Origin of the sequence: Pseudomonas trivialis, assembly GCF_036864995.1 — a bacterium.
Taxonomy (GTDB): domain Bacteria; phylum Pseudomonadota; class Gammaproteobacteria; order Pseudomonadales; family Pseudomonadaceae; genus Aquipseudomonas; species Aquipseudomonas trivialis.
The window spans coordinates 3,725,741-3,783,411 of record NZ_CP142151.1; the positions used below are offsets into that span (position 1 = coordinate 3,725,741).

General features: G+C 62.5%; 45 protein-coding genes (1 of these 45 cut by a window edge). 16 read left to right on the plus strand and 29 right to left on the minus strand.

What is annotated here, in order from left to right; all coding sequences use genetic code 11:
• Both VRB54_RS16255 and VRB54_RS16260 read right to left on the minus strand, forming a co-directional pair.
• A protein-coding gene (locus VRB54_RS16255; protein WP_338477996.1) for a patatin-like phospholipase family protein crosses the window boundary here: on the minus strand, positions 1 to 494 show its beginning. Its footprint begins 655 nt before the window's first position; only the first 494 of its 1,149 coding nucleotides appear in the window; the start codon lies at positions 492 to 494; the stop codon falls past the left edge of the window.
• A gap of 31 nt (positions 495 to 525) precedes the next feature.
• On the minus strand, positions 526 to 1,461 hold the full coding sequence (locus VRB54_RS16260) for a lipid A biosynthesis lauroyl acyltransferase (RefSeq protein WP_209983377.1): 936 nt from the start codon (positions 1,459 to 1,461) through the stop codon (positions 526 to 528).
• A gap of 118 nt (positions 1,462 to 1,579) precedes the next feature.
• Between VRB54_RS16260 and minC the strand changes: the two genes are divergently transcribed.
• The 7 genes from minC to VRB54_RS16295 all read left to right on the plus strand — a co-directional run bounded on the left by minC (position 1,580) and on the right by VRB54_RS16295 (position 9,478).
• Positions 1,580 to 2,317 carry a septum site-determining protein MinC gene (gene minC, locus VRB54_RS16265; RefSeq protein WP_338477997.1) on the plus strand — a complete coding sequence of 246 codons (738 nt, stop codon included), beginning with the start codon at positions 1,580 to 1,582 and terminating at the stop codon, positions 2,315 to 2,317.
• 199 nt (positions 2,318 to 2,516) lie between these two features.
• Positions 2,517 to 3,329: a septum site-determining protein MinD gene (gene minD, locus VRB54_RS16270; RefSeq protein ID WP_057008132.1), complete on the plus strand. Its 813-nt coding sequence runs from the start codon at positions 2,517 to 2,519 to the stop codon at positions 3,327 to 3,329.
• Positions 3,330 to 3,332: 3 nt separating this feature from the next.
• Positions 3,333 to 3,587 (plus strand): cell division topological specificity factor MinE, encoded by a 255-nt coding sequence (minE, locus tag VRB54_RS16275; protein WP_003175252.1) that lies wholly within the window; start codon positions 3,333 to 3,335, stop codon positions 3,585 to 3,587.
• 96 nt (positions 3,588 to 3,683) lie between these two features.
• A complete protein-coding gene (locus VRB54_RS16280; RefSeq protein WP_209983381.1) occupies positions 3,684 to 4,319 on the plus strand; it encodes an RluA family pseudouridine synthase in 636 nt (211 codons plus the stop codon).
• A gap of 196 nt (positions 4,320 to 4,515) precedes the next feature.
• Complete coding sequence (locus tag VRB54_RS16285; RefSeq protein ID WP_338477998.1) at positions 4,516 to 5,805, plus strand: M18 family aminopeptidase; 1,290 nt, start codon at positions 4,516 to 4,518, stop codon at positions 5,803 to 5,805.
• 143 nt (positions 5,806 to 5,948) lie between these two features.
• Positions 5,949 to 8,114, plus strand: a complete 2,166-nt coding sequence (locus tag VRB54_RS16290) for a mechanosensitive ion channel family protein (RefSeq protein WP_338477999.1) — start codon at positions 5,949 to 5,951, stop codon at positions 8,112 to 8,114.
• A 17-nt stretch (positions 8,115 to 8,131) separates the two neighbouring features.
• Positions 8,132 to 9,478: an amidohydrolase gene (locus VRB54_RS16295; protein ID WP_338478000.1), complete on the plus strand. Its 1,347-nt coding sequence runs from the start codon at positions 8,132 to 8,134 to the stop codon at positions 9,476 to 9,478.
• A 72-nt stretch (positions 9,479 to 9,550) separates the two neighbouring features.
• Here VRB54_RS16295 and VRB54_RS16300 read toward each other — a convergent pair whose 3' ends face one another.
• The 5 genes from VRB54_RS16300 to VRB54_RS16320 all read right to left on the minus strand — a co-directional run bounded on the left by VRB54_RS16300 (position 9,551) and on the right by VRB54_RS16320 (position 14,565).
• Entirely contained in the window at positions 9,551 to 9,775 is a 225-nt protein-coding gene (locus VRB54_RS16300) for an MbtH family protein (RefSeq protein ID WP_338478001.1), read from the minus strand.
• A gap of 82 nt (positions 9,776 to 9,857) precedes the next feature.
• A complete protein-coding gene (locus VRB54_RS16305; RefSeq protein ID WP_338478002.1) occupies positions 9,858 to 11,258 on the minus strand; it encodes an aspartate aminotransferase family protein in 1,401 nt (466 codons plus the stop codon).
• 401 nt (positions 11,259 to 11,659) lie between these two features.
• A complete protein-coding gene (locus tag VRB54_RS16310; RefSeq protein ID WP_338478003.1) occupies positions 11,660 to 12,427 on the minus strand; it encodes an N-acetylmuramoyl-L-alanine amidase in 768 nt (255 codons plus the stop codon).
• Positions 12,428 to 12,550: 123 nt separating this feature from the next.
• Complete coding sequence (locus VRB54_RS16315) at positions 12,551 to 13,873, minus strand: ATP-binding protein (RefSeq protein ID WP_338478004.1); 1,323 nt, start codon at positions 13,871 to 13,873, stop codon at positions 12,551 to 12,553.
• Positions 13,870 to 14,565: a response regulator gene (locus VRB54_RS16320; protein WP_209983393.1), complete on the minus strand. Its 696-nt coding sequence runs from the start codon at positions 14,563 to 14,565 to the stop codon at positions 13,870 to 13,872. The genes VRB54_RS16315 and VRB54_RS16320 overlap by 4 nt, the downstream gene beginning before the upstream one ends.
• Before the next feature lie 177 nt (positions 14,566 to 14,742).
• Between VRB54_RS16320 and dsbD the strand changes: the two genes are divergently transcribed.
• The 3 genes from dsbD to dsbG are packed head-to-tail and all read left to right on the plus strand — an operon-like array spanning position 14,743 to position 18,046.
• Positions 14,743 to 16,464 carry a protein-disulfide reductase DsbD gene (gene dsbD, locus VRB54_RS16325; protein ID WP_338478005.1) on the plus strand — a complete coding sequence of 574 codons (1,722 nt, stop codon included), beginning with the start codon at positions 14,743 to 14,745 and terminating at the stop codon, positions 16,462 to 16,464.
• The gene (locus tag VRB54_RS16330) at positions 16,464 to 17,309 is read left to right on the plus strand and encodes a TlpA disulfide reductase family protein (protein WP_338478006.1); all 846 of its coding nucleotides are present in this window, start codon (positions 16,464 to 16,466) and stop codon (positions 17,307 to 17,309) included. The genes dsbD and VRB54_RS16330 overlap by 1 nt, the downstream gene beginning before the upstream one ends.
• Positions 17,285 to 18,046, plus strand: coding sequence for a thiol:disulfide interchange protein DsbG (gene dsbG / locus VRB54_RS16335; RefSeq protein WP_338478007.1), 762 nt, complete (start codon positions 17,285 to 17,287; stop codon positions 18,044 to 18,046). The genes VRB54_RS16330 and dsbG overlap by 25 nt, the downstream gene beginning before the upstream one ends.
• 54 nt (positions 18,047 to 18,100) lie before the next feature.
• On the opposite strand, the gene VRB54_RS16340 is transcribed toward dsbG, so the two are convergent.
• The 4 genes from VRB54_RS16340 to VRB54_RS16355 form a co-directional block, all read right to left on the minus strand.
• Complete coding sequence (locus tag VRB54_RS16340) at positions 18,101 to 19,069, minus strand: hypothetical protein (protein ID WP_338478008.1); 969 nt, start codon at positions 19,067 to 19,069, stop codon at positions 18,101 to 18,103.
• Positions 19,070 to 19,168: 99 nt separating this feature from the next.
• A complete protein-coding gene (locus VRB54_RS16345) occupies positions 19,169 to 20,146 on the minus strand; it encodes a carbohydrate binding domain-containing protein (protein WP_338478009.1) in 978 nt (325 codons plus the stop codon).
• Between the two features lie 130 nt (positions 20,147 to 20,276).
• Positions 20,277 to 33,167 (minus strand): non-ribosomal peptide synthetase, encoded by a 12,891-nt coding sequence (locus tag VRB54_RS16350; protein ID WP_338478010.1) that lies wholly within the window; start codon positions 33,165 to 33,167, stop codon positions 20,277 to 20,279.
• A gap of 50 nt (positions 33,168 to 33,217) precedes the next feature.
• Positions 33,218 to 33,970: a thioesterase II family protein gene (locus VRB54_RS16355; protein WP_338478011.1), complete on the minus strand. Its 753-nt coding sequence runs from the start codon at positions 33,968 to 33,970 to the stop codon at positions 33,218 to 33,220.
• Between the two features lie 301 nt (positions 33,971 to 34,271).
• On the opposite strand from VRB54_RS16355, the gene VRB54_RS16360 reads away from it, so the two are divergent.
• Entirely contained in the window at positions 34,272 to 34,823 is a 552-nt protein-coding gene (locus VRB54_RS16360; protein WP_338478012.1) for an RNA polymerase factor sigma-70, read from the plus strand.
• Positions 34,824 to 35,039: 216 nt separating this feature from the next.
• Here the strand turns inward: VRB54_RS16360 and VRB54_RS16365 are convergent, their stop codons facing one another.
• Positions 35,040 to 35,828 (minus strand): transporter substrate-binding domain-containing protein, encoded by a 789-nt coding sequence (locus tag VRB54_RS16365; RefSeq protein WP_338478013.1) that lies wholly within the window; start codon positions 35,826 to 35,828, stop codon positions 35,040 to 35,042.
• Between the two features lie 233 nt (positions 35,829 to 36,061).
• On the opposite strand from VRB54_RS16365, the gene VRB54_RS16370 reads away from it, so the two are divergent.
• Positions 36,062 to 36,604, plus strand: a complete 543-nt coding sequence (locus tag VRB54_RS16370) for an exonuclease domain-containing protein (protein ID WP_338478014.1) — start codon at positions 36,062 to 36,064, stop codon at positions 36,602 to 36,604.
• A 63-nt stretch (positions 36,605 to 36,667) separates the two neighbouring features.
• Positions 36,668 to 36,952, plus strand: a complete 285-nt coding sequence (locus tag VRB54_RS16375; RefSeq protein ID WP_338478015.1) for a pyrimidine/purine nucleoside phosphorylase — start codon at positions 36,668 to 36,670, stop codon at positions 36,950 to 36,952.
• Between the two features lie 47 nt (positions 36,953 to 36,999).
• Here the strand turns inward: VRB54_RS16375 and VRB54_RS16380 are convergent, their stop codons facing one another.
• Together VRB54_RS16380 and VRB54_RS16385 are read right to left on the minus strand one after the other, a co-directional pair.
• Positions 37,000 to 37,806 (minus strand): MOSC domain-containing protein, encoded by an 807-nt coding sequence (locus tag VRB54_RS16380; RefSeq protein WP_338478016.1) that lies wholly within the window; start codon positions 37,804 to 37,806, stop codon positions 37,000 to 37,002.
• A gap of 39 nt (positions 37,807 to 37,845) precedes the next feature.
• Positions 37,846 to 38,781, minus strand: coding sequence for a chemotaxis protein CheV (locus VRB54_RS16385; protein WP_338478018.1), 936 nt, complete (start codon positions 38,779 to 38,781; stop codon positions 37,846 to 37,848).
• Positions 38,782 to 39,321: 540 nt separating this feature from the next.
• Between VRB54_RS16385 and VRB54_RS16390 the strand changes: the two genes are divergently transcribed.
• From VRB54_RS16390 to VRB54_RS16400, 3 genes are all read left to right on the plus strand, one after another.
• Positions 39,322 to 39,771: a hypothetical protein gene (locus VRB54_RS16390; protein ID WP_338478019.1), complete on the plus strand. Its 450-nt coding sequence runs from the start codon at positions 39,322 to 39,324 to the stop codon at positions 39,769 to 39,771.
• Between the two features lie 264 nt (positions 39,772 to 40,035).
• On the plus strand, positions 40,036 to 40,929 hold the full coding sequence (locus VRB54_RS16395; RefSeq protein WP_338481120.1) for a sensor histidine kinase: 894 nt from the start codon (positions 40,036 to 40,038) through the stop codon (positions 40,927 to 40,929).
• Positions 40,926 to 41,585 (plus strand): response regulator transcription factor, encoded by a 660-nt coding sequence (locus VRB54_RS16400; RefSeq protein WP_338478020.1) that lies wholly within the window; start codon positions 40,926 to 40,928, stop codon positions 41,583 to 41,585. The genes VRB54_RS16395 and VRB54_RS16400 overlap by 4 nt, the downstream gene beginning before the upstream one ends.
• Here the strand turns inward: VRB54_RS16400 and yegS are convergent.
• The 15 genes from yegS to flhA all read right to left on the minus strand — a co-directional run bounded on the left by yegS (position 41,544) and on the right by flhA (position 57,298).
• Complete coding sequence (gene yegS, locus VRB54_RS16405) at positions 41,544 to 42,464, minus strand: lipid kinase YegS (RefSeq protein ID WP_338478021.1); 921 nt, start codon at positions 42,462 to 42,464, stop codon at positions 41,544 to 41,546. The genes VRB54_RS16400 and yegS overlap by 42 nt on opposite strands.
• 694 nt (positions 42,465 to 43,158) lie before the next feature.
• Complete coding sequence (locus tag VRB54_RS16410) at positions 43,159 to 43,551, minus strand: DUF2802 domain-containing protein (RefSeq protein ID WP_057008157.1); 393 nt, start codon at positions 43,549 to 43,551, stop codon at positions 43,159 to 43,161.
• Positions 43,552 to 44,034, minus strand: coding sequence for a chemotaxis protein CheW (locus tag VRB54_RS16415; RefSeq protein ID WP_003236843.1), 483 nt, complete (start codon positions 44,032 to 44,034; stop codon positions 43,552 to 43,554).
• A 79-nt stretch (positions 44,035 to 44,113) separates the two neighbouring features.
• Positions 44,114 to 44,902, minus strand: a complete 789-nt coding sequence (locus VRB54_RS16420) for a CheW domain-containing protein (protein WP_338481121.1) — start codon at positions 44,900 to 44,902, stop codon at positions 44,114 to 44,116.
• Positions 44,902 to 45,690: a ParA family protein gene (locus VRB54_RS16425; RefSeq protein ID WP_003236847.1), complete on the minus strand. Its 789-nt coding sequence runs from the start codon at positions 45,688 to 45,690 to the stop codon at positions 44,902 to 44,904. Before VRB54_RS16425 ends, VRB54_RS16420 begins: the two co-directional genes overlap by 1 nt.
• 51 nt (positions 45,691 to 45,741) lie before the next feature.
• Positions 45,742 to 46,629, minus strand: a complete 888-nt coding sequence (gene motD / locus VRB54_RS16430) for a flagellar motor protein MotD (protein ID WP_338509307.1) — start codon at positions 46,627 to 46,629, stop codon at positions 45,742 to 45,744.
• Between the two features lie 14 nt (positions 46,630 to 46,643).
• Entirely contained in the window at positions 46,644 to 47,384 is a 741-nt protein-coding gene (locus VRB54_RS16435; protein ID WP_003236851.1) for a flagellar motor protein, read from the minus strand.
• On the minus strand, positions 47,384 to 48,529 hold the full coding sequence (locus VRB54_RS16440; protein WP_338478023.1) for a chemotaxis response regulator protein-glutamate methylesterase: 1,146 nt from the start codon (positions 48,527 to 48,529) through the stop codon (positions 47,384 to 47,386). The genes VRB54_RS16435 and VRB54_RS16440 overlap by 1 nt, the downstream gene beginning before the upstream one ends.
• 49 nt (positions 48,530 to 48,578) lie before the next feature.
• The gene (locus VRB54_RS16445) at positions 48,579 to 50,819 is read right to left on the minus strand and encodes a chemotaxis protein CheA (RefSeq protein ID WP_338478024.1); all 2,241 of its coding nucleotides are present in this window, start codon (positions 50,817 to 50,819) and stop codon (positions 48,579 to 48,581) included.
• A gap of 11 nt (positions 50,820 to 50,830) precedes the next feature.
• Positions 50,831 to 51,619, minus strand: a complete 789-nt coding sequence (locus VRB54_RS16450) for a protein phosphatase CheZ (RefSeq protein ID WP_338478025.1) — start codon at positions 51,617 to 51,619, stop codon at positions 50,831 to 50,833.
• A gap of 18 nt (positions 51,620 to 51,637) precedes the next feature.
• Positions 51,638 to 52,012, minus strand: coding sequence for a chemotaxis response regulator CheY (locus VRB54_RS16455; protein ID WP_015885173.1), 375 nt, complete (start codon positions 52,010 to 52,012; stop codon positions 51,638 to 51,640).
• A gap of 167 nt (positions 52,013 to 52,179) precedes the next feature.
• Positions 52,180 to 52,920, minus strand: a complete 741-nt coding sequence (fliA, locus tag VRB54_RS16460; protein WP_338478026.1) for an RNA polymerase sigma factor FliA — start codon at positions 52,918 to 52,920, stop codon at positions 52,180 to 52,182.
• Entirely contained in the window at positions 52,917 to 53,750 is an 834-nt protein-coding gene (gene fleN / locus VRB54_RS16465; protein ID WP_003192912.1) for a flagellar synthesis regulator FleN, read from the minus strand. The genes fliA and fleN overlap by 4 nt, the downstream gene beginning before the upstream one ends.
• A 105-nt stretch (positions 53,751 to 53,855) precedes the next feature.
• A complete protein-coding gene (gene flhF / locus VRB54_RS16470; protein WP_209983437.1) occupies positions 53,856 to 55,172 on the minus strand; it encodes a flagellar biosynthesis protein FlhF in 1,317 nt (438 codons plus the stop codon).
• Positions 55,173 to 55,183: 11 nt separating this feature from the next.
• Entirely contained in the window at positions 55,184 to 57,298 is a 2,115-nt protein-coding gene (flhA, locus tag VRB54_RS16475; protein ID WP_245229258.1) for a flagellar biosynthesis protein FlhA, read from the minus strand.
• Positions 57,299 to 57,671: the final 373 nt, after the last annotated feature.

Below are 57,671 nucleotides of genomic sequence, written 5' to 3' on the forward strand. Positions count from 1 at the left end.
CCGCCGCCCTGGTAGAAGGTCACCGCTTGCCCGGACTCATAGCCAAAGGCTGTGACCGCCACCGCATGCAGGTGCTTGTTGCGGATCGCCTCATCGATGCCCGGCAAGTGCAGTTTGTCCTGCAACAGGTCGCGCAGGGGCGAACTGTCGAGCAACGCCACCGGAAATTGCCGGCCAATGCCGAGCAGGCTGTGGATGAAAAATCGACTGGCCTGGCGCATCACCCCGGGCCAGTCGCTGCGCACCACCTGATGGCTGCCAAAACCTTGCCAGAACGCCGTAAGCCGTTGGATCGCCGCGCGAAAATCCATTGCGCCACTGGCCAGGCTCACCGCATTGATCGCCCCGGTCGAGGTGCCGACGATGACTGGAAACGGATTGGGTGCTCCGGGCGGCAACAGTTCGGCAATCGCCGCCAGTACCCCCACCTGATAGGCCGCTCGCGCCCCGCCGCCGGAAAGAATCAAGCCTGTGACCGGTTCGGCTGAACGCATTGCATCACTCCATGTGGGGGGAAAACGGTGGTTATCGACGACGTTTTTCGTACAGCTTGGGCTCGCCCGGTGGCCGGCTCTTGAAGCGGCGGTGGGTCCACAAATATTGCTCGGGGCATTCACTCACAGCGGCTTCGACCCACTGATTGATGCGCAGGCCGTCGACTTCATCGCTCTCGCCGGGGAAGTCGGTCAATGGTGCGTGGATCACCAGGCGATAGCCGCTGCCGTCGGCCAGACGCTCCTGGGTGAACGGCACCACCAGCGCCTTGCCCAGTTTGGCGAACTTGCTGGTGGCGGTCACTGTGGCGGCCTGGATGCCGAACAGCGGCACGAAAACGCTCTGCTTGGCGCCGTAGTCCTGGTCCGGCGCGTACCAGATGGCGCGGCCGGCGCGCAGCAGCTTGAGCATGCCGCGCACGTCTTCGCGCTCCACCGCCAGCGAGTCGAGGTTGTGCCGTTCGCGGCCACGGCGCTGGATATAGTCGAACAGCGGGTTACCGTGCTCGCGGTACATACCGTCGATGGTGTGTTTCTGGCCGAGCAGGGCCGCGCCGATTTCCAGGGTGGTGAAGTGCAGGGCCATGAGGATCACGCCCTTGCCGTCCAACTGCGCCTGCTTGAGGTGTTCAAGCCCTTCGACGTGAGCCAGACGCGCCAGGCGCTGGCGTGACCACCACCAGCTCATGGCCATCTCGAAGAAGGCGATGCCGGTGGAGGCGAAATTTTCCTTGAGCAGACGCTTGCGCTCCCGGGCGGACTTCTGCGGGAAGCACAGCTCGAGGTTGCGCGCGGCAATGCGGCGACGCTCGCCGGCCACGCGGTACATGCCCGCACCCAGCAGGCGACCAATGGTCAGCAGCGCACGGTACGGCAATTGGGTGACCAGCCACAGCAGGCCGAGCCCCAGCCATAGCAGCCAAAAACGCGGGTGAAAAAATACAGCTCGAAAACGCGGGCGATCCATTACAGATTCCGGTAAAGACAGGGCCGCGCATTCTACAACGGTTCGACTCGGCTTGCGGCCAGTGGATGTTCTCGTTATAAGTCTCGACACTTTTCGTGACAAGCCGCTTTTGCCGACCATGAGCCAAACCGAACCGCTAGACCAAGATCCCGTGTTCCAGCTGAAAGGCAGCATGCTCGCCATCACCGTGCTGGAACTGGCCCGCAACGACCTCGACGCCCTGGATCGCCAGCTCGCCGCCAAGGTCGCCCTCGCGCCGAACTTCTTCAACAATGCCCCGCTGGTACTGGCCCTGGACAAACTGCCCGCCGGCCAGGGCTCTGTCGACCTGCCCGGCCTGATGCGCGTCTGCCGCTCCCACGGCTTGCGCACCCTGGCGATTCGCGCCAGCCGGATCGAAGACATTGCCGCGGCCATCGCAATTGAATTGCCAGTATTGCCACCGTCCGGCGCACGCGAGCGTCCGCTGGATCCAGGCGAAGGCGAGGTGAAGAAAAAACCGGAAAAACCGGCGGAACCGCTGATCAAGCCTACAAAGATCATCACCACCCCCGTACGCGGCGGGCAGCAGATTTACGCCCAGGGCGGCGACCTTGTTGTAGTCTCCTCGGTCAGCCCCGGCGCGGAACTTCTCGCCGATGGCAACATCCATGTATACGGTCCGATGCGCGGCCGTGCGCTCGCCGGCATCAAGGGTGATACCAGGGCCCGTATTTTCTGCCAGCAGTTGACCGCTGAGCTGGTATCCATCGCGGGTCAGTACAAGGTTGCCGAAGATTTACGCCGCGACCCGCTGTGGGGGGCCGGGGTACAGGTCAGCCTGTCGGGCGATGTGTTGAACATCACCCGTCTTTAACGGATACTGCCGCATTTTCCAAGCATCTCTAGACTCTGATAGCAAAGCGAAACCGGCAATACTTGCGTAGGAATAACTGAAAGTTGGCGTCCCCCGTGGAAACCGAGTCTTTTTCCTGCACAGGCTGTCCGCCTGCAGCGAGTTTCAAGAGATGTTTTTCAGGGGCTGAAAAGTCCTTTTTCCTTAGGGGTGAAACACCTTGGCCAAGATTCTCGTGGTTACATCCGGCAAGGGTGGTGTGGGTAAGACCACCACCAGCGCCGCTATCGGTACCGGCCTCGCACTGCGCGGCCACAAGACAGTCATCGTCGACTTCGACGTCGGTTTGCGTAACCTCGACCTGATCATGGGTTGCGAGCGCCGCGTGGTGTATGACTTCGTCAACGTGGTGAACGGCGAAGCCAACCTGCAGCAGGCCCTGATCAAGGACAAGCGTCTTGAGAACCTGTACGTGCTGGCCGCCAGCCAGACCCGTGACAAGGACGCGCTGACCAAGGAAGGCGTAGGCAAAGTCCTCGCCGAACTGAAGGAAACCTTCGAATACGTGGTGTGCGACTCCCCGGCCGGTATCGAAACCGGTGCTCACCTGGCGATGTACTTCGCCGATGAAGCCATCGTGGTCACCAACCCGGAAGTGTCGTCGGTACGTGACTCGGACCGCATGCTCGGCCTGCTGGCCAGCAAGTCCCAGCGCGCCGAGAAAGGCGAAGAGCCGATCAAGGAACACCTGCTGCTCACCCGCTACAACCCTGAGCGCGTCAGCAATGGCGAAATGCTCGGCGTGGAAGACGTCAAGGACATCCTCGCGGTGACGCTGCTGGGTGTGATCCCGGAATCCCAGGCGGTGCTGAAGGCGTCCAACCAGGGCGTGCCGGTGATTCTCGATGACCAGAGCGACGCCGGCCAGGCCTACAGCGATGCGGTTGATCGCCTGCTGGGCAAGACCGTTGACCATCGCTTCCTCGACGTCAAGAAGAAGGGATTCTTCGAGCGTATCTTTGGAGGCAATTGAACAATGAAATTTCTCGACTTCTTTCGCGCCAACAAAAAGCCAAGTACCGCGTCGGTCGCGAAAGAGCGTCTACAGATCATCGTGGCGCACGAACGCGGCCAACGCAGCACCCCGGATTACCTGCCGGCCTTGCAGAAGGAACTGGTTGAAGTGATCCGCAAGTACGTCAATATCGGCAACGATGACGTGCATGTCGCCCTGGAAAACGACGGCAGTTGCTCGATTCTGGAACTCAATATCACCCTGCCTGATCGTTGATCGAACAGGCGGCCGCTGCGGCGGCTCGGTCACCTTGATCCCTTTAGGGGAGCCGGGTGGTCGAGCCGCCGTTGGCGTTTGTTACGAGGCTGTTTAATGCCGCTGTCCAACATCCATATCCTGCATCAGGATGCCGCCGTCCTGGTGGTGAACAAACCTACCCTGCTGCTCTCGGTGCCCGGTCGGGCCGACGACAACAAGGACTGCCTGATCACCCGTCTGCAGGAAAACGGCTACCCCGAAGCGCGCATCGTGCATCGCCTGGACTGGGAAACCTCGGGGATCATCCTGCTGGCGCGGGACGCGGATTCCCATCGCGAACTGTCTCGCCAGTTTCACGACCGCGAAACAGAAAAAGCCTACACCGCCCTGGCCTGGGGCCAGCCGGCACTGGACAGCGGCAGCATCGACCTGCCCCTGCGCTATGACCCGCCGACCAAGCCGCGCCACGTGGTGGACCACGAATTCGGCAAGCACGCGCTGACCTTCTGGAAGGTGCTGGAACGTTGTGGCGACTGGTGCCGCGTGGAGCTGACACCAATCACCGGGCGTTCGCACCAGTTGCGCGTGCACATGCTCTCGATTGGCCATCCGTTGCTGGGTGATGGCCTGTACGCCCACGAGCAAGCCCTGGCCGCATGGCCGCGCCTGTGCCTGCACGCGAGCATGTTGAGCTTTACGCATCCGCAAAGTGGCGAGCGCTTGCGCTTCGAGTGCCCTGCGCCTTTCTAAACCGCAAACACAGTCAAATGTGGGAGCTGGCTTGCCTGCGATAGCGATCTGTCTGTGCTAAATACATGGGCTGATACACCGCCATCGCAGGCAAGCCAGCTCCCACATTAGCCTTGCAGGGTTCTCAAGAGAGCAGCTCCACTTCAAATGTGGAGCCAATACGGTAAACTCCGCGCACTGCTGTCTGGAGCTATTTATGCGCGAAGCGTTGAATCAAGGCCTGATCGACTTTCTCAAGGCCTCCCCTACTCCCTTTCATGCCACTGCCGCCCTCGCCCAGCGTCTGGAAGCGGCCGGCTACCAGCGTCTCGACGAGCGCGACACCTGGGCCACCGAGGCCAACGGTCGCTACTACGTCACCCGTAACGACTCCTCGATCATCGCCTTCAAGCTCGGCCGTCAGTCGCCGCTGCAGGACGGCATCCGCATGGTCGGCGCCCATACCGACAGCCCATGCCTGCGCGTCAAGCCTCAGCCCGAGCTGCAACGCCAGGGCTTCTGGCAGTTGGGCGTGGAAGTCTACGGCGGCGCACTGCTGGCACCGTGGTTCGACCGTGACCTGTCGCTGGCCGGCCGCGTGACCTTCCGCCGCGACGGCAAGGTCGAGAGCCAGCTGATCGACTTCAAGCTGCCAATTGCCATCATTCCCAACCTGGCCATTCACCTGAACCGTGAAGCCAACCAGGGCTGGGCGATCAATGCCCAGACCGAACTGCCGCCGATCCTCGCGCAGTTTGCCGGTGACGAGCGCGTGGACTTCCGCGCCGTGCTCACCGATCAACTGGCCCGCGAACACGGCTTGAACGCCGATGTGGTGCTTGACTACGAGCTGAGTTTTTACGACACCCAAGGCGCGGCCGTGATTGGCCTGCACGGCGACTTCATCGCCGGCGCACGTCTGGACAACCTGCTGTCGTGCTACGCCGGCCTGCAGGCCCTGCTCACCAGCGACAGCGACGAAACCTGCGTGCTGGTGTGCAACGACCACGAAGAAGTCGGCTCTTGCTCGGCCTGCGGTGCCGATGGCCCGATGCTCGAACAGACCCTGCGCCGCCTGTTGCCCGAAGGCGAAGAGTTTGTGCGCACCATCCAGAAATCCCTGCTGGTGTCGGCGGACAACGCCCATGGCGTGCACCCCAACTATGCGGAAAAGCACGACGCCAACCACGGCCCCAAGCTCAATGCCGGCCCGGTGATAAAGGTCAACAGCAACCAGCGCTACGCCACCAACAGCGAAACCGCAGGCTTCTTCCGCCACCTGTGCATGGCCCAGGAAGTGCCGGTGCAGAGCTTCGTGGTGCGCAGCGACATGGGCTGCGGTTCGACAATCGGCCCGATTACCGCCAGCCACCTGGGCGTGCGTACCGTGGACATCGGCCTGCCGACATTCGCCATGCATTCGATCCGCGAGCTGTGCGGCAGCCATGACCTGGCGCATCTGGTGAAGGTACTCGGCGCGTTCTACGCCAGTCGCGACCTGCCCTGATGTGGAAGGGGGCTTGCCCCCTCCCACAGGGTTCTGTGTGCACCTGACCTGCACTGTCGTGCACAAGACCTTCGCCAAACTGGCCGAATGCCGCGTGCAATCGTACACTCGGGCCACTCGTCGTTTTCAAGGTTGACCGCCTCGTGCTTTCCCGTCTGTTTGCCCTGCCCTGCTACCTGTTGATCGCCCTGCTCACTCTGCTGCCGCTCTCACCTGCGCAGGCCGTGGGCCTGCCCGGCCTGCTGGGCAGCGGCACCAAGACCCAACCCCAGGCAGAAGTGCCGCTGGGCCAGTCGCTGGACGAGGTGATCAAAACCCTCGAAAACGACCAGCAGCGCACCCAACTGCTAAGCGATCTGAAGAAACTGCGTGCCGCCACGCAAAAGGCCCAGCCGGCGGCCGAGCAAGGCGTGCTGGGGTTGATCGGCAGTACGTTGACGGGCCTCGAATCACAGTTTTCCGGGGCTGACAGCCCGCTGGGACGCTGGTCCAGTGAAGTCGACCAAGCCAGGGACGAATTGAGCGCCCTGATGCTGCCGGCCACTGAATGGCTGCCGATCATCTTTGGTTTTGCCTTGATTCTCGCAGTGTGGAGCCTGCTGGCTGCCGCGCTGATCTGGCTGAGCCACCGCCTGCGCGAGCGCTTTGGCCTGCCCGAGGAACTGCCGCAACACCCGCGTACCTGGGACATGCTGCGTTTCGCCCTGCGCAAGCTTGGCCCGTGGCTGATCGCGCTGGTGATCACCGTATATCTGAGTTACGCGCTGCCCTCGTCGCTGGGTAAATCCCTGGCGATGGTGCTGGCCTATGCGTTGGTGGTGGGCACCTGTTTCTCGGCGATCTGCGTGATTGCCTTTTCCCTGCTCGATGGCCCGCATCGCCATCGCGCGCTGTACATCCTGCGCCATCAGGCCTTCCGTCCGTTGTGGCTGATCGGCAGTTTCGCTGCATTCGGCGAAGCCCTGAGCGACCCGCGCATGATGCAGGCTCTCGGACAACACCTGGCTCATACCGCCGCAACCGTGGCCAATGTGATGGCCGCGCTGTCCACCGGCGTGTTTATCCTGCGCTTTCGCCGGCCGATTGCGCACCTGATCCGCAACCAGCCGCTGTCGCGCCGCCTCAATCGCCGCGCCATCAGCGACACCCTGTCGATCATCGGCTCGTTCTGGTATCTCCCGGCACTGCTGCTGGTAGGCATCTCGCTGTTCGCCACTTTCCTGTCTGCCGGCGACACCAGCACCGCCCTGCGCCAATCGTTGCTGTGCACGGTGTTGCTGGTGTTGTGCATGGTCATCAACGGTCTGGTGCGCCGCCACGCCCTCAAGCCGATGCGCGGGCACAAGCGCCATGCGCTGTACTCCGAGCGCCTGAAAAACTTCGTCTACACCCTGGCCCACCTGGCGGTGTGGCTGGTGTTCATCGAACTGGGCCTGCGGGTATGGGGCCTGTCACTGATTCGCTTTACCGAAGGCGACGGCCATGAAATCAGCGTCAAACTGTTCGGACTGGGCGGCACGCTGCTGTTCGCCTGGCTGATCTGGATCCTCAGCGACACCGCGATCCATCACGCCCTGACCCGCTCGCGCAAGGGCCTGGCCAATGCGCGTGCGCAGACCATGATGCCGTTGATCCGTAACGTGCTGTTCGTGACCATCTTCATCATAGCGGCCATCGTCGCCCTGGCGAACATGGGCATGAACGTCACGCCACTGCTGACCGGTGCCGGTGTGATCGGCCTGGCCATCGGTTTTGGCGCGCAGTCGCTGGTGGCGGACCTGATCACCGGCCTGTTCATCATTATCGAAGACTCCCTGGCCATCGATGACTACGTGGACGTCGGCGGCCACCTCGGCACCGTCGAGGGCCTGACCATCCGCACCGTGCGCCTGCGCGACATCGACGGCATCGTGCACACCATCCCGTTCAGCGAAATCAAGAGCATCAAGAACTACTCGCGGGAGTTCGGCTACGCGATCTTCCGTGTGGCGATCCCCTACAACATGGAAATCGACGACGCGATCAAGCTGATGCGCGATGTCGGCCAGAAGATGCGCAACGACCCGCTGCAACGGCGCAATATCTGGTCGCCGCTGGAGATCCAGGGCGTTGAGAGTTTCGAGTCGGGCAGCGCGATCCTGCGCGCGCGGTTCAAGACAGCGCCGATCAAACAGTGGGAAGTGTCGCGGGCGTTCAACCTGGCGCTCAAGCGGCAGTTGGACGAGGCCGGAATGGATCTGGCGACGCCGCGTTTGAGTGTGCAGGTGGTGACCGCTGGCACTGTGCAGGAGAAAGCTCAACAACAATAAATTAAGGAGAGGTCCTTATGCGCTTAACCGGTCTGACACATCAATGGGTTTTCGGTATGTTGTGCGGCGTTGCCAGCAGCGCGGTGATTGCCGCCAGCAGCGGCCAGAACAGTGCCCGGGAGGAAATCGCCGCCCAGGCAAAAGCGCTTGAGCCGGCGCTGCTGGAAACTCGACGCGACATTCATGCCCACCCTGAACTGGGCAACACCGAAACCCGCACGGCCGAACTGGTCGCCAAACAACTGCGGGAGCTAGGTCTTGAGGTCAAGACCGGCGTCGCACGCACTGGTGTGGTCGCGGTGCTCAAAGGCGCACTCCCCGGCCCAACAGTCGCCTTGCGTGCCGACATGGATGCACTGCCGGTGAAGGAAGTCGCTGACCTGCCCTTCGCCTCGAAAGCCAAAGGCATCTACCTGGACAAGGAAGTCGACGTGATGCACGCCTGCGGCCACGACGCCCATGTCGCAATCCTATTAAGTACGGCGAAAATTCTGACAGGCATGCGCGAGCGCCTGCCCGGCACAGTGGTGTTCTACTTCCAACCGGCCGAGGAAGGCCCGAGTGATTTCATCCCCGACGGTAAAAATACCTGGGGCGCAAAAATGATGGTGCAGGAAGGCGTTATGAAGTCGCCCAAGCCAGATGCAGTATTCGGCCTGCATGTGTGGGCCGGTGTACCCGCCGGCCAGATTGCCTACCGCCCGGGCCCGACTCTGGCCAGCTCGGATGATTTGCGCATCAAGATCCTCGGCAAACAAACTCATGCCGGTCGCCCTTGGGACGGCATCGACCCGATCACCGTGGGCGCGCAGACCATTGTCGGTCTGCAAACCGTGGTCAGCCGCCGCACCGATATTTCCTCTTTCCCGTCAGTGGTGAGCATCGGCACCATCAATGGTGGCACGCGCTACAACATCATCCCTGAGTCGGTGGACATGACCGGCACCATTCGCTCCTACGACTATGGCATCCGCCAGAAACTGCACGCGGACGTGCGACAGACTGTCGAAAAAATCGCCGAAAGCGGTGGCGCCAAGGCCGAAGTCACCATCATCGAAAAGTACGACCCCACCATCAATAACCCGGCGTTAACCGAGAAAATGCTGCCGAGCCTGCGTTGGGCAGCGAAGGATGAGGTTGTGCAGGGTCCCTTGGTGGGCGGGGCCGAGGACTTCTCGTTTTATGCCAAGGAGGCGCCGGGGCTGTTTGTATTCCTGGGCGTGACGCCGAGAGATCAGGACATGAGCAAGGCTGCGCCGAACCACAATCCAGGGTTCTTTGTGGATGAGTCGGCGCTGGTGGTGGGCGTGCGGACGCTGGCGTCGCTGGCAACGGATTACCTCTACACCAATACACTGCAATAACTGCACGAACACACTGTGGCAAGGGAGTTCTCTCGCCACAGTGTGTCCACATTCACATGGCTGGGTGGTGTATCAGTTGACCAGCGCGGCGCCATCCATTTTCTGGCGCAGGCTCAACGGACGCATGTCGGTCCAGGTTTCTTCGATGTAAGCCAGACACTCCTTCTTGAAGCCGCTCTTGCCCACGGTGCACCAGCCTTCCGGCACGGCTTTGTAGTCAGGCCAGATGGAATACTGTTCTTCATGGTTGACCACTACCTGAAACAGGATGTCGTCGCGGTCAAATACTGAGGTCATTGCTGTTCTCCATCGCTCAAAGGCTGGCTGCGCACCACGCGCAGCGCTGATATCTGTAGAAACGTACCGGCCGTGTAAAAAATTAGAGGCCGGCGACGGCCGCAGCCAGGGCGCGGCCGAAGATGTCGGCAACGCGGTCGACCTCGGCAGCGGTAATCACCAGCGGCGGTAGAAACCGCACCACGCTGCCATGGCGCCCGCCCAGCTCCAGGATCAACCCACGCTTGAGGCATTCGCGCTGTACCAGCGGCGCCAACTGGCGATGCACCGGCGGGTGGCCCTGGCTATCGGGCGCGCCGTGCGGGTCGACCAGCTCCACCCCCAGCATCAGCCCGCGACCACGGATATCGCCCAGGTGCGGGTAATCGCGCTGCAGGATGCGCAGGTGCTCGCCGAGGCGTTCGCCCATGGCCGTCGCGTGAGCCGGCAGGTCATGTTCCTTGAGGTAGCGCATCACCGCCGAACCCGCCGCCATGGCCATCTGATTGCCGCGAAACGTACCGGCATGGGCGCCCGGGAGCCAGGTGTCGAGCCAGTCGCGATACACCACCACCGCCAGCGGCAGACTGCCGCCGATGGCCTTGGACAGCACCACCACGTCCGGGATGATATCTGCGTGCTCAAAGGCGAACATCTTGCCGGTGCGGCCAAAGCCGCTCTGGATTTCATCGACAATCAACGCGACCCCCGCCTGCCGGGTGATGCGGCGCAGGCCGCGCAGCCAGTCGAGATCGGCCGGGATCACACCGCCTTCGCCCTGCACCACTTCGACAATCACCGCCGCCGGCAGCAACACCCCGGCTTCGGGATCGTTGAGCAGGTTTTCCAGGTAATGCAGGTTGACCCGCACACCTTCCGCGCCGCCCAGGCCGAAAGGGCAACGGTAGTCATAGGGATAAGGCAAAAATTGCACGCCATTGCCGAGCAACGCACCCAAGGGTTTTTTCGGCCCCAGGCTGCCCATCAGGCTCAGCGCGCCCTGACTCATGCCGTGGTAACCGCCCTGGAACGACAGCACCGTGCTGCGCCCGGTGGCGGTGCGTACCAGCTTCAACGCCGCTTCCACCGCATCGGTGCCGGTGGGGCCGCAGAACTGGATTTTCGCCTCCCGCGCCAGCTCGGCCGGCAGCAGGCCGAACAGGTCCTGCACGAACTGATCCTTGACCGGCGTGGTGAGGTCCAGGGTGTGCAATGGCAGCTCATCGGCCAGCACTTGCTGGATCGCCTCGATCACCACTGGGTGGTTATGCCCCAACGCCAGCGTGCCGGCGCCGGCCAGGCAATCGATGAAGCTGCGGCCTTCGACGTCTTCCACGTAGATACCCTTGGCCCGCTTGAGCGCCAGAGGAATGCGCCGGGGGTAACTGCGGGCGTTGGATTCCTGTTGGCGCTGGCGGGCCAGGAGTGGGGTTTCGTCGAATTGGTAGAGCGTTTCGGCGGGGTGCGCCGGGGTGGTTTCGATACGGCTGGTAGCGACTGACATCTTTCGAATCCCTCAATACGCTGTTTGGATGCTTGATTTGGAGACGCTTGAGGGTGGGGGGATTTAGGGGGCTTTTTTGGTTAGTTGAGTGCATATCCGATATTTGGGTGATGGCGGCTTCAAGCAAAACGCCCTTGCCCCACCACTCGGCACCTCGCCTGCGTGCGGCCAGCGTGGTTGACGGGGCGCCTGAGATCAAAAGCCGTGTGATATCCATCAGACAAATGGAGATCCAAATGTGGGAGGGGGCTTGCTCCCGATGGCAGTGGGTCAGCGACCAATAAGCTGACTGACACTCAGCCATCGGGAGCAAGCCCCCTCCCACATTTTGTCTCCGAAGTGAACCGGCGCAAGGGCGGAACCCTAAGCCGCCGTGACCTGAAGAACGGATATACCCCCAATCAAAGCCCCCGATACTTCTCATTCAGGGCATACAAAATCGCACACGTCTCAGCGTCCAAAATCCCGCCATAATCCCTACTCCGAAAATGCATCTGAAACGCCCGCGTCCGAAGCTCAAACGCCTGACGGTTCGAAGCCGCCTTATACCCATACCGCTGAAACGCCCGTTCCACCTCCACCTCCGGCGGCAATCCGAGGTTAAACCGCCGCTGGTACATCACCCGGGTGGCCTCATCAAACCAGGCACCCACCCCCGCTTCGAACAAATACCGCCACGGCAACTGCGGCCCCGGATCACTCTTGCGCCAATACGCCACATCCGAATGCCCAAGAATGTCGGTCGGCCCCACCTGTGGATACCGTCCAAGCACATCGCGCACCAGCGCAATCAATGCCTGCACTTGCTCCGGGGCATACGCAGGAAACGTGAACACCCCCTTGTCATCCCGCGCCAGGTTGACGATCTCCACACCCATCGAACGACTGTTGAGGTTGTCCCGCCCACCCCAGTGGCTAACCCCGGCATGCCACGCCCGCTGGTCTTCCTCCACCAGGCGAAACACGCGCAACTCGTCATACCCGGCAGAGCGATAGCCGGATTCATTCGGGTCGGGCAACAGGTAGTGGGCGCTCACCCCATCCTGGGTCAGGGTGCGCAACGAGGAGGCAAACGGCGCGGCGGTGTAGTGCAGGATTACCTGCTGCACCTGCTCGCCGTTGCGCTGGTTGAAACCTGTGGCGGGGAAACTGCTGTCAATGACCAACATAAGAACCATCCTTTTCAATACAGGCCGAATCGTTCAGCCCGTTCAAGCGCAAAAAAATTACCGCCATCCTGAAGGCTTGCACCTCAGGATGGCGGTAACTATCTGGCACCTGGAAAAGGAAAATCAGCGCCGCAGCGGCATGCCCAGTTCGACACGCAAACCATCGGGCTGGCTGTCGAATTTCAATGAGCAGGAACAGCGTTGCACGATCGCCTGCACGATTGCCAGGCCCAGGCCACAGCCTTCGCTGTTGCCATTGCGCCAGAAGCGCTGGGTCAGGTATTGCAGGTCTTCGCTGGAAATCTGCTTGCCATGGTCGCGCACGCGGAAGATCACACTGTCGGCGGCGGTCAGCACGCTGAGTTCCACACGGGTATCGGCCGGGGTATGGCGCAGGGCATTGTCGAGCAGGTTGCGCAGCGCAGCGACCGCCAGGCCCACCGGCATTTCCACCGGGGCGGCAGAGAGGTTGTCCGGCAGGATCAGGTCGATACGCCTGTTATCACCGGCATTCGCATCCTGGATCGCCAGCCTGGCGACCTCTTCGGCGCTGGACTGCACGCCGTCGTCGAACGACAGGCTGCCCTCCACCCGCGCCAGCAGCAGCAATTGCTCCAGGGTGCGGTGCAGGCGGTCGGCGCCTGCCTCGGCATGGGCCAGCGACTGGTCGCGGGCCGCGCCATCGGTCATGCGGGCCACTTGCAGGTGGGTCTTGATCGCCGTCAGCGGGCTGCGCAGTTCGTGGGCGGCGTCGCCGGTGAGGCGGCGCTCACGCTCGATGGTCTTGGCAATACGCTGCAACAGTTGGTTCTGCGTGTCGAGCAGCGGTTTGAGTTCGCTGGGCAATGGGTGAATCTGCAGCGGCTCGAGGGAGTCGGCACTGCGCCGCATCAAGGCATCACGCATACGATTGAGCGGCAGCAGACTCTGGCCGATGCCCAGCCACAACAGGCACAGGCACCCCAGCATCGCCGCGCCCACCGGCACCGAGGCCGCCAGCAGGATTGACGTGTTCAACGCTTCGCGCTCCGCATGGCGGTCGGCGGTGGTGATCAACAGGTCGCCACGGCTGAGGGTAAAGCTGCGCCAGGCCACGCCGTCGATCACCTGGTCACGAAAGCCGCTCTGGTGCGACTCCAGGCCCTCGTCCGGGGTGGTGTGGCTGCGCGCGAGGACCTCCCCGCGCAGGGAGCTGACCTGACAGGCCATGCCACCGGGCACATGCAGGTGTTCGGCACTGAAACGCGCGCCGCCACTGACACTGGCCAGGCCCGGCATCTGCTCGGTCAGCCCCGCCACCATGCGCGCCGACGCGACCAGACGCTGGTCGAGGGAAAACATCATCTGGTTACGCAGGTCGTTGAGCATCCAGGTCGCCGCCAGCGCCCAGATCAACACAAAAGCGGCGCCCAGCTTGAAGGTCAGGCGCAGGCGCAGGCTTTTCACGAAACCTTCTCTCCCTCATCCGGGCGACCTTCATCGGCAGCCCCCAGACGGTAGCCGAGGCCACGCACGGTCTCGACAATGCCATTGCCCAATTTGCGCCGCAGGTGATGGATATGCACATTGAGCGCGTTGCTTTCCAGCTCGTCGCTGAAGCCGTAGACGCTGTCCTTGAGCTGCTCGCTGGAAAGCACCCGGCCCTTGTTGTGCAGCAAGGCCTGCAACAAAGCCTGCTCACGACGCGACAGATCCACCGGCTGGCCGCCGAGGAAGGTCTCGCGGCTGCTGGGGTCGTAGGCCAGACGGCCGTGCTCGATCAGGTTGACGCTGCGTCCCGCCACCCGGCGCAGCAGGGTTTGCAGGCGGGCTGCGAGTTCGCGCAGATCGAAGGGTTTGAGCAGGTAGTCGTCGGCACCGGCTTGCAGACCGTCGACACGATTGGTTACCGAATCCCGTGCGGTGAGGATCAGCACCGGGATTTCCAGGCCCTGGCTGCGCTGTTGCTGCAGCAGCTTGAGACCGTCTTCGTCGGGCAGGCCGAGGTCGAGCACCATGATGTCGAACGCTGCGGCCTTGAGCATCGCCCGCGCCGCGCCCGCGCTCGCGACGCGCTCCACGGTGAAGCCCTGGGCGGTAAGGCCGGCCACGATGCCGCTGGCGATCAGTTCATCGTCTTCACAGACCAGTACGTGCATGCTGAACCCTTCATGAAAGATGGCGTGATTAGAGAATGCAGGGATTAAGCGCGCATTATGCCGCCAATGTTGGCAACACCCGCTGATCCGTACACTCTAGAATAGCGCCCGGTTAATCATCGGTTAATCAACGCCACACATTGTGTGCCTCAACTTGTACGGGATTAAGGCTTGACCATGCGGCATCTGTTTACCTTTTTGCTGGTAATGCTCGCGGGATTCGCCCAGGCCGCGCCTGGCAACCCTTTCGAAACCAAACCCGATTTCCTCCCTGTGGGCAAGGCATTCACCTTTACCTCCGAACGCCTGGAAAGTGGCGAGACCCAGTTGTATTGGCAGATTGCCGACGGTTATTACCTGTACCAGCAACGCATGAAGTTCGAAGGCCTGGCCGAAAAGCCGACGCTGCCCAAGGGTGAAGCCCATAGCGACGAGTTCTTCGGCGAGCAGGAAGTGTATCGCCAGGGCCTCGAAGTGAAGATCCCCGCCGGCGCCACCGGCCAACTCAAGCTGGGTTGGCAGGGATGCGCCGATGCGGGCCTGTGCTACCCGCCGCAATCGATCACCGTCGACCTGGGCGGCAACCCGGCCGTAGCCACCGCCCAGGCTCAGGACCAGAGCCTGGCCAGCGGTCTGCAAGAACGCAGCCTGGGCTGGAGCTTGCTGGCGTTCTTCGGCCTGGGCCTGTTGCTGGCGTTTGCCCCTTGCTCATTGCCGATGCTGCCGATTCTTGCGGGGCTGGTGGTGGGCAGTGGCGCCAGCCCGCGTCGCGGCCTGGCCCTGGCCGGCAGCTACGTGGTGTGCATGGCGCTGGTGTATGCCGCGCTGGGCGTGCTGGCCGCACTCGCCGGCGCCAACCTCGCCGCGCTGTTGCAAACCCCGTGGATCCTCGGAAGTTTCGCCGCCCTGTTTGTGATCCTCGCCCTGCCGATGTTCGGCTTCTTTGAACTGCAACTGCCGACCTTCCTGCGTGACCGCCTGGACAACGTCAGCCGCCAGCAAAGCGGTGGCAGCCTGGTGGGCGCCGGCATCCTCGGCGCCTTGTCCGGCCTGCTGGTGGGCCCGTGCATGACCGCGCCACTGGCCGGCGCGCTGCTCTATATCGCCCAGAGCGGCAATGCGCTGCATGGCGGTCTGATCCTGTTTGCCATGGGCATCGGCATCGGTGTGCCGCTGTTGCTGCTGGTGACCGTGGGCAACCGCTTCCTGCCCAAGCCGGGCACCTGGATGAACGTGCTCAAGGGCGTCTTCGGTTTCCTGTTTCTGGGCACGGCCGTGCTGATGATTCGCCCGGTGGTCGGCGACAGCGTGTGGCTTGGCCTGTGGGGCGCACTGGCGCTGGTGATGGCCTACTGCGGCTGGGGACTGGCGCGTGAATACGGTCTGGCCGCCAAGGTATTTGGCGCCGGCTCCGTGGTGCTGGGCCTGTGGGGTGCGGTGCTGGTGGTGGGCGCAGCCGGTGGCAGCGACGACCTGTGGCAACCGTTGAGCGTCTACAGCGGCTCGCGCGCCGCTACCGCCGAGGCACACGACGCCTTCACCACGATCAACGACCCGGTTGCCCTGCAAAATCAGCTCGACAGCGCCAGGGCCCAGGGCCAGTGGGTGCTGGTGGACTACTACGCCGACTGGTGCGTGTCGTGCAAGATCATGGAAAAACAGGTGTTCGGCAACGCTGAGGTGATGCAGGCCCTCAAGGACGTGCGCCTGCTGCGCCTGGACGTCACCGCCGACAACGCCGCCAGCCGCGAACTGCTCGGCCGCTACAAGGTGCCGGGGCCGCCAAGCTTCGTGTGGATCGGCCCCGACGGTGAAGAACGCCGCGCCCGGCGCATCACCGGTGAAGTTGACGCCGATGCCTTCCTGCAACGCTGGACTCAGACCCGGGACGCCCGCTGATGCTGACCCTGACCATCGGCACCTTCGCCATCGCGCTGAATCACATCCTGTTGATCAGCGCGCTGATTCTCGCCACCCTGGTGGGCTGGCGTGTGGCCAAGCGTGGCGGTGAGAACCCCGAGTCGGTGCTGTTCAGCGTGTTTCTGCTGGGCATGCTCGCGGCGCGGGTAAGCTTCGTGCTGATGTACTGGAGTGACTACCGCAATGACTGGCTGCAGATGGTCGACCTGCGCGACGGCGGTTTTCTCGCCTGGCCCGGCATCATCGCGCTGGTGCTTGCCGCCCTCGCCTACGGCTGGCGCCGCCCGGCCCTGCGCAAACCGCTGAGCGCGGGCGTCATCACCGGGCTGTTGTTCTGGGGCATCACCAGCCTGTCGCTGAACCTCTACGACAAGGGTTCGCAACTGCCATCGATCACCCTGCGCACTGCCGATGGCCAGGAGGTGCAACTTGCCGATTACAAGGGCGGCCCGCTGGTGATCAACCTGTGGGCCACCTGGTGCCCGCCGTGCCGTCGCGAAATGCCGGTGCTGGAACGCGCGCAACACCAACGGCCGGACGTGACGTTCCTGTTCGTCAACCAGGCCGAAAGCATGCAAAGCGTCAGCACCTTCCTGGCCACCCAGGGCCTGACCCTCGATAACGTGCTGTTCGATGCCAGCGGCCGTCTCGGCCAGGCCGTGGGCTCCATGGCCTTGCCGACCACCTTGTTCTACCAAGCCGATGGGCGCCTGATCAACAGCCACCTGGGCGAGTTGTCCCAAGCCAGCCTGGCCCGCGCCCTGGAACCCTTCGACACCGCCCCACAAAGGAAACCCACATGCCAAGCCTCCGCCACCTGCTGACCCTGCTGCCGCTGACGCTCGCGGCCACCCTGGCCCAGGCCGAAGACTGGCCGGCGCCGATCAAGCAGATCGAAGCCAAGGGCGCCAAAATCCTCGGCAAATTCGATGCCCCGAGCGGCCTCACCGGCTATGCCGCGCAATACCAGAACCGTGGCATGGCCCTGTACCTCACCGCCGACGGCAACAGCGTGATCGCCGGTAACCTGTACGACGCCCAGGGCAACGACCTGAGCAGCGCGCCCCTGGAAAAACTGGTGTATGCGCCAATGGCCAAGGAAGTCTGGGCCAAAATGGAAAAAAGCAGCTGGATCCAGGACGGCGACACAAACGCGCCTCGCATCGTCTATCTGTTCAGCGACCCCAACTGCCCTTACTGCAACATGTTCTGGGAACAGGCGCGTCCGTGGGTGAAGGCCGGCAAGGTGCAGTTGCGCCACATCATGGTGGGCATCATCCGCGAGGACAGCGCCGCCAAGTCCGCCGCGCTGTTTGCCGCCAAGGACCCGCAAAAGGCCCTGCAAGAACACGAAGCCGCCGGCAAGGGCAGCAAGTTGCAGGGGCTGGACAAGATCCCGACAACTATCGAAGCCAAGCTCGAGGGCAACATGAAGTTGATGGAAGAGCTGGAGTTGTCGGCGACGCCGGCAATTTTCTACCTGGATGACAAGGGCGGGTTGCAGCAACAGCAGGGAGCGCCATCGCCGGACAAGTTGATGAAGATTCTCGGGCCAAAATAAAACGTCCAGTCGTTCCCTCGCACGAGGGAACGACCCTTTGACATCAGTTCACTGTCACCCGTAATAGCGCATAGTGAAATTATCAAAAAATGAATGATCACTGACTTCCACTACCATTGAACAAACCGTTTTGCCGAGGGGTGGAACATACTCAAGCCACATACCTGCAGAGTCATCTCCGGGATACACCAGGCGCTGGAGCAGATTGTTATCCTCATCAAAATAAGTCACTGCGGCATCCTGTTGCTTGGATGTCCATGAGTACTTCAAGTAGACCAATGCATTTTTAAACACGAAACGATGGATTTGCGGTGACGGCAGTTTGTGTATATCCAGCACCACTCCGTAATGGTTATCCGATGCAAATGCGTGGTTATGAAACTGAACAATACCCGCAGTCGCCTCACCGTGCTCAAAGGTAATCGTCATCGTCGGTGTATCCACACCGCCCTTGGCTGGAAACGTGCTTAGGGTCTGCGCTTCAAATTTCTCCTCGATTTCTATCAGACGCAGCTTGACCATAAGCTCCAACTCAGGAAAAACAACCATTGGCCCCTCTTCACAGCACGCTTCCACTGAGGTCTTGAATACGAAGACCAACTGGCTATTGTCGGCCAGCTTCGCCAGCTCGGTGCGCGGAATAACACGCGACACCCCATTTTCCACTTCGTCCGCCGTAATTGGCTCATCCGCCATCAAGGTGATGGTGTAGGGGGAGCCATTTTTCAAGGTGCCCCTGGCTTCCAGCCAGCCCTTGTGCCCCGCCGTCATGAAACTCCATTTTCTCACCTTGACAGTGGCGTCACCCGTGAACTTGCCCAGGTCCAATACACCCTCTATTGCCTCCGAGACTTCCGGTATCGACGACGTCGCGGGCACACTGAACTTTAGATCGGTAAACACTTCACAGACACGGGTCACGGTGCTTCTGGTGGTTACCGTCCTGGTAATTTCAGGACTGTTCAGCTCCGGCAGAGGCTGACCACATTGATTTGCACTCTTGGACGTTAACGATTGGGTCACGATAAGCCTCCATATCCAGCAAAATAATCACTTTCTATAAGATGAGATCGTTCAGAGCGAATGGCCGCTTACGTGCGGGCACTGCACTTGGAAGTTCCGCTAAACTTCCTCGACGAGCAGATAATCAATAAGGTAGTCATTACCTACAGCACCGGGATCACGTTCGTGACTATTGAGCACCAGTAGCGCGAAATTGCTGCTCGCCACGAAGGTGCCAGAAAGAGTAACCCAGGTGTTGGGATCAGTAAGCACAGCCGTACTCGTGATGGCTACGTTGTCTACTTTCAATGAAAGTTTTGGCGTTGGATCAGCGGTGTTATACCGGCGAACACTCGCGGAAAATGCATACGTAGTGCCGCTTTCCAAATCATCAAACTCCCGATGCAAAATGACCCCGAGATTTTTACTGGTATAGGTGTAGTTTAAAACGGCGTAATTCTCGGTGCCGTCGCTTGCCACACCCAACGATTCAAAAGAAAGGTCCCTTGGGTCCGGAGCTCCCGGCCCTCTTTCCCACCGTCCAAAAGTCTTGTCATTGAAATCCGTCAGGTCTCGATAATACTTGCGCAGCGTATAGGTCGACTCCGGAAAAGTAATCACCGGCCCGTCTTCACAACAGGCATCCACCGTGGTTCTGAATACGACAGTCAACTCGGTCTTGCTAGGAAATTTATTCAGCTCTTTACGTAAAAGCGGGCGCGATACCCCGTTTTTTTCATCATTATCCGTAAGCGGCTCACCGCTCATCAACTTGATAGTATGCGCAGTGCCATCCTCCAGAAGCCCCGTAACCTCAAGCCATCCAGACTGCCCTGCTTTCATGAGGTCCCACTTTTCCACGACAACAGCGACGTTTCCTTCGACACCACGCAACGTCAACACGTCATCAACGGCCTCGGGTACATTCGGTTTCGATAACGCTACGGGCACACTGAAGTGAAGGTCGGTGATCACTTCGCAGACACGGGTCACGGTACTTCTGATCGTCATGACCTTAGTGATTTCAGGACTATTCAGCTCCGCCGGTTTCTGATCACATTTAATTGCACTTTTCGAAGTTAACTGTTTATTAGTCACTGTAAGCCTCCAGGTCCAGCTAAATAGTCGTCATCCTTAAAACAAGGTCTATTTACTGCCTGAGCGCCAGAAGCTGTCTACTGTCAAAGTTGACAGGTACTTCAGGCCAGCGGCTGGCGAAGCCGCCCCGTCAAAGCCCCTCCAGTTCGGCCATCAAATCACTCAACCGGTCCACCTTCTCCACGCTGATCTCATTGCCCGCCAACCCCTCGATATACTCGGCCAACTCCGCCACCGTGCTGCACTCGAACATCGCCCGCAGCGGCACATCCCGTTGCAGGGTTTTCTGCACCCGCGAGGCGATCTGGGTGGCGAGCAACGAGTGGCCGCCCAGTTCGAAGAAGTTGTCCTGCACCCCTACCCGCTCAACCTTGAGCACTTCGGCCCAGATGGCGGCCAATGTTTCTTCCAGCGCAGTGCGCGGCGCCAGGTAGTGCTGGCTGTGCAACTGGCCGATCTCCAGGGCCGGCAGCGCGTTGCGGTCAAGTTTGCCGTTGGCGTTCAGCGGCAGGCGGTCAAGCCATAGCCAGTGCAGCGGCACCATGTATTCCGGCAGTTCAGCGCGCAGGCGTTGCTTGATGCGATCCAGGCGTTCGCCGGGGTCAAGCGCCGCGTCGGCAGGCACCAGGTAGCCCACCAGGTGTTTGCCGTTGACGCCCTCCTGCACGCCCACCGCCGCGTCGCGCACTTCGGGTTGTTCGTGCAGACGCGCTTCGATTTCACCCAGCTCGATGCGGTAACCGCGAATCTTCACCTGATGGTCGATACGCCCCACGTACTTCAGCACGCCATCGCTGCGGCGCCGGGCAAGGTCGCCGGTGCGATAGAGACGCTCGCCCGCCGCGCCGAACGGGTTGGGCACAAACGCCTGGGCGGTGCGCACCGGATCGCTGACATAGCCGCGGCCCACGCCGGTGCCGGCCACGCACAACTCGCCCACGGCGCCTTGCGGCACCAGATCCAGCGCACCGTCCAACAGGTACAAACGGTTGTTGTCGGTCGGTGTGCCAATCGGCAGGTACGTGCCGCGTGTCGAGGCCAGGTCGACGCGGAAGAACGCCACGTCGTCCGAGCATTCAGCCGGGCCGTAGGCATTCACCAGGCCAATCTGCGGATAGCGTTGCAGCCATTGATGCGCCAGCTCCGGCGGCATCGCTTCACCCGTCGGCAGCATCCAGCGCAGCCCGTCCAGGCTGACGCGCTCCTGGGCCAGCATGCCCTGGATCAGCGACGGCACGCTTTCCAGCACGGTAATGCCTTGGGCCTGCACATGTTCGAGCAAGCCCAGGGGATCATGGGCGATGGCATTCGGCACAATATCCACCCGCGCGCCGAACAGCGGCGCCGCGAGAAATTGCCACACGGAAATATCAAAGCTTTGCGAAGCGGTCTGCGCGATGACATCCGCCGGCGACAGGTCCAGGTACGGCACCTTGCTCAACTGGTTATTGAGCATGCCACGCTGTTCAACCATCACGCCTTTTGGCTGACCGGTAGAGCCCGAGGTGTAGATCACGTAGGCGAGGTTATCCGGCGCACTGTAAACGCCCGGATTTTCACCACGGGCCGGCACCTCTTCCCATACCAGCAACTGGCAATCGGTGCCTTCAAGCAACTCGACGGCCTGTTCGCGACACGCTTCACTGCACACCAGCAACGGCGTGCGGCTCAGCGCAATGATGCGGCTCAGCCGCTGAGCAGGCAGGCCCGGGTCCAGCGGCAGGTAACCGGCACCGGCCTTGAAGCTGCCGATGATCATGCCCAGCAAGTCGAGGTTGCGCTCGGCCAGCAACGCCACCGGTTGATCCACGCCGACACCCGCGCTGATCAACGCATGGCCCAGGCCGTTGCTGCGGCGGTTCAGTTCCTCATAGGTCCATCGCTGGTCCAGGCAACTGGCGGCAATGCGCTGCGGATGCTGCGCCACCTGTTCTTCGAACAGCTCAACATAGCTGCGCACCAGCGGGTAATCCTGTGCGCTCTGGTTACAGCCCTCCACCAGGAAGGCACGCTCCTGCTCGCCGATCAGCGGCAAGTCGGTCATGTCGCCGTGAAAGCCCTGCATCAGCGCCAGCAGCAGGCGTTTGAACTCACCGAGCATGCCTTGCACGGTGGTTTCATCGAAGTAACGCTGGTCGTAGGACAGGTGCAAACCGAGGTCATCGCCCGGATAGCACACCGCCGTCAGCGGGAAATTGGTGTGGGTGCGGCCGGAATCCGAGGTGGCGTTCAGGCTCTGTGCGCGGTCCAGCACCGAGGTGTCCACCGGAGCGTTTTCGAACACGAACAGGCTGTCGAACAGCGGCTGGCCCTTGGGCAGCTCGCTGTGTTCCTGAATCGTCACCAACGGCAGGTATTCGTACTCGCGCAGTTGCATGTTGCTGTCGAGCAGGTCGCTCAACCACTGGCGCACGCTGCAGGGCTGGTCGTCCTCGGGCAGCTTCACCCGCAGCGCGATGCTGTTGATGAACAGGCCAACGGTGCGTTGCATCTCGGGCATGTCCACCGGGCGCCCCGCCACGGTGACGCCGAACAGCACGTCACGTTCGCCGCTCAAACGCCGCAATACCAGGGCCCACGCCGCCTGGGCAAAGGTATTGACGGTCAGTTGATGGGCCTGGGCCAGTTCGCGCAGTTGCGCGCCGTCACGGGCATCCAGCCGGGTGTAACAGTCGCCCACCAGCATGCCGCCGCTGTGGCCTGCATGCTCGCGCAGAAACGGCCGGTCGCTGGGGATCGGCGTGGTGCGCTCGAAACCCTGCAGGTTGCGCTGCCACCACTGGCGCGCTTCGTTGAGGTCCTGGCGTTGCAGCCAGGCGATGTAGTCACGGTAACGTGGCGGCGTGGTCAGTTGCGCTGCGCGGCCTTCGCCCAGGGCGAGGTAGATCTCGAAGAAGTCGTTCATCAGCAGCGAACGGCACCAGGCATCGATGAGGATGTGGTGGTTGCTCATCATGAACCAGTAGCGCGCTTGGCCCACACGGATCAGGCGCAGGTGGAACGGCGCCTCGTTGAGCAGATCGAACCCGGCTTCACGCTCCTGCTTGAGCAACGCTTGCAGGCGCGGCTCGTGCTCATCTTCGCGGTCGCCGCTCCAGTCCAGGTACTCAATCGGCGTGTCGCCGGGTTTGTGGATCACTTGCAGCATGTCTTCGCCGACGTTCCAGCAAAACGACGCACGCAGGGCCTCGTGGCGTGCGATCACCGCTTGCCAGGCCTGGGCGAAACGCTCGGGGTCGAGCACGCTGTTGATGCGGTAGCGGTCCTGCATGTAATACAGGCCGGTGCCCGGTTCGAGCAGGGTGTGCAGCAGCAGGCCTTCCTGCATCGGCGTCAGCGGGTAGACGTCCTCAATCCGGTTCGCCGCCACCGGCAGGCTGTCGAGCTGCCCCTGGCTCAGGTGCGCCAGGGGGAAGTCGGACGGCGTGAGGCCAAAAGCTTCGTCTTCCAGGCAATGAGCGATCAGGCCTTGCAGCTCGGCCAGATACCCATCGGCCAGCGCGCGAATGGTCTGCGGCTCATGGCGTTCGCGGCTGAAGGTCCAGCGCAGCACCAGTTCGCCGCCGTACACCTGGCTGTCGACGCTCAGCTCATTGGGCAGCGGCGCGTCCGGGTCGTGCGCCAGGCCGGCCGACTCATCCAGCGGATGGAACAGCGCGTCGCTGCCAAAGCTCTGGTCGAACTGGCCGAGGTAGTTGAAGGTAATGGGCGCATCCGGCAGCGCCGCCAGGGTCTGTTGGCACAGGTCGTCGGCCAGGTAACGCAGTACGCCGTAGCCCAGGCCTTTATGTGGCACGCCGCGCAGTTGCTCCTTGATCGCCTTGATCGAATCGCCCTGCGCAGCTGCCGGTGTCAGGCGCACCGGATAGGCGCTGGTGAACCAGCCGACGCTGCGGGTCAGGTCGATGTCATCGAACAGTGCTTCGCGGCCGTGGCCTTCCAGTTGGATCACGGCCGAGTCGTGACCGCTCCAGCGGCACACCACCCGCGCCAGGGCGGTCAGCAGCAGATCGTTGACCTGAGTGCGGTAAGCGCTCGGCGCCCGCTGCAACAACTGGCGGGTGCGCTCGGCATCCAGGCGCACGCTGACCGTCTCGGCATCGCGGTTGCGCAACGCGCCCTGTGGCCGTGCCACCGGCAACAGCGAGGCAGGCCCGGCCAACTGACGTTGCCACAGGCTCAACTCTTCACGCAGGGATTCGCTATGGGCATACGCCTGCAAGCGTGCCGCCCACTCGCGCAGCGCGCTGGTCTTGGCCGGCAGGCTGACGGAGCGGTCTTCGCTCAGTTGGCGATAAACGTTCTGCAGGTCTTCGAGCAACACGCGCCACGACACGCCATCCACCACCAGGTGATGGATCGCGATCAGCAGCCGTTGCTGCCCCTCGGGACCGTCGACCAACAACGCACGCAACAGCGGACCGTGCTGCAGATCGAGGCTGCGCTGAGTTTCGGTGAACAGTGCGGCGCATTGCGCCATGTCCTGCACCTGCGCCTGCATCAGCACGCCACCGTGCGGCACGCCCAGGTGTTCGGCGTGCCACTGCGCATCGCGCCGGGTGAAGCTCAGGCGCAGTGCATCGTGATGTTCCAGGACCGCCAGCAACGCCTGCTCCAGGCGATGAGGGTCGAGCAGTTGCAGCGGCTTGAGCAGCAACGCCTGGTTCCAGTGCTCACGCGCAGGGATGTCAGTGTCGAAGAACCAGTGCTGGATTGGCGTGAGCGCCGAGGCGCCCGTGAGCACCCCTTGCTCGGCCACTACCTGCTCGGCGCGCGTGGCGACGGCGGCCAGGGTGTGCACGGTCTGGTGCTGGAACAGGTCGCGCGGGCTGAAGTGAATTCCAGCCTGACGCGCGCGGCTGACCACCTGGATCGACAGGATCGAATCGCCGCCCAGTTCAAAGAAGTTATCGTCGAGGCCAACCTGTTGCACGTTCAACACCGCACACCAGATGGCGGCCAGGGTGCTTTCCAGTGCGGTGCGGGGCGCCACGTACTGTTGGCGATTCGCTTCGGGATCGGGCTGCGGCAAGGCGCGGCGGTCGAGTTTGCCGTTGGCGGTGAGCGGCATGCTGTCGAGCACAATCAGGTGCGCAGGCACCATGTAGTCCGGTAACTGCGCCTTGAGGTGCGCCTTCAGCGCATCGCGCAACGCGCCGTGCTCCGCATTGCTGACCAAATAAGCGACCAGTTGTTTGCCGCTCGGCGCATCCAGCGCCAGCACCACCGCTTCACGCACGGCCGGGTGTTCGAGCAGGCGGGTTTCGATCTCGCCCAACTCGATGCGAAAGCCACGAATCTTTACCTGATGGTCGATGCGGCCCAGGTACTCGACCAGCCCGTCGGCACGCTGGCGCACCAGGTCGCCGGTGCGGTAAAGGCGACCGCCCTCGCGGGCAAACGGGTCAGCGACAAAACGCTCCGCCGTCATGCCCGGCCGTTGGTGATACCCCTGGGCCAGACCGGCACCGCCGACGTACAGCTCGCCGGTTGCGCCTTGCGGCACCAGGGCCAGGTCGGCGTCGAGAATATAGGCGACGCGCGCGCCGATGAGGCTGCCGATCGGTACGCTGGCAGCACCCTCCTCCAGTTGCTCCGGCGCCAGGCTGGCGAGCGGCATCACCACGGTTTCGGTCGGGCCATAGGCATTGAAAAACACCTGCGGCTGGAACGCGGCGCGAATACGCTGCAGGTGTTCACCGGTCAGCGCTTCGCCACCGGTGATGCACATGCGCACCGGCAACGTCTGCTGCTGTGTGGCCAGCCATTGCGCCAACTGGCTGCCGTAGCTGGGGGTAAAGCCGAGAATACTGATGCGATGGGTACGGATCAGCGCGCAGATTTCCTCGGCATCCCACTGCCCCTGGGCGCGCAATACCACCTGCGCGCCGCTGAGCAGCGGCACCAGCAAACGCTCGGTGGCGGCATCGAAGTTGATCGAATAAAAATGCAGCTCGCAGTCGTCCGGGCGCATGCCGAAACGCTCGATCACCGCCTGGCAATGCATGGCGATTTCACCGTGGGACACCACCACGCCCTTGGGTTTGCCAGTGGAGCCCGAGGTGTAGATCAGGTACGCCTGGTGTTGCGCCAGGCTGATAAACGGCAGCTCATCGGCCGCGTAGTTCGCCAGCGCCGACAGGTCATCTTCCAGGCACCAGCAGGCCACGCTCGCCGGCAATGGGCCAAGGGCTTCGAACATCGGCGCATCGCTGAGCAACAGGCCGATGCCGCTGTCTTCGATCATGTAGTGCAGACGGTCCAGCGGATACTCCGGGTCCAGCGGCACGTAAGCGCCGCCGGCCTTGAGGATCGCCAGCAAGCCGATGACCATTTCCAGTGAGCGCGGCAACGCCAGGCCCACTCGCACCTGCGGGCCCACGCCGCGCTCGCGCAGTACCCAGGCCAAGCGATTGGCGCGCGCATCGAGTTCTGCGTAGGTCAGGGTTTCACCGGCAAAGGTCAGCGCTGGTGCGTCGGCACGCTGACGCACCTGCTGGCTGAACAGCTGCTGGAGGCACTGGTCGAGACGGTGCTCGCCGGCTTCAACGCCGAGGCTGTCCTGCAATGCACGCTGCTCTACTGCGGTGAGCAACGGCAATTCGCTGAGGCGCTGCTGCGGATCGACGATCAGCGCTTCGAGCAGGTTGCGCCAATGCGCGGCCATGCGTGCAATGCGTGGTTCATCGAACAGGTCGGTGCTGTAGGTCAGGCAGCAACCCAGGCGATGGTCGAGGTCGGTGACTTCCAGATTGAGGTCGAACTTGGTGGCGCGCGCATCGTTGGCCAGGTACTCGACGCTCATGCCGGCCAACTGGCGGCTTTGCTGGAATTCCCAGCGCTGCACGTTGCACATCACTTGGAACAGCGGGTTGTACGCCGCGCTGCGCGGCGGTTGCAGGGCTTCAACCAGGTGGTCGAACGGCAGGTCCTGGTGGGACTGGCCCTCGATCACCGTATGGCGCACCTGCTCGAACAGCTCGCCGACGCTCATCTGCCCGTTGAGCCGGCAGCGCAGCACCTGGGTGTTGAGGAACGCGCCGATCAGCCCTTCGCTTTCCGGGCGAATGCGGTTGGCCACCGGCGCGCCGATGCGCAGGTCGGTCTGGCCGCTGTAGCGGTAAAGCAACACGGCCAGTGTCGCGGTCATGGTCATGAACAGCGTGAGGCCGCGTTCGGCGTTGAACGCACGCACGCGCGCCGCCAGATCATCGCTCAGATCAAAGCGATACAGCTCGCCACGATGGCTTTGCACGGACGGCCGTGGACGGTCGCCGGGCAGCTCCAGCAACGGATGCTCATGCCCGAGTTGCGCGGTCCAGTAATCGAGCTGGCGCTGCCGCTCGCCGGCTTCCATCCACTGGCGTTGCCACACGCTGTAGTCCAGGTATTGCACGGGCAGCGGCGCCAGCGGCGAGTCGCGCTCGTCGATAAAGGCTTCGTACAGGGCGCTCAGTTCACGGGCAAAGATGTCCATGGCCCAGCCTTCGGTGACGATGTGGTGCAGGGTCAGCACCAGGTAGTGTTCCTGCTCGGCGGCCTTGACCAGACACGCGCGCAGCAACGGCCCGGTTTCCAGATTGAAGGGGGTGTGGGCTTCGTGATCGGCCAGTTGCTGGATTCGTTGCTGGCGCTCGGTTTCGTTCAGCGCAGAGACATCCTGCCAGTCCATGCGCAAGCCGGTTTGCGCCGCGACCCGCTGGTACGCCACGCCATCGACGCTCGGGAACGTGGTGCGCAGGGTTTCGTGGCGCATGATCAAGGCCTGCAACGCCGCCTCGAACCGTCCCACATCCAGCACGCCGCGCAGGCGCGCCATGCCGCCGACATTGTAGGCCGGGCTGTCGGGCTCCATTTGCCAGAGGAACCACATGCGCTGCTGGGAGTAGGACAGCGGCACCTTCTGGCTGCGGTCGACCCTGGCGATGGCGGTTTGCTGATTGCGCTGGCCGGCGTCATGGATCCGCGCGACTTGGGCTACAAACGCGCCCAGCTCGCTGGCGTCGAACAGGGTGCGCAATGGCAGTTCGACGTCGCAGGCCTGGCGGGTGCGCGAGATGATTTGCGTGGCCAGCAACGAGTGGCCGCCGAGGGCGAAAAAGTCGTCGTGCAGGCCGATGCGCGGCAGGCCAAGCACGTCGCGCCAGATCGCGGCGATTTGCTGCTGCAGTGGAGATTGCGGCTCGACGTGTTCGCGGGTGTGCCACACCGGCTCCGGCAATGCGCGGCGGTCGAGTTTGCCGCTGGGGCTCAGGGGCATTGCGTCCAGGCGCATCAGTACCGCGGGCACCATGTACTCCGGCAGCTCGGCGGCCAGGGCGGTTTTCAGCGTATGAGCGTCCAGCTCGGCATGGCCGGTGTAGTAGCCGATCAACTGCGCATCGCGCACCAGCACCACGGCCTGGGCGACACCGGCCTGGGCGAGCAGGCGCGCTTCAATTTCTTCCGGCTCCACGCGAAACCCGCGCAGCTTCACTTGCTGATCCAGACGGCCGAGGTATTCGAGCACGCCGTCACTGCTCCAGCGCGCGCGGTCACCGGTGCGGTACAGGCGCGTGCCCGAATCGCCCAGCGGGTCGGCGACAAAGCGTTCGGCGGTCAGCCCGGCACGGCCCAGGTAACCCCGGGCCAGGCCGCTGCCGCCGATGCACAGTTCGCCCGGCACACCGGCCGGCAGCGGGTTGAGTTGCGCGTCCAGCACGCGGCAGATCACGTTGCCCAACGGCCGGCCAATCGGCGAACGCTCGCCATCGGCCAGCGCGCAATGCCAGTGGGTGACGTTGATCGCGGTTTCCGTCGGGCCATAGCGGTTGTGCAACTGCACCGCCGGCAACTGCGCCAGCACGCGGTTGCGCAACTCGACGGGCAAGGCTTCGCCGCCCGAGAACAGGCGACGCAGGCTGGTGCACTCGGCCGCCAGCGGTTCGTCGATAAACAACTGCAACAGTGGCGGCACGAAGTGCAGCGTGGTCACCCCATGTGCCTGCACCAATTGCGCGATGCGATGAGGGTCGCGATGCTCGCCGGGCCCGGCCAGCAGCAGACGGCACCCCGTGATCAATGGCCAGAAGCATTCCCACACCGACACGTCGAAACTGATCGGCGCCTTTTGCATCAGCACGTCAGTGGCGTCGAGCTGATAGGTGGCCTGCATCCACTGCAGGCGCTCGGCCAGGGCCGCATGGGTATTGCCCACGCCCTTGGGCTGGCCGGTGGAGCCAGAGGTGTAGATCACGTAGGCGAGATTGTCGCCGTACAGGTGCAGGCCGGGCGGCTGGGTTGGCCAGTTGTCCAGGTGCAGGCTGTCCATGGCGATGACGCACACCCCTTCGGCGCTGGGCAATTGCGCCAACAGCGAGGTCTGGGTGAGCAGCAGGTGCACGCCGCTGTCCTTGAGCATGTAGGCCAGGCGCTCGGCCGGGTAATCCGGGTCGAGTGGCACGTAGGCGCCGCCAGCCTTGATGATCGCCAGCAGGCCGACCAGCAGCTGCGGCGAGCGCTCGGCGGCGATGGCCACGCACACGTCCGGGCCGACGCCTTTGTCGCGCAGGTAATGGGCCAGGCGGTTGGCCTGGGTGTGCAGTTGGGCAAAGCTCAGGCTGCCGTGCTCCCAGACCAGCGCGGTAGCGTGCGAGGTGTGCTGATTGAGCAACTCGGGCAGCCACTGGGTGGCAGGCGCACAGGGCGCGGCGCTCCATTGGCGCTGTTCGTCGTGGCGCATCAGTGGCAAATCGCCGATTGCCTGTTGCGGCTGCGTGCAGGCAGCTTCCAGCAACGTGATGTAGTGTTCGGCGAGGCGCTGGATGGTTGCGCCATCGAACAGCTCATCAGCGTAGTCGAACGCCAGGCTCAGGCGCCCATTGCGGTCTTCTTCACTGTGCAGTTGCAGATCGAACTTGGCTTCGCGGCTGTGCCATGGCAGCTCATCGGCGAGCATGCCGGGCAGGCGGCGCAACGCACCGAGGTCACGTTGCTGGTGGTTGAACATGACCTGGAACAGGCCCTGTTCGCGGGCCTGGGGGAAGGCTTCCAGCAATTGCTCGAAGGGCAGGTCCTGATGGGCCTGAGCGCCGAGGGCGGCCTGGCGGGTCGCCGCCAGCAGCTCATTGAATGGCAGGCGCCCGTCCAACTCGGCACGCAGCACCAGCGTGTTGATGAAGAAGCCGACCAGCCCCTGGGTTTCCTGGCGCGGGCGGTTGGCGTTGGGCACGCCGATGCGGATATCGCGCTGGCCGCTGTAGCGATGGAGCAAAGTCTGGAACGCGGCGAGCAACAGCATGAACGGCGTCGACTCATGGGCCTGGGCCGCTTTGCGCACCGCGTCGCTGAGGGCGGCGCTCAGGCGCACGCTGTGGCGCGAGGCGCTGTGGCGGTGATGGGCCGAGCGTGGGTGGTCGGTGGTCAGGCTCAGGGCCGGATGCTCATCACCAAGTCGAGCCTTCCAGTACGCCAGTTGCCGCGGGCCTGCGCCTTCGGCCAACCATTGGCGCTGCCAACTGCCGTAATCGGCGTACTGCAGGGTCAGCGGCGGCAGTTCCAGAGGCTGGCCCTGGGAGGCGGCGGCGTACAGGCGCGAGAATTCATCGATAAGGATATTCAGCGACCAACCGTCGGCGATGATGTGGTGCAGGGTCACCAGCAAGTGGTGCTCTTCATCGTTGAGACGCACCAGGGTCACCCCCAGCAGCGGGCCCTTTTCGAGATCGAACCGGGTATGCGCCTGGTCCTCGCGGATCTGCTGCGCACGAGTGTCACGCTCAGTAGCGGGCAGATCGCTGAGGTCGATGACGTGCAGCTCGAACGGCCTGCTCGCCTCGATGCGCTGGAAGGCCTGGCCGTCGCGCTCGTAGAAGCGCGTGCGCAGTGCTTCGTGGCGCTGCACCAGGTACTGGAAGCTTGCGCGCACAGCATCTTCATCCAGCTCGCCGCGCAAACGCAGTGCGCCGGGAATGGTGTAGGCGCTGCAGTCGGGCTCCAACTGCCAGGTGATCCACAGGCGGTTCTGCGCCAGGGATTGCGGCAGTTCGGCCTCACGCGACAGGGCCTGAATCGCGCCTTCGGCGACGCCGCCGTCCTTCTGCAAGCGCGCGACGCTGGCGGCAAACGCCTGCAGGGTGGGCGCTTCGAACAACAGGCGCAGGTTCAGCTCCAACCCCAGGCTTTCACGCAGCCGCGCGACCACCTGGGTGGCGGTGATGGAGTTGCCGCCGAGCAGGAAGAAGTGATCGTCGGCAGCGACCTCGTTGACCTGCAGTTGCTCGCACCAGATCGCGGCGATCTGGTGTTGCAGGTCGGATTGCAGCACCGCATCACCGGCCTGCGCGTGCAGGCCGGGGAACTGCGCGTAGCTGTCGAGGCTGCCATCGGCGTGACGAAGCGCACAGGCGGCGCGCTGCACCTTGCCGCTGGAGGTCTTGGGCAGCGCACCCGGATTGAGCAGCACCACCACGCTCGGCGCCTGTTGATACGCCTCGGCCACGGCTTGGCGAATGGCTTTGATCAGCGCTTCGGGCGGCAGAATCTTCTGCACGCTGCGGCTGATCTCGGCGGCGATGCCGATACCTTCAAGGCCCTGGTCGTTTACCGCAAACGCGGCGACCCGGCCCTTGCGCACCACTTCCACTTCGCGCTCGATGGTCTGTTCGATGTCCTGGGGATACAGGTTGTGGCCGCGCACGATCAGCAGGTCCTTCAGACGACCGGTGATGTACACCTCGCCGTCGCGGATGAACGCCAGGTCACCGGTGCGCAGCCAGGTGCGGCCAGCGTGCTGCACGAAAGTGTTGGCGGTGGCTTGAGGGTTGCGCCAGTAGCCGTGGGCGATGCTCGGGCCGCTGGCCCAGAGTTCGCCGACGTGGTTGTCCGCCAGTTCGCTCAGGGTATGCGGGTCGGCGATCAGCACGGCGTGGTCAGGCTGACCAGTGCCGCAGCTCATGATCGCACTGCCCTGCCCCGGTTCGGCACGGTTGGCAGCCAGCGCCTGGTCGTCCACGCGCAGCGCCGGGATGCCCTGGCCACGACGGCCACCGGCGACAAACAGGGTCGCTTCGGCCAGGCCGTAGGAGGCGAAGAAGTTGTTGGCGCTGAATCCGCAGGCGGCGAATTTCCCGGCGAAGCGTTCCAGGGTATCGAGGCGGATCGGTTCGGAACCGGAATAGGCCACGCGCCACCGGCTCAGGTCGAGGCGCTCCAGCGCGGACTCGCTGACCCGTTCGCTGCACAGGCGGTAGGCGAAATCCGGACCGCCGCTGATGGTGCCGCCGTATTCGCTGATCGCTTCCAGCCAGCGCAACGGCCGGCCGAGGAAGTAGGCCGGCGACATCAGCACGCAGGGCACACCGCTGAAGATTGGTTGCAGCAGGCCGCCGATCAGGCCCATGTCGTGGTACAGCGGCAGCCAGCTGACGATCACGTCGCGCGGGTTCAGGTCGATGCCAAAGCCACGGCGGATCAGCACTTCGTTGGCCACCAGGTTGCCGTGGCTGACCTGCACGCCCTTGGGCAGCGCGGTGGAGCCGGAGGTGTATTGCAGAAAAGCGATGTCGTCGGGCTGCAGCTCGGGGGCAGTCCAGTCGCCAGTGCCCGGCAAGGTATCGACGCTCAGTATCGGCGGCGCGTTTTCAATCTGCGCCAGGCCCTCGGCGAGGCTGGCGATGGTCAGCAGCAGGCGCGGTTCGGCATCGCTGATGATCGATAGCAGGCGCTCCTGGTGATGACGCCGGGTGGACTCCGGCGGGTAAGCCGGCACCGCGATCACCCCGGCGTACAGGCAGCCGAAGAACGCCGCCACATAGTCCGGCCCGCTGGGGAACAGCAACACTGCACGATCACCCTGTGCGGCGCTGGCTTGCAGGGCGGCGGCGATGGTGCGCGCGCGCAGGTCGAGGTCGCGGTAACTGAGCACCACGCTGTGCTCGGCGGACTCGGCAAGGAAGCGCAGGGCGACCTGGTCCGGGGTCTGCGCGGCGCGGCGTTGAAGGGACTGGACCAGGGTGCGGGGAAGTTCGAAGGCGTCCATCATGGGGTTCCTGCCTGAAATCGGCTTGCGGTAAATCGGGAAGTAGGGGGCTGTCAGCCGGCGGCCAGCTGCCGCGCCGCGCCATTGCGCCAGCGGGCCAGGTGGTCTTCGGCGTAGCGGCGCAGGCAGCGCAGCACGGCGCTTTCGTGCTGCATGAGAAAGAAGTGGTGGCCGTCGAACATGTCCAGGGAAAAACCGCTGGCGGCGTCGAGTTGCCAGTCGAGCAACTGGTCGGCGCGCACGCTGTCCTGCTTGCCGCCGAACACATGGATCGGCAGGCCCAGCGGCTCACGCCGGCCGTAGACGAAACTGCCGCACAGCAGAAAGTCGGCGCGCAGGATCGGCAGCATCAGTTGCATCAATTCAGGGTTGGCCAGGGCTTCTTCGGCGGTGCCCTGCAGTTCGCGCAGGCGGGCGATCAGTTGCTCATCGGTCTTTTCGATGGCGTATTCGCTGACATCCCTGGTGGCAGGGCCGGCCGTGCCGGAGGCAAACAGCGCCAGCGGCGCGGGCACGTTGAGGGCGCGCAAGGCGTGAGCAAGTTCGAACGCCAGCAGGCCGCCGAGGCTGTGGCCGAACAAGGCGTATGGGCCGTCCAGGTCGCGGCTGATTTGCTCTGCGAGCTGCACGGCCAGGGCCTTGATATCGCGCTGCAATGGCTCGTCCATGCGCATGCCGCGTCCGGGCAACTCCAGCGGGCACACCTGCAGCCAGTCCGGCAAGGATCGACGCCAGCGCGCATACACCATGGCGCTGGCGCCTGAGTAAGGCAGGCAAAACAGCCGCAGCCGGGTTGGCGTACTCATCGAGCCGGAACTCCAGACAAAGACATGCTGTGTGCACGATACAAACCCATTGCGTCCTCCTGCGGGTGCTGATCCATGGCCGTTTTTGCAACGAGCCTGTCACCCAGAAGAACGGACGGCACCGGCAAATAATTAGTCGTCGACGGCGAGCAAGAGAGACTCACTGCAAACAGGCATGCCCACGATTAGTTCGTCTTCTCATTTGACAATCATTATCATTAAGCATAATTTGTTGCCCGATGTGTAGGAGGCCTCAGCAAGGAAGCCCTCCCCTAACCTATTTAGCAGTCAGGTGATTTCCATGACGGAACAAGTATTCACAGGCAGGTGCGACTCACCGCTTCTCCAGGCCTTTGTCGATAATCGGCTGATTCTGGTGAAGATCGCAGCGCGTATCACCGGGTGTCGTTCCCGGGCCGAAGACGTGGTGCAGGACGCTTACTTCCGGCTGCAATCGGCGCCGACGATCACGTCATCGTTCAAGGCCCAGTTGAGTTACCTGTTCCAGATCGTGCGCAACCTGGCCATCGATCACTATCGCAAGCAGGCGCTGGAGCTGAAATATTCGGGAACCGAAGAGGAAGGCCTGAATGTGGTGATTCACGGCGCGTCACCGGAAACCTCGCATATCAATTTCAACACGCTGGAAAACATCGCCGACGCCCTGACGGAGCTGCCCCAGCGCACCCGCTACGCGTTCGAGATGTATCGCCTGCACGGTGTGCCGCAAAAGGATATCGCCAAGGAACTGGGGGTTTCACCGACGCTGGTGAACTTCATGATCCGCGACGCGCTGGTGCATTGCCGCAAGGTGTCGGGCAGCCATGGCGATACGTTTGCGCGCAGGGTCTGAGCACTCAGCGCAAACCCATGTGAGAGGGAGCAAGCCCCTTCTATCAAACCCAAAATAACGGGTTGATTTTAAAGCCTGACGTTTGAGGCAACCACATTCCTGTGGCGAGCGGGCTTGCCACAACAAGCGCACTTGCCAAACAGACTCCAGTTTGATGCGCGACAGCACCAGGTAGAAAACCTGGCGAAGCCTCCCACATTTTGCTTTTTGTCAGTTTCAGTGCGCCGGCATCACATCGATGCGATACGGCTCGAAAATCTTCAACAACTGGCCGCCGTCGCGCAGGCGCTTGAGCAACTCGGCGAACGCTTCCCCGCTGATCGGCGCGTTCGGCCGCAGCAGTGCGTAGTGGTGATACACCTGGTCAACGCGTTCTGAGACCAGGTATTGCCCGGCCATGTCGGCATTGCGCACCAGAAAATCACTCAGGTAAGAGCGCGTCACCAGCGCGATGTCCGCCCTGCCGCGCGCGACCATCAGCAGGTTGCTGTCGTGGGAGTAGGTCAACGTCGCGTTGAACTGCTCGGCCATGAACCTGGGGTCGGCATTGAAGTTGGCAAAGGCGTAGTGGTAGCCACTGAACACCGCCAGGCGCTTGCCCTTGAGGTCGGCGAAATAGTCCTGATCGCGCCCGGACTGTCGCTGGGCGACGAATACCTCGGCGTCTTCCAGCCCCATGTCGACGGTGGTATGGGGGATTTCCTGCCAGCCCCAGTCGGGATTCTCGAAGATGGCCATGTCGATCCGGCCTTGCTCAAGGTCGCGAAAACGCCGGGGGATCGAGGTGGGCACCAGCACAAAGCGGTAGTCGGCCTGCGTGGCATTCAGGGCTTCGATCAATTGCGGCAGCAGGCCGGTGTCGGCGCCCTGCTCGGGGCGTACGGTGTAGGGCGGAAAATGCGCGGCGCCGATCCTGACCACTTGCGCGGGATTGGTCTGCGCCCACCCTGCGGTGCCCAGTGCCCATAAAGTCAGTCCTGCAGCCAGCCGCCATGGCGAAAACATCAAGGCACACACCGTTCGATTCTCTGATGGCGATAAGCTAGGCGTTTTTGTCCGTGGAGACAACTTTGTACTGGCAAATTAATAGTTTGCGTCTCCATCGGCGTTGCGCACCGCCCGCCGCGCTCGCTCGGGCAAACCCGCAGCCCGGACCCTAATCGAAAAGCAGCGCGGAACTACAGGCCCGGGCTACGCTCTATCCCCATCAGGACGGGAACAGTACGGGAACCTGCACGATGCCTCATTGGCTGATTATTGACCTTGAAGCCACGACGGATGAAGGCGGCTGGCCCGTGACGGAGATGGAAGTCATCGAAATCGGCGCGAGCCTGGTCAACCGTCAGGGCCGCGAGCTGGATCATTTCCAGCGTTTTGTGCGGCCGTTGCGTCGGCCACTGCTGACGCCCTTCTGCCGCCAACTCACCCATATCACCCAGGCGAATATCGACGCTGCTGCGCCGATCACCGAGGTGTGGCCGTTGTTCGAACGCTGGCTGGGCCAGCATCAATCGCGCCTGGAAGGCTGGGCCAGCTGGGGTGACTATGATCGCGCGCAGCTGGAGCTCGAATGGCAGCGCCATGGCCTGGCCAGCGCGCTCGCCCAAACACTTCATGTGAACCTCAAGCAACGCTTCGCCAAGGCCCGGCGCCTGGACAAACCGCTGGGACTCAACGGTGCCCTGCAACTGGCCGGCATGCAGTTCCATGGCCAGCAACACCGGGCACTGGAGGATGCGCGCAACACCGCGCGCCTGCTGCCGCTGATTTTGCCGGTCTAGGCAGCTACTGCGGCCTTGGGCATACTGGCCGACCTTTCCAGACCCTTTTGCGAGGATTCGCCCATGTTCAAAGTCAACGAGTACTTCGACGGCACCGTCAAGTCGATCGCCTTCGGCACCGCAGAAGGTCCGGCGACCATCGGCGTGATGGCCCCGGGTGAATATGAATTCGGCACCGCCCAGCGCGAAATCATGCACGTGGTGTCCGGCGCCTTGAGCGTCAAGCTGCCGGACGCCAGCGACTGGGAAACCTTCGCTGCCGGCAGCCGCTTCAACGTCCCGGCCAACAGCAAGTTCCAGCTCAAGATCGCCGTCGACACCGCTTACCTGTGCGAATACCGCGGCTAAGCGTTGCGGCTTGAAAAAATGCCCGTCTCCTGCGAGACGGGCATTTTTTATTCCAGCACCGTCACCGGCATCCCGACAGCCAATTCACCGACGCCATCGTTGACCAGGTTCTGGCCGAACATCGCGCCGTTCTCGGTCTTGCGATAGGTTTCAAGCGTTGCGAAAGGCTCGCGGTCGGCGCTGCGCTCGCCGGTCTGCGGGTCAATGGTGGTGAGGATGCAGCGCGAGCAGGGCTTGACCACGCGAAATTCGATATCGCCGATGCGCAGGCGTTTCCAACCGTCCTCGGCGAAGGCTTCGGCGCCTTCGATCACCAGGTTGGGGCGAAAACGCAGCATTGGCATGGGGCGGCCGATGCGCGCCGATAAATCATCGAGGGACGCCTGGCCGATCAACAGCAGCGGGTAGCCGTCGGCAAAGCCCACCTGATCGCTGTCCTTGCCGAAGCCGGCATCGGTGGCGCGCGCACGCTCCAGCGGCATGTGCACCAGGCGCGTCGGCTTGCCGATGAATTCACTGGCCCAGCGGGCGGCTTCGTCGCCCGCATCCGGCACGCGCAAGGTGTCGCGCCAGATAGTGATGCCGCGCAGTTGAGCCGCGCTGTCGGGCAGCGCCACGTCCAGCGTGGCGTAGCCCGGTGAGCTCAGGGTGAGGCCGCCGGCAGGATTGTAGAGCGCCGACAGCTGGCTCATTTTCGCCACAGCCCGCTGCGTGAGGAATCGCCCGCTCGCTTCGTCCACCAGCATCCAGCGTCGATCCCCCTGTAGCCCGAGTTTATCCAGGCCGATGTGCTGCAAGGTGTCGGCCTTGCCGGACTTCAAGGGGTAACGGTACAACGCGCTGAGACGAAGCATGAGCCTGCTTTCCTGAGGGGCAAAGCCGTCACCCTAAGGTCAAGCCGACACTTCGTCCAGCATCAGGCGCTGACGCACCACATCCACCAGCTTGTCCGGCTGGAATTTGGAGAGGAAATTGTCGCAGCCGACCTTCTTCACCATGGAGTCGTTGAAGCTGCCCGACAGCGAGGTGTGCAGCACCACATACAGCCCACGCAAGCGCGGATCGTTACGGATCTCGGTGGTGAGACGGTAGCCGTCCATCTCGGGCATTTCGGCGTCGGTGAAGATCATCAGCAGCTTGTCGGTCATCACCTGGCCGCTATCGGCCCAGCCCTTGAGCATGTTCAGCGCCTTGAGGCCATCGCTGGCAATGTGCATTTTCATGCCGAGCTGGCCCAGGGTGTCGCGCAGTTGCGACAGGGCGACATTGGAGTCGTCCACCAGCAGCACTTCGCGGCCACGGGCGCGCTCGAGCACCGGGTCTTCGAGTTTTTCGCGGGAAACCTTGGCGTTGTACGGCACGATTTCGGCCAGCACTTTTTCCACGTCGATGATTTCCACCAACTGGTCGTCGACCTTGCTGATGGCGGTGAGGTAGTGCTGGCGCCCGGCACTGGTCGGCGGCGGCAGGATGGCTTCCCAGTTCATGTTGACGATGCGGTCGACGCCACCCACCAGGAATGCCTGCACCGAGCGGTTGTACTCGGTGACGATGATGGTGCTGTTCGGACCCGGAACCAGCGGACGCATGCCGATGGCCTGGGACAGGTCGATAACCGGCAGCGTCTGACCACGCAGGTTGACCACGCCGCACACAAACGGGTGACGCTGGGGCATCAGGGTCAGCTTGGGCAGTTGCAGCACTTCCTGCACCTTGAACACGTTGATCGCGAACAGTTGCCGCCCGGCCAGGCGAAACATGAGGATCTCCAGGCGGTTCTCACCCACCAGTTGCGTGCGTTGATCTACCGAGTCGAGAATGCCGGCCATTGAAAGCTCCTGGTGCGCTGAGGGATTGTGCTGTTCGCTTAAGACTGGTTATCGGCGGCGGGGGCCAGACCTTGACCCCTGTAAAATGCCATTTAAACACATTGATGTCACACTGATATCATGCTTTACTTCGTCAGTGCCTTCATATGGCATGGCAACGACGCAACGCGACCCTCAAAATGACGCGAGGTTCCGTCGTGTAAGGGGTTCCCCTAGGCGCAATCAGGCGTGACCTGATATTCGCGATATCTAATAGCCATTAATGTGACGCCATTCTCATTGCATGAATGGAGTCAGGCTTTTGCTCGCCATCGCCAGCCCTCGGCCCATAGGCCTCCCAGACGTAAAACCGACGGCAACCGAAGCGCTGCGAATCAACTCGACTGCACTCGGCACGCAGGTCTGCGGCACATTTTTAAATAAACTTCCCACTAAAATATCGGAAGCTGCCTACAGATCTCAGTCATATTTCAGCGGTAGTTTTAAGCCATTCACCCAGTGCGGCATCTCACCACCCGACCTTACGTTGTGGAGACTTGCATGATGAACGACGCTAACGAATGGCAAGTTGCACTTTCCCTGTTTCAGCACGAGGCCGAAAAACTGCTGGCCAAGTCCGAAGAGTGCCTGAGCCACCTGCACATGATTCGCAACGACAGTGACGCCATCGACTGCATGGAAAGCAGTCTCAGCACGCTGGCTGAAAAAGCCGACAGCCTGGCCCTGCAGGGGATTAGCGAGTTTTCGCGGCACATCCAGCACCTGATCGCCAATGCCGAAAACCCGTTGCAACTGCATGATCAGGCGCTGGCGGCCCTGCACGATTGTCTGACATTATTGGCCTGGCAACTTGAACTGATAGACGCCCGTACCGGACGACTGCAATTGGACGAAACTGAACAAACTACGTTGATCGCAACAGCCTCCCTGCAGATTCCGCAAAAGAACTTCAGTTATAAACCCCAGCAACGTTTGCACCACAGCGCCTGAGTTGCAGCCGGGCTTATATCCGTTAACGACGCGAACCGTCGCCGTTTGAACTTTACGCGCCGGCGAAAAGATATCGATTGGCCTTGAATGGCCCTGACGATACACACGCACCTGAACACCGCAACGTCCTTTCCTGCCTGTCGAAACTGCCGCCCCGGCCATTGGCCTGAACGGGCCAGGCGACGTCATGCGCTTGGCGACCAACGGTAATAGTGGTGGTACTATGCGCCGCTCGAAGACTCAACTTCATTGGCTCCATTCGCTATGTACGCCAGCCTCAAGTCACTTATCGCCAGGTCTGTTTCGCGCAGCAATGCACGCCGCATGGTCCTCGTGCTGTGCCTTGGCTCGCTGTCGCTGAGTCTGTGGGCCTACGCCCGCTCCGGCCCATTGCCGCTGGCAGTGCCGCTGCTCAACCTGGCGATGCTGCTGGTGGTCGGCCTGCAACAATGGAAATCACGCAAAGCCATCAGGTTCCAACCTCAGGAACTGGCCGAGCGCCTGCTGCAGGTACAGGAAAACGAACGCCACCGCCTCAGCCGCGAACTGCACGACGATATCGGCCAATTGCTCACCGCCGCCAAGCTGCAAAGCGAATGGCTGCAGCGCCGGCTGCCGGACGAGCTGCAGGGTCAATGCACGGTGCTGTGCAACACCCTGAATGAAACCCTGGCCAAGGTGCGCGACGTGTCCGCCATTCTCAACCCACGCCAATTGTCCAGCCTGGGCCTGGAAGCCAGCCTGCGTGCGCATCTGCTCAAGACCCTGGCAAACACCCCGGTGCACTGGAGCCTGGAATGCCAGCAACGGCTGACCGGCATCCCGGAAGAAATGGCCGTGGCGGCCTTTCGCATTACCCAGGAAGCGGTCACCAACATGCTGCGCCATGCCCAGGCGCACAATCTGCTGGTACGCCTGCAACGCCTGCCCGAAGGCCTGTCGCTGGTGATCTACGACGATGGCCAGGGCTTCTCTCCCGCCAGCAACCCTGCTCTTGAAGGCCAACGCGGCATGGCCGGCATGTGTGAGCGGATCGACCAACTGGGAGGCACGCTGGCGGTGAGCAGCCAGCCTGGCAAAGGCACCCGCATCGACGCGCTGTTCCCCTGGGCGCCACGCGCCCTCGAACGCGCCAGTCGCCCGAAGGTTATCGAGTGACCTGCAACGTACTCCTGGTGGATGACCACGCGCTGATCAGGGCCGGCGTGCGTGCGCTGATCATGGATATTCCCGGCTACGCGGTGATCGGCGAAGCCAGCGATGGCGCGCAGTTACTGGAGCGGTTCGGCGCCCTGCAACCGGACATCGTGCTGCTGGACCTGTCGATGAAACACACCGGCGGCCTCGATGCCCTGCAGCAGCTCAAGGGTGCGTATCCCAGGAGCAAGGTGTTGATCCTGTCGATGCACACCGACCCGGAGATGATCATGTGCGCGCTGGAGTCCGGCGCCCATGGCTACTTGCTCAAGGACACCACTGCCACCGAGCTGGAACAGGCCCTGCGCGCGCTGCGCAACAACGAGCGCTACCTGAGCCCGGCCATCGCTCACACCGTGATCAACCAGGCGCTGGTGCGCAGCCAGGGCGCAGCTTCGGCTGCCGTGCCGAGCCACACGCTCACCGCGCGGCAGCTGGAGATCCTGCGCCTGATCGTGCGCGGCAAGTCCACCCGCGAAATTGCCCATGGCCTGGGCCTGAGTATCAAGACCATCGAAGCGCACCGCTCGCAGATCATGAAGCGGCTGCAGATCTTCGACGTGGCGGGGTTGGTGTTATTCGCCGTGCGCGAGCAGATTATCAGCCTGGACGACTAGCGGAGAATCCTTCGGCAGGTGCACGCGCAGGGCCTTGGGCAACGCCTCGAAACGCAGATCATCGCCGCTGAGCGGCTCACCGTCGAGGTTGATGTAAAGCTCCCTCGCCTGCCTGATCTGCACCCATGGCAGCCGCGCCCGCACAAACATCGCGTCCAGGCCCCAGCCGTTGTTCATCAGCTCGCGCAGTGTACCGACCACTTCCTGGGGCGCCGGGAGGATGCTGACGTCGAGCAGGCCATCATCGGCCATCGCTTCGGGGCACAGCTCATGCCCACCGCCCGCCTGCCGACCATTACCGATACCCAACGCCAGCAGCTCGCCCTGCCAGTGAAAGTCCGGCCCGTCCAGCTCGGCATAGGCAGCCTTCAACTCGCTGAAACGCGTGAGGCCGGTGAACAGGTAGGCGGCGCCACCGAGGACTTTTTTCAGGTCTTCTGAGGTGTTGGCGGTGACCTGGCTGCCGAAGCCGCCGGTGGCCATGTTGAGGAAGATCTGCCCGCCCACCTGACCGAGGTCAATCGCCCTGGGCGGCGTATCCAGCAGCGCCAGCGCCTGAGCCGGCTCCTGGGGCACACCGGCGGCCTTGGCGAAGTCATTGGCGGTGCCCAGGGGCATCAGCACCAGGCTGGCATCCGCCTTGGACTGGGCCATGGCTTCGGCCACATCGCGCAAGGTACCGTCGCCGCCGCCGGCGATGATGTGGGTGTAGCCGTTGGTCAGCGCTTCATCGACCAGGCGCCGTGCATCGCCACCCTCCCACGTCACCCGAACCGCCAGTTCCCAGCCCAGCTCGCGCCTGGCGTTCACCGCGCTGCGCACGTCCTCGTTGAGGGCTTGCTTGCCGTGGAGAATCAACAGCGCTTTGGGGGTGGTCATTGGTGGGTTACTCCGGGAGTTGAAGGTGCATGAGGGATGTGACCTTTGCCGAGGGGGATTGGTTTACCGGGGTTGGCGCGATTTTTTGATGATGGCGACTTTGGATGAGGCTAGGCATGCACTCACTCCGACCCGCGTGTTTAACGCGGCGCTCCAGATTAAAAGCAACAGCGCGGCAGCCTTTGCGTCGACCGATATGGGGGTGTGAACGCGATCAAATGTGGGAGCTGGCTTGCCTGCGAAGGCATCGACCGGGTGTTCCTGATGGATTGAGGTGCCTGCATCGCAGGCAAGCCAGCTCCCACAGAGAAGCGGATTGGGGACAGATCATGCTTTTGATCTGCTTTGCTTTGGCTTTTGATCTTGATCTCAGGCGCCCCGTCAACCACGCTGGCCGAACGCAGGCTTGAATCCGTGGGTAACCCGGCAGGACGCCGGGTTAGCCGCACTGGGCCAGGGATGGCCCATTGCGGCGGCCCACGGATTCAAGCCTGCGTGCGGGCACACCGAGCCTGAGCGAGGTGCCGAGTGGTGGGGCGAAGCGTTTTTGGTTACTTTTTGCGCTCTTCAAAAAGTGACCCGCCGTAAGGGCGGAACCAATAGCCGCCATAACCGCAACAACGGATATGTACAAAATAAAGCCGCCGTCGGGAGCAAGCCCCGTCCCACAAAGCCAAGCACTCCAACCGCACACCTAGCTCTTGTGCAACTTGCTCATCAACTGCGCCTCAGCCTGAGTCAACCCGCACGACTGCGTCAGCTCATCCACCGTCGCCCCCATGCCGACCAACCTAGCCGCCTGAGCAAACGACAGATTCGCCGGATCGCGCTGCTCCAACTGCTCCAGCTTGTCCGGGATCGGCGCCAGGATCGCGCGCAATTCATGCACCTCATCCCCCACCTTCACCGCACTCTGCTGATAGTGATCCACCCGCCGGACCAGATCGAGAATGCGCCGCTCACGCAGCGCATCCCGCTCGGCCTGTTGCAGGGCCAACTCCCGTTGCTGGCGCATATAACGCAGCACGAACGCCACCGTCCCGGCCCACAGCAGGGCCAGGACAATCACCAAGGCTTCAAAGAACAATCAGATGTTCTCCAGATCCGACCACTCTTCCTCGCTCATCATCTTGTCCAGTTCAACCAGAATCAGCAGTTCGCCGTTCTTGTTGCACACGCCCTGGATGAACTTGGCGGATTCTTCGTTACCCACGTTCGGCGCGGTTTCCACTTCCGATTGGCGCAGGTAGACCACTTCGGCCACGCTGTCGACCATGATCCCGACCACTTGCTTGTCGGCTTCAATGATGACGATACGCGTGTTGTCGTTGACCTCGGTCGGTACCAGGCCGAAGCGCTGGCGGGTGTCGATCACCGTCACCACGTTGCCGCGCAGGTTGATGATACCCAGCACGTAGCTGGGCGCACCCGGGACCGGCGCGATCTCGGTGTAGCGCAGGACTTCCTGCACGCGCATCACGTTGATGCCGTAGGACTCGTTGTCCAGTTTGAAGGTAACCCATTGCAGGATCGGATCATCCAAACCTTGTGCGGACGCTGACTTGTTCATTTCTCTGACCCCTTCAAATACCGTAGACACGGCGTGTGTACTTGCCTGACCGCACTTGCGCGCAGCCCTTATTGTTCACTCAACTGCGTTTATTCTGCGCCATCGTCTTGACTGCGCCGCTGGCGATCAACTCGGCCAGTTCGGCGACGTCAAGCAACGCGCACATGTGTTCGATCACGGTGCCCGCCAGCCACGGCCGTTGGCCACGGTGGCTGCGCCATTTGATTTCGTTCGGGTCCAGGCGCAACGAGCGGCTGACTTGATGCACCGCCAGCCCCCACTCATAGCCCTGCACCGAGATCACGTATTGCAAGCCCTGGCGGAAGTCGTCGCGATAGCGATCGGGCATCACCCAGCGCGCGGTGTCGAGCACCTTGAGGTTGCCGGCCTGGCTTGGCAGGATGCCGAGGAACCACTCCGGTTGCCCGAACAGCGGCGTCAACTCCTGGCCTTCGAGCGAATAGATCGAGCCCAGGCATACCAGCGGCACCGCCAGCGTCAGGCCGGCGACGTCGAACAGCAGGCATTCGAACGGCTCCGCGGCCCAGGCCGGGCGCTCGTCGCCACGCACCGTCGGCGGTGTGATGCTCGGCGGCAGGTGCACTTCGACCACGGGCTCGACCACCGCCGGCGCAGCCACCAGCGACAGCGGAACAATCGGCACCACCACCTGGGCGTCGCGCGCCTGTTCTTCCAGCACCGCCAACTGGAACTCGTCCAGTGGGGCTTGCACCGCAGGGGCCGGTTCGAGCACCAGGATCGGCTCCGGCAATTCTTCGGCGGTCGCTTCCTGCAGCAAGGCATCCAGATAGGATTCGAGTGCCAGCTGCGGCCGGGTCTTGAGCTTGAAGTCGACAGGTCGGTTCATCATGCCACCTGCGCCACGAGCTGCTGCGACAACAGGTGCTTGAGCAACGCACGGTAGGCCAGCACGCCACGGCTCTTGCCGTCGAACTGCGATGGCGTGAGCCCGGCGCGGCTGGCGTCACGCAGGCGCGTGTCCACCGGGATGTAGCCGTTCCAGATCGCGTCCGGGTAGCCGTCGCGCAGAACGCGCAAGGTGCCGAGCGATGCCTGGGTACGCCGGTCGAACAGGGTCGGCACGATGCTGTAGGGCAACGGCTGTTTGCGCGAGCGGTTGATCATCGCCAGGGTGCTCACCATGCGCTCCAGGCCTTTGACGGCCAGGTGTTCGGTCTGCACCGGAATCACCAGTTGCTGGCTGGCCGCCAGGGCATTGACCATCAGCACACCGAGCAACGGCGGGCTGTCGATGATCGCGTAGTCGAATTCCTGCCACAGCTGCGCCAGGGTCTTGGCGATCACCAGGCCCAGGCCGCTCTGCCCCGGAGACTGTCGCTCAAGGGTGGCCAGCGCGGTGCTGGACGGCAGCAGGGAAATGCTCTCGTTGCTGGTGGGCAGCAGCAGTTGCCCCGGCAAGTCGGCCGGCACGCTGCCCTTGTGCAGAAACAGGTCGTAGCAGCTGTGTTCCAGCGCATCCGGGTCGTAGCCAAAATAGCTGGTCATCGAGCCGTGAGGGTCCAGATCGACCACGACCACACGCTTGCCCGCCTCGGCCAGCAAGCCGGCTAACGCGATGGAGGTGGTGGTCTTGCCGACTCCACCCTTTTGATTGGCAACTGCCCAGACTCTCATTCGGTTGGTTCCTCCCGGCAGGCAATGGCGCGACCGAGACAGTGCATAAAATTAGTGAGCCGGCGACGGGGAATTGACGGAGCCCTGTCGAACCGGCGGCTTAACCGCTGGCGGTGCAGTTTGTGTGCCAGCGCGCTTCAACGCGGCATCCGGTGTTGCATTTGCAGTGCCGGTGCCCGTAAGGCTGCGGCGTACATCCAGGTTGCGTGATACCACCAGCACCACGCGACGGTTGCGCGCGCGGCCCTGCACCGTGGCATTGTTGGCCACCGGCTGGAACTCGCCATAACCCACCGACGCCAGGCGCCCGGGGTTCACACCCTGCATGGCGAGCATGCGCACGATGCTCGCCGCACGCGCCGACGACAGCTCCCAGTTGGTTGGGTACTGCGCGGTGTTGATCGGCAGGTTGTCGGTGAAGCCTTCCACGTGTATCGGGTTGTCAAACGGCTTGAGGATCGCCGCCACCTTGTCGATGATGCTGAACGCCTGATCGCTGGGTATGGCATCGGCACTGGCGAACAACAGGCTGGAGTTGAGTTCGATCTCCACCCACAACTCATTACCACGCACGGTCATCTGGTTGGAGCTGATCAGGTCGCCGAACGCTGCGCTGATATCATCCGCGATGCTTTTCAGCGGATCGCTGGTGCCGCCTATGCCCGCAGCAGTCTCGTCGCTGTCGTTGACCAGCGGCTTGGCCGGGGTCACGGTCTTGGGCCGCTCGTCACCAATGGGAATCGGCTTGAGCGCACGGTCCGTGTCGTTGAACACGCCCACCAGCGCCTGGGAAATGATTTTGTACTTGCCTTCGTTGACCGACGAGATCGAATACATCACCACGAAAAACGCGAACAGCAAGGTGATGAAGTCCGCGTAGGACACCAGCCAGCGTTCATGATTGACGTGTTCTTCAGGCTCGCGGCGACGACGGCTCACTGGCAACTCCCCCATCAATCCATGAAGCCCTGGAGCTTCAATTCGATGGAACGCGGGTTCTCGCCCTCGGCAATCGACAGGATGCCTTCGAGCAACATTTCGCGATAACGGGACTGGCGCAGGGCAATCGACTTGAGTTTGCTCGCCACCGGCAGCAGCACCAGGTTGGCACTGGCCACACCATAAATGGTGGCGACGAACGCCACGGCAATCCCGCTGCCCAGTTGCGACGGATCGGCGAGGTTGCCCATCACGTGGATCAGGCCCATCACCGCACCGATGATGCCGATGGTCGGCGCGTAGCCGCCCATGCTTTCAAAGACTTTGGCGGCGTTGATATCGCGGCTTTCCTGGGTGTAGAAATCCACTTCCAGGATGCTGCGGATCGCCTCCGGCTCGGCGCCGTCAACCAGCAGTTGCAGGCCTTTGCGTGCGTAGCTGTCGGGCTCGGCATCGGCCACGCCTTCCAGGCCCAGCAGGCCTTCCTTGCGCGCGGTGAGGCTCCAGTTGACCACGCGGTCGACGCCGCCGGCCAGGTCCACGCGCGGCGGAAAAATGATCCACACCAGAATCTGCATGGCGCGCTTGAACGAACTCAAGGGCGCCTGCAGCAATGCCGCGCCCACGGTGCCGCCGATCACGATCAACGCCGCCGGGCCGTTGGCCAGGGCGCCGAGGTGGCCGCCCTCCAGGTAGTTGCCGCCAATGATCGCGACAAAGGCCAGCGTGATGCCGATCAGGCTCAACACATCCATCAGAGACAGGCCTCCACCAGATGCCGGCCGATGTCGTCCAGGCTGTAGACGGCGTCGGCGAGGTCGGCCTTGACGATGGCCATGGGCATGCCATAGATCACGCAGCTGGCTTCGTCCTGGGCCCAGATGGCGCTGCCGCCCTGCTTGAGCAGGCGCGCGCCTTCACGGCCGTCGGCGCCCATGCCGGTGAGCACTACCGCCAGAACCTTGTCGCCGTAGGACTTGGCGGCGGAGCCGAAGGTGATGTCCACGCACGGCTTGTAGTTGAGGCGCTCATCGCCCGGCAGGATCTTGATCGCGCCACGCCCGTCCACCATCATCTGCTTGCCACCCGGTGCCAGCAGCGCCAGGCCAGGACGCAGGATGTCGCCATCCTCGGCTTCCTTGACGCTGATGCGGCACAGCTTGTCCAGGCGCTCGGCGAACGCCTTGGTGAACGCGGCGGGCATGTGCTGGATCAGTACGATGGGCGCCGGGAAGTTGGCCGGCAGTTGGGTCAACACCCGTTGCAGGGCCACCGGGCCACCTGTGGAGGTGCCGATGGCGACCAGCTTGTAGGCCTTGCGCTTGGGCGCCGGTGAATGTGCATGTGCATGTGCGGCGGGCGCAGTGTTACGAACCGGCGCGGCGGAGGCAGGCCGGGCCGTCGGCGCAGGTGCCGGGCGGTTGAACGAGGAACCCGCTGGGGCAACTGGCGCGGCTGTCGGCGCATGTGTCGGCGCAGGTGCGCTGGACAGACTGCGACGGTTACTGCGCGCAATGCTGTGCACCTTCTCGCACAGCATCTGTTTGACCTTCTCGGGGTTGCGCGAGATGTCTTCGAAATTCTTCGGCAAAAAATCCACCGCGCCGGCGTCCAGCGCGTCGAGGGTCACTCGGGCGCCTTCGTGGGTGAGCGAGGAGAACATCAATACCGCGGTGGGGCAGCGTTGCATGATATGGCGCACGGCCGTGATGCCGTCCATCATCGGCATCTCGTAGTCCATGGTGATCACGTCCGGCTTCAACGCAATTGCCTGGTCAATCGCCTCTTTGCCGTTGGTGGCCGTGCCGACCACCTGGATGCTTGGATCGGCGGAAAGAATTTCCGAGACGCGGCGGCGGAAGAAACCCGAATCGTCCACCACCAGGACCTTGACTACCATAAACACTCCGTTAGGTGGGGCGGGCGTTACCGCCTGAGCCCCACCAAAATCAAATACGCCGTGCGGCGTAACGCTTGAGCATGCTCGGGACATCGAGAATCAACGCGATCCGACCGTCACCGGTGATGGTCGCGCCCGACATGCCCGGGGTCCCCTGCAGCATTTTGCCCAATGGCTTGATCACCACCTCTTCCTGGCCAACCAACTGATCGACCACAAAGCCGATGCGCTGGGTGCCCACGGACAGGATCACCACGTGGCCTTCGCGTTGTTCTTCATGCTTGGCCGATGCCACCAGCCAACGCTTGAGGTAGAACAGCGGCAGGGCCTTGTCGCGCACGATCACCACTTCCTGGCCGTCGACCACGTTGGTGCGCGACAGGTCGAGGTGGAAGATCTCGTTGACGTTGACCAGCGGGAAGGCAAACGCCTGGTTGCCCAGCATCACCATCAGGGTCGGCATGATCGCCAGGGTCAGCGGCACCTTGATGACGATCTTGGAGCCCTGGCCCTTGGTCGAGTAGATGTTGATCGAGCCGTTGAGCTGGCTGATCTTGGTCTTCACCACGTCCATGCCGACGCCACGGCCCGACACGTCGGAGATCTCGGTCTTGGTCGAGAAGCCCGGGGCAAAGATCAGGTTGTAGCACTCGGTGTCGGTCAGGCGGTCGGCGGCGTCCTTGTCCATCACCCCGCGCTTGACCGCGATATTGCGCAGAATCGCCGGGTCCATGCCTTTGCCGTCATCGGTGATCGACAGCAGAATATGGTCGCCTTCCTGCTCGGCCGCCAGAATCACCTTGCCGTTGCGCGACTTGCCCGCCGCTTCACGTTCTTCAGGGGTTTCGACGCCGTGGTCGACGGCGTTGCGCACCAAGTGGACCAACGGGTCGGCCAGGGCCTCGACGAGGTTCTTGTCGAGGTCGGTTTCTTCGCCCACCAGTTCCAGGTTGATTTCTTTCTTGAGCTGGCGTGCCAGGTCGCGAACCAGGCGCGGGAAGCGGCCGAAGACTTTCTTGATCGGCTGCATGCGCGTTTTCATCACCGCGGTCTGCAGGTCGGCGGTGACCACGTCGAGGTTCGACACGGCCTTTTGCATGGCTTCATCGCCACTGCTCAGGCCCAGGCGCACCAGGCGGTTACGCACCAGCACCAGTTCGCCCACCATGTTCATGATGTCGTCCAGGCGCGCGGTGTCTACCCGTACGGTGGTCTCGGCTTCGGTGGTGACTGGCTTTTCGGCCACGGCGGCAGCCGGGGCGCGTGCAGGTGCTGCGGCAGGTGCCGGTGCGGGCTTGGCGGCTGGAGCGGCTGGAGCGGCTGCGGGTGCAGGTGCCGGTTTGGCGGCCACAGGCGCAGCAGTCGCCGCTGCGGCCGGGGCCACTTCGGTGAACTTGCCCTTGCCGTGCAGTTCGTCGAGCAAGGCTTCGAATTCGTGATCGCTGATCAACCCGTCACCGGCCGGTGCTGCGCCGGCAGCAGGGGCGGCTGGCGCGGCAGCGGCAGGCGCCGTCGCGGCGACTTCCGGCAAGGCATCGACAGCAAAGGTGCCCTTGCCGTGCAGTTGATCGAGCAAGGCTTCGAATTCGTCGTCGGTGATATCGGTGCTGGCGCTCGCTGCAACTGCGGGCGGCGCGGCGACCGGTGCCACGGCGTCGGCAGCGAACTGACCCTTGCCATGCAACTGGTCGAGCAGGGATTCGAATTCGGCGTCGGTGATGTCTTCGCTGGTCGGCGCGGCAGGTGCAGCAGCCGGTGGCTGTGGCGCTTGCGGTGCTTCGGCCTCGGCCTTCACGGCGTTGAGCGAATCGAGCAACTGTTCGAACTCGCTGTCGGTAACATCCGGCTCGGGCTCAGGCTCGGCCACCGGTGCAGGCGCAGCTACGGCGGGGGCCTCGGCAGCCGGCTCTGCCAGACGCGCCAGGGCGGCCAGCAGTTCCGGGGTGGCGGCGGTGATCGGGGCACGTTCGCGCACTTCGCTGAACATGCCGTTGACCGCATCCAGTGCTTCGAGAATCACGTCCATCAACTCCGAGTCGACCTGCCGTTCACCCTTGCGCAGGATGTCGAACACGTTCTCGGCGATGTGGCAGCACTCCACCAGCTCATGGAGCTGGAGGAAGCCGGCGCCCCCTTTTACAGTGTGAAAACCGCGAAAAATTGCATTGAGCAGGTTCGCATCATCCGGTCGGCTTTCCAGCTCGACCAGTTGTTCGGACAGTTGCTCTAAAATTTCGCCGGCCTCTACAAGGAAATCCTGAAGGATTTCTTCATCGGCGCCGAAGCTCATGTGGGTGCTCCTTAGAAGCCTAAACTGGATAACAGGTCATCGACATCATCCTGACCTGACACAACGTCTTCACGTTTATCGGCATGAATCTGAGGACCTTCACCCTTGGCGAGATGTTTTTGTGGATCTTTTTCCGAGAGGATCGCCGCGCGGTCATGTTCGATGCCGGCAAAACGATCGACCTGCCCGGCCATGAGCACCAGTTTGAGCAGGTTGCTTTCCACTTCGGTAACCAGTTGGGTCACGCGCTTGATCACCTGACCGGTGAGGTCCTGGTAATCCTGGGCCAGCAGAATATCGTTGAGGTTGCTCGCCACCGTGCGGTTTTCCTGTTCGCTGCGCGACAGAAAACCGTCGACCCGGCGGGCCAGTTCACGAAACTCCTCAGCACCCACTTCGCGACGCATGAAGCGCCCCCAGTCGTGGCTGAGCGCATGGGCCTCGGTGGCCATGCCATTGACCAGAGGCGTGGCGTTTTCCACCAGGTCCATGGTGCGGTTGGCCGCCGCCTCGGTCAGCTTGACCACATAGGACAGGCGTTCGGTGGCATCGGTGATCTGCGAAATTTCTTCGGCCTGGGGCATGTGCGGGTCAATCTGGAAATTGACGATCGCACTGTGCAGCTCGCGCGTGAGCTTGCCCACTTCCTGGTACAGGCCGCGGTCACGGGTCTGGTTAAGCTCATGGATCAACTGCACCGCGTCGCCGAAATGGCCTTTTTCAAGGCTGTCGACCAACTGGTGAGCATGTTTTTTCAGGGTCGACTCAAAATCGCCCAATGTTGTTTCTTTCTGCTCCATAGCTCCCCCGCGATGGCATTAGCCGTGGATGCGTTCGAAGATTTTTTCGATCTTCTCTTTTAGCGCCAATGCCGTGAATGGCTTGACTACGTAACCGTTTACCCCGGCCTGGGCGGCTTCGATAATCTGTTCACGCTTGGCTTCGGCGGTCACCATCAGTACAGGCAGGCTGCGCAGCTTTTCGTCAGCACGCACGTGGCGCAACAAGTCGATGCCGGTCATGCCCGGCATGTTCCAGTCGGTTACCAGAAAGTCGATGCTGCCGCTGTTGAGGATCGGAATCGCCGTAATGCCGTCATCCGCCTCGACCGTGTTTGTGAACCCAAGGTCACGCAACAGGTTTTTTATGATCCGCCGCATCGTTGAGAAGTCATCAACGATGAGGATTTTCATGTTCTTGTCCAATTCGACCTCCAAGCAGTCTTAAACGCGCCCAGCACCTGGACGCGCCATTTCAATCAACAGGCGTTACACAAAAAGGACTGCCGGGTCCACCACGGGTCGAACCCGCGAAGGTCGTGACCCTCGCGGTATCGTCTGCAGTGTCCCCACACTGCCTGTCAGCGCGCGCGCCACTCTCCCAAACGCCCCCGCAAACGGGCTGCGCACTGGCTATGCAACTGGCTGACACGCGATTCGCTGACCCCCAGGACCTCACCGATTTCCTTGAGGTTCAGCTCTTCGTCGTAGTACAGCGCCAGGACCAGGCGCTCACGCTCCGGCAAGTTGGCAATGGCGTCCGCCAGTGCACCCTGGAAACGTTCATCTTCCAGGTCGCGTGACGGCTCCATATGCGCACTCGCGCCATCCTCATGCAGCCCTTCGTGTTCGCCGTCCTGCAACAGGTCGTCGAAACTGAACAGGCGGCTGCCCAAGGTATCGTTCAAAATCCCGTAATAATCATCGAGACTCAATTGGAGTTCGGCCGCAACTTCATGATCTTTAGCGTCGCGACCGGTTTTTGCTTCAATTGAGCGAATTGCGTCACTGACCATCCGCGTATTGCGGTGCACCGAACGCGGCGCCCAATCCCCTTTACGCACTTCATCGAGCATCGCGCCACGTATGCGAATACCCGCATACGTCTCGAAACTGGCGCCCTTGCTCGCATCGTACTTGGTCGACACTTCAAGCAAGCCGATCATGCCGACCTGGATCAGGTCTTCGACCTGCACACTGGCCGGCAGGCGTGCCAGCAAGTGATAGGCGATGCGCTTGACCAGCGGCGCATAGCGCTCGATCAGTTCGCCCTGGCTGTCGCGTGCCGATTTTTTATAGAGGTTGTAGCCGCTGGATGTCATAGCACAGGACCCGCGCTTGTCTGATGCACCAATCGTTCGACGAAGAACTCCAGATGCCCGCGCGGGTTGGCGGGCAGCGGCCAGGTATCGACCTTCTGGGCAATCGCCTTGAATGCCAGCGCGCACTTGGAACGAGGGAATGCTTCGTAGACCGCACGCTGTTTTTGCACAGCCTTGCGCACGCATTCGTCGTAGGGAACTGCGCCGACGTATTGCAGGGCGACATCGAGAAAACGATCCGTGACCTTGGTCAGTTTGGCGAACAGGTTGCGCCCTTCCTGCGGGCTCTGGGCCATGTTGGCCAGCACGCGGAAGCGGTTCATGCCGTAGTCACGGTTAAGCAGTTTGATCAGGGCGTAGGCGTCGGTGATCGAAGTGGGCTCGTCGCACACCACCAGCAGCACTTCCTGCGCGGCGCGCACAAAGCTGACCACGGACTCGCCGATGCCGGCGGCGGTGTCGATCACCAATACGTCGAGGTTGTCGCCGATATCGCTGAACGCCTGGATCAGGCCGGCATGCTGCGCCGGGCTCAGGTGCACCATGCTCTGGGTGCCGGAGGCAGCCGGCACGATGCGGATCCCGCCGGGCCCCTGCAGCAGCACATCGCGCAGCTCACAGCGCCCTTCGATCACATCGGCGAGGGTATGTTTGGGGGTCAGCCCCAGCAGAACGTCCACGTTCGCCAGGCCCAGGTCAGCGTCCAGCAGCATGACGCGACGGCCAAGCTCTGCCAGGGCCAGGGACAAATTCACTGACACGTTAGTTTTCCCGACGCCACCTTTGCCGCCGGTCACCGCGATCACCTGTACGGGATGCATGCTGCCCATTTTATTTCTTTACCTTGTCTTGCTTAGACGCAGGCTACATGGCTTGGCCGCTTGAATCGCTTGCAGACCATCGATGTAGGTACATTTCACGGTGTTCATCCTGCCTCAACCGACCCGTTTTGCCGGGTTGTGGTAAAGGTCGGCGAACATATCAGCCATCGCTTCCTCGCTAGGCTCGTCTTGCATTTGCACACTCACGGCACGGCTGACCAACTGATGACGACGCGGCAGATGCAGATCATCCGGGATCCGCGGGCCGTCGGTCAGGTAGGCGACCGGTAATTCATGGCTGATTGCCAGGCTCAGCACCTCGCCCAGGCTCGCGGTTTCGTCGAGCTTGGTGAGGATGCAGCCGGCCAGACCGCAGCGCTTGTAACTGTGATACGCAGCGGTAAGAACCTGTTTCTGGCTGGTGGTTGCAAGCACCAGGTAATTTTTCGATTTGATCCCACGGCCGGCCAGGCTTTCCAGCTGCATGCGCAACGCCGGATCGCTGGCTTGCAGGCCGGCGGTGTCGATCAGCACCACGCGCTTGCGCAGCAGCGGGTCGAGGGCGTTGGCCAGGGACTGGCCCGGGTCGACGTGGGTCACCGGCACATTGAGAATGCGGCCGAGGGTCTTGAGCTGTTCCTGGGCGCCAATGCGGTAGCTGTCCATGCTCACCAGCGCGATGTTGTTGGCGCCGTACTTGAGCACGTAACGGGCGGCCAGCTTGGCCAGGGTGGTGGTCTTGCCCATGCCGGCAGGGCCGACCATGGCGATCACACCGCCCTCTTCGAGGGGTTCGATTTCCGGGGTGGCGATCATTCGCGCCAAGTGCGCCAGCAGCATGCGCCAGGCCTGACGGGGCTCCTCGATGTTGCCGGTCAGCGCCAGCAGGTCGCGCGACAGCGGGCCAGACAGGCCGATGCGTTGCAGGCGACGCCACAGGTTGGCCTGTTGCGGCTTGCTGCCTTGCAACTGGTTCCAGGCCAGCGAGCCCAGTTGTACTTCGAGCAGTTCGCGCAGGCCGTTGAGTTCAAAGCGCATCGAATCGAACACGCGCTGGTCGACGGCGGCAGCCGGGGCCGGTGCGGCAGGACGCGGCGGCTCGACGAAAGTCGGCTCCACCAGCGGCTCGGCAGCGGTCAACGGCAGGCCGGCGAACAGCTGGCGATTGGTGGTGGTGTCGCTGTCGCCGCGCATGCTGAGCTCGGCCTGGGCCGACACAATGCGCGAGGCGGTCTTGCGCAGCTCGTCTTCGAGTTCCATGTTCGGCACGCGTGGCGCCAGGGCCTGGGGGGTGTAATCCAGGGCAGCCGTCAGCTCCACACCGCCGGCGATGCGGCGGTTGCCGATAATGGCAGCATCGGCGCCCAGCTCATCACGCACCAGTTTCATGGCCTGACGCATATCGGCGGCGAAAAAACGCTTCACTTGCATAACCCACTACCTCAGCCGTTGGGCCCTACTGTCGCGACGATAGTCACTTGCTTATTGTCAGGAATTTCCTGGTAAGCCAATACGTGCAAATTCGGTACTGCCAGGCGTCCAAACCGCGACAACATCGCTCGGACCGGGCCTGCCACCAGCAGAATCACCGGCTGGCCCTGCATTTCCTGGCGCTGTGCGGCGTCGATCAACGAACGCTGCAGTTTTTCAGCCATGCTTGGCTCCAGCAGAACGCCCTCTTCCTGGCCTAATCCTGCCTTCTGAATACTATTGAGCAAAATCTGTTCCAACCTTGGCTCCAAGGTGATAACAGGCAGCTCGGAGTCAAGCCCTACAATGCTTTGCACGATTGCGCGGGACAATCCGACCCGCACCGAAGCCACCAGCGCGGCGGTATCTTGACTCTTGGCGGCATTGTTGGCGATAGCCTCGGCAATGCTGCGAATGTCGCGTACCGGCACCTGTTCGGCCAACAGCGCCTGCAGCACCTTGAGCAACTGCGACAACGAGAGCACGCCCGGCACCAGCTCTTCGGCGAGTTTTGGCGAGGCCTTGGCCAGCAAACCCATCAATTGCTGGACTTCCTCGTGACCGATCAGCTCGTGGGAGTGCTTGTAGAGGATCTGGTTGAGGTGGGTAGCAACTACGGTGCTGGCGTCCACCACGGTGTAACCGAGCGATTGCGCCTGGCTGCGCTGGCTGACTTCGATCCACACCGCGTCCAGACCAAAAGCCGGATCTTTGGCGGTGATGCCGTTGAGGCTGCCGAACACCTGGCCCGGGTTGATCGCGAGCTCCCGGTCCGGGTAGATCTCGGCTTCGGCGAGAATCACGCCCATCAGGGTCAGACGGTAGGCGCTGGGCGCCAAGTCGAGGTTGTCACGGATGTGCACGGTGGGCATCAGGAAGCCCAGGTCCTGGGACAACTTCTTGCGCACCCCCTTGATCCGCGCGAGCAACTGGCCACCCTGGTTGCGGTCCACCAGAGGAATCAGGCGGTAGCCAACTTCCAGGCCGATCATGTCGATAGGAGTCACGTCATCCCAGCCCAACTCCTTGGTTTCCTGGGCGCGGGCCGGGGATGGCAGCAATTCCTGCTGGCGCGCCACCTCTTGCAGGGCCTGCACCTTGACCGCGTTCTGTTTTTTCCAGAACAGGTAAGCACCGCCGCCGGCCAGGGCCGCCATGGTCAGGAACGACACGTGGGGCATGCCCGGCACGATACCCATGATCGCCATGATGCCCGCCGCCACGGCCAGGGCCTTGGGCGAGGCAAACATCTGCCGGCTGATCTGCTTGCCCATGTCTTCGGAGCCCGAAGCACGGGTCACCATGATGGCCGCTGCTGTGGATAACAACAGTGATGGCAATTGCGCCACTAAACCGTCACCGATGGTCAGCAAGGCGTACACCTTGCCGGCATCGCCGAAGGTCATGCCGTGCTGGAAGATACCCACGGCCATGCCGCCGATGAGGTTGATGAACAGAATCAGCAGGCCGGCGATGGCGTCGCCACGCACGAATTTGCTCGCACCGTCCATGGAACCGTAGAACTCGGCTTCCTGGGCCACTTCCAGGCGGCGGGACTTGGCCTGGTTCTGGTCGATGAGGCCGGCATTGAGGTCGGCGTCGATTGCCATCTGCTTGCCGGGCATGGCGTCGAGGGTAAAGCGTGCGCTCACCTCGGAAATACGCCCGGCACCTTTGGTCACGACCACGAAGTTGATGATCATCAGGATTGCGAACACCACGATACCGACCACGTAGTTACCGCCGATCACCACCTCACCGAACGCCTGGATCACCTTGCCGGCAGCGGCATGGCCGTCCTGGCCGTGCAGCATCACCACTCGGGTGGACGCAACGTTCAGCGCCAGCCGCAGCAGGGTCGCCACTAGCAGGATGGTCGGGAACACGGCAAAATCCAGCGGCCGCAGGGCGTATACGCACACCAGCAACACAACCACGGACAGCGCGATGTTGAAGGTGAAGAACACGTCGAGCAGAAACGGCGGCATCGGCAACATCATCATTGCCAGCATCACCAGCAACAACAACGGCACACCCAGATTGCCCCGCGAAAGGTCAGTCAGGGTCGTACGGGCCGTGCCGAACATTTGAGAGCGATCCACCACCGGTATTCCTCGTAACGTAAAGCAAACTTTTGACGCCGGGAGGCGACTTGCAGGCGGTATTGCAAGAAGCTGTCCAACTTTGGTTTTGGCGGCAGGATCAAAAATATGGGAGGGGGCTCGCTCCCGACAGCCGTGGGTCGGTCAACCGCGAGGTGACTGATCCATCGCTATCGGGAGCAAGCCCCCTCCCACATTCTGGTTTGTGTAAAGGCTGGATGTGCGCCGTTGGCGCCTTGCGTCATCAAGGTTTTGGTGTGGCTGATCCGATCGGCGGCAGCGCGTACGGGCCTTTGGGTCGATGGATCATTCGGAATGCCATTTGCTGGCCAATCGAAAACTCAGTCCTGCCCCAATC

Coding starts and splice junctions, on each gene's coding strand:
- VRB54_RS16260 (WP_209983377.1), bottom strand. CDS start 1,461: ATGGATCGCCCGCGTTTTCGAGCTGTATTTTTTCACCCGCGTTTTTGG.
- minC (WP_338477997.1), top strand. CDS start 1,580: ATGAGCCAAACCGAACCGCTAGACCAAGATCCCGTGTTCCAGCTGAAA.
- minE (WP_003175252.1), top strand. CDS start 3,333: ATGAAATTTCTCGACTTCTTTCGCGCCAACAAAAAGCCAAGTACCGCG.
- VRB54_RS16280 (WP_209983381.1), top strand. CDS start 3,684: ATGCCGCTGTCCAACATCCATATCCTGCATCAGGATGCCGCCGTCCTG.
- VRB54_RS16285 (WP_338477998.1), top strand. CDS start 4,516: ATGCGCGAAGCGTTGAATCAAGGCCTGATCGACTTTCTCAAGGCCTCC.
- VRB54_RS16295 (WP_338478000.1), top strand. CDS start 8,132: ATGCGCTTAACCGGTCTGACACATCAATGGGTTTTCGGTATGTTGTGC.
- VRB54_RS16300 (WP_338478001.1), bottom strand. CDS start 9,775: ATGACCTCAGTATTTGACCGCGACGACATCCTGTTTCAGGTAGTGGTC.
- VRB54_RS16305 (WP_338478002.1), bottom strand. CDS start 11,258: ATGTCAGTCGCTACCAGCCGTATCGAAACCACCCCGGCGCACCCCGCC.
- VRB54_RS16310 (WP_338478003.1), bottom strand. CDS start 12,427: ATGTTGGTCATTGACAGCAGTTTCCCCGCCACAGGTTTCAACCAGCGC.
- VRB54_RS16320 (WP_209983393.1), bottom strand. CDS start 14,565: ATGCACGTACTGGTCTGTGAAGACGATGAACTGATCGCCAGCGGCATC.
- dsbD (WP_338478005.1), top strand. CDS start 14,743: ATGCGGCATCTGTTTACCTTTTTGCTGGTAATGCTCGCGGGATTCGCC.
- VRB54_RS16330 (WP_338478006.1), top strand. CDS start 16,464: ATGCTGACCCTGACCATCGGCACCTTCGCCATCGCGCTGAATCACATC.
- dsbG (WP_338478007.1), top strand. CDS start 17,285: ATGCCAAGCCTCCGCCACCTGCTGACCCTGCTGCCGCTGACGCTCGCG.
- VRB54_RS16350 (WP_338478010.1), bottom strand. CDS start 33,167: ATGATGGACGCCTTCGAACTTCCCCGCACCCTGGTCCAGTCCCTTCAA.
- VRB54_RS16355 (WP_338478011.1), bottom strand. CDS start 33,970: ATGAGTACGCCAACCCGGCTGCGGCTGTTTTGCCTGCCTTACTCAGGC.
- VRB54_RS16360 (WP_338478012.1), top strand. CDS start 34,272: ATGACGGAACAAGTATTCACAGGCAGGTGCGACTCACCGCTTCTCCAG.
- VRB54_RS16365 (WP_338478013.1), bottom strand. CDS start 35,828: ATGTTTTCGCCATGGCGGCTGGCTGCAGGACTGACTTTATGGGCACTG.
- VRB54_RS16370 (WP_338478014.1), top strand. CDS start 36,062: ATGCCTCATTGGCTGATTATTGACCTTGAAGCCACGACGGATGAAGGC.
- VRB54_RS16375 (WP_338478015.1), top strand. CDS start 36,668: ATGTTCAAAGTCAACGAGTACTTCGACGGCACCGTCAAGTCGATCGCC.
- VRB54_RS16380 (WP_338478016.1), bottom strand. CDS start 37,806: ATGCTTCGTCTCAGCGCGTTGTACCGTTACCCCTTGAAGTCCGGCAAG.
- VRB54_RS16385 (WP_338478018.1), bottom strand. CDS start 38,781: ATGGCCGGCATTCTCGACTCGGTAGATCAACGCACGCAACTGGTGGGT.
- VRB54_RS16390 (WP_338478019.1), top strand. CDS start 39,322: ATGATGAACGACGCTAACGAATGGCAAGTTGCACTTTCCCTGTTTCAG.
- VRB54_RS16395 (WP_338481120.1), top strand. CDS start 40,036: ATGTACGCCAGCCTCAAGTCACTTATCGCCAGGTCTGTTTCGCGCAGC.
- yegS (WP_338478021.1), bottom strand. CDS start 42,464: ATGACCACCCCCAAAGCGCTGTTGATTCTCCACGGCAAGCAAGCCCTC.
- VRB54_RS16415 (WP_003236843.1), bottom strand. CDS start 44,034: ATGAACAAGTCAGCGTCCGCACAAGGTTTGGATGATCCGATCCTGCAA.
- VRB54_RS16420 (WP_338481121.1), bottom strand. CDS start 44,902: ATGAACCGACCTGTCGACTTCAAGCTCAAGACCCGGCCGCAGCTGGCA.
- VRB54_RS16425 (WP_003236847.1), bottom strand. CDS start 45,690: ATGAGAGTCTGGGCAGTTGCCAATCAAAAGGGTGGAGTCGGCAAGACC.
- VRB54_RS16435 (WP_003236851.1), bottom strand. CDS start 47,384: ATGGATGTGTTGAGCCTGATCGGCATCACGCTGGCCTTTGTCGCGATC.
- VRB54_RS16440 (WP_338478023.1), bottom strand. CDS start 48,529: ATGGTAGTCAAGGTCCTGGTGGTGGACGATTCGGGTTTCTTCCGCCGC.
- VRB54_RS16445 (WP_338478024.1), bottom strand. CDS start 50,819: ATGAGCTTCGGCGCCGATGAAGAAATCCTTCAGGATTTCCTTGTAGAG.
- VRB54_RS16450 (WP_338478025.1), bottom strand. CDS start 51,619: ATGGAGCAGAAAGAAACAACATTGGGCGATTTTGAGTCGACCCTGAAA.
- VRB54_RS16455 (WP_015885173.1), bottom strand. CDS start 52,012: ATGAAAATCCTCATCGTTGATGACTTCTCAACGATGCGGCGGATCATA.
- fliA (WP_338478026.1), bottom strand. CDS start 52,920: ATGACATCCAGCGGCTACAACCTCTATAAAAAATCGGCACGCGACAGC.
- fleN (WP_003192912.1), bottom strand. CDS start 53,750: ATGGGCAGCATGCATCCCGTACAGGTGATCGCGGTGACCGGCGGCAAA.
- flhF (WP_209983437.1), bottom strand. CDS start 55,172: ATGCAAGTGAAGCGTTTTTTCGCCGCCGATATGCGTCAGGCCATGAAA.
- flhA (WP_245229258.1), bottom strand. CDS start 57,298: ATGTTCGGCACGGCCCGTACGACCCTGACTGACCTTTCGCGGGGCAAT.